The 57,671-nt window shown below is 35.6% G+C and carries 46 protein-coding genes (2 of these 46 cut by a window edge); 22 read left to right on the forward strand and 24 right to left on the reverse strand.

Annotation, left to right across the window (positions count from 1 at the left end; translation table 11 throughout):
- Both IR022_RS09310 and IR022_RS09315 read left to right on the forward strand, forming a co-directional pair.
- Window positions 1-29 carry the 3' end of a PspC domain-containing protein gene (locus IR022_RS09310; protein ID WP_194203496.1) on the forward strand. The gene continues 1,390 nt to the left of window position 1, outside the view, so the window shows 29 of its 1,419 coding nt (coding positions 1,391-1,419); its start codon lies beyond the left edge, outside the window; it ends in the stop codon at window positions 27-29.
- A gap of 202 nt (window positions 30-231) precedes the next feature.
- On the forward strand, window positions 232-702 hold the full coding sequence (locus IR022_RS09315) for a DUF3836 domain-containing protein (RefSeq protein ID WP_194203497.1): 471 nt from the start codon (window positions 232-234) through the stop codon (window positions 700-702).
- 84 nt (window positions 703-786) lie between these two features.
- Here the strand turns inward: IR022_RS09315 and dusB are convergent, their stop codons facing one another.
- Window positions 787-1,773 (reverse strand): tRNA dihydrouridine synthase DusB, encoded by a 987-nt coding sequence (dusB, locus tag IR022_RS09320; protein ID WP_194203498.1) that lies wholly within the window; start codon window positions 1,771-1,773, stop codon window positions 787-789.
- Window positions 1,774-2,785: 1,012 nt separating this feature from the next.
- On the opposite strand from dusB, the gene IR022_RS09325 reads away from it, so the two are divergent.
- The 6 genes from IR022_RS09325 to IR022_RS09350 all read left to right on the forward strand — a co-directional run bounded on the left by IR022_RS09325 (window position 2,786) and on the right by IR022_RS09350 (window position 9,823).
- Window positions 2,786-3,631 carry a prephenate dehydratase gene (locus IR022_RS09325; RefSeq protein WP_194203499.1) on the forward strand — a complete coding sequence of 282 codons (846 nt, stop codon included), beginning with the start codon at window positions 2,786-2,788 and terminating at the stop codon, window positions 3,629-3,631.
- Window positions 3,632-3,695: 64 nt separating this feature from the next.
- Entirely contained in the window at window positions 3,696-4,868 is a 1,173-nt protein-coding gene (locus IR022_RS09330) for a pyridoxal phosphate-dependent aminotransferase (RefSeq protein WP_050710679.1), read from the forward strand.
- A gap of 14 nt (window positions 4,869-4,882) precedes the next feature.
- Complete coding sequence (locus IR022_RS09335; RefSeq protein WP_194203500.1) at window positions 4,883-5,434, forward strand: GNAT family N-acetyltransferase; 552 nt, start codon at window positions 4,883-4,885, stop codon at window positions 5,432-5,434.
- A gap of 113 nt (window positions 5,435-5,547) precedes the next feature.
- Entirely contained in the window at window positions 5,548-6,609 is a 1,062-nt protein-coding gene (locus IR022_RS09340) for a bifunctional 3-deoxy-7-phosphoheptulonate synthase/chorismate mutase type II (RefSeq protein ID WP_194203501.1), read from the forward strand.
- Between the two features lie 81 nt (window positions 6,610-6,690).
- Window positions 6,691-7,464, forward strand: coding sequence for a prephenate dehydrogenase/arogenate dehydrogenase family protein (locus IR022_RS09345; protein ID WP_050710676.1), 774 nt, complete (start codon window positions 6,691-6,693; stop codon window positions 7,462-7,464).
- 412 nt (window positions 7,465-7,876) lie between these two features.
- Complete coding sequence (locus IR022_RS09350; RefSeq protein WP_194203502.1) at window positions 7,877-9,823, forward strand: LTA synthase family protein; 1,947 nt, start codon at window positions 7,877-7,879, stop codon at window positions 9,821-9,823.
- Window positions 9,824-9,890: 67 nt separating this feature from the next.
- On the opposite strand, the gene sufB is transcribed toward IR022_RS09350, so the two are convergent.
- Complete coding sequence (sufB, locus tag IR022_RS09355; RefSeq protein WP_050710674.1) at window positions 9,891-11,339, reverse strand: Fe-S cluster assembly protein SufB; 1,449 nt, start codon at window positions 11,337-11,339, stop codon at window positions 9,891-9,893.
- 418 nt (window positions 11,340-11,757) lie between these two features.
- Here sufB and IR022_RS09360 point away from each other — a divergent pair, with 418 nt between their 5' ends.
- The 5 genes from IR022_RS09360 (at window position 11,758) to queA (ending at window position 15,616) form a co-directional block, all read left to right on the forward strand.
- A complete protein-coding gene (locus tag IR022_RS09360; RefSeq protein WP_050710673.1) occupies window positions 11,758-12,636 on the forward strand; it encodes a cell division protein FtsX in 879 nt (292 codons plus the stop codon).
- A 100-nt stretch (window positions 12,637-12,736) separates the two neighbouring features.
- Complete coding sequence (locus tag IR022_RS09365) at window positions 12,737-13,000, forward strand: DUF3098 domain-containing protein (RefSeq protein ID WP_050710672.1); 264 nt, start codon at window positions 12,737-12,739, stop codon at window positions 12,998-13,000.
- A gap of 39 nt (window positions 13,001-13,039) precedes the next feature.
- Window positions 13,040-13,834: an undecaprenyl-diphosphate phosphatase gene (locus tag IR022_RS09370; protein ID WP_194203503.1), complete on the forward strand. Its 795-nt coding sequence runs from the start codon at window positions 13,040-13,042 to the stop codon at window positions 13,832-13,834.
- 7 nt (window positions 13,835-13,841) lie between these two features.
- Complete coding sequence (gene truB, locus IR022_RS09375; protein WP_050710670.1) at window positions 13,842-14,528, forward strand: tRNA pseudouridine(55) synthase TruB; 687 nt, start codon at window positions 13,842-13,844, stop codon at window positions 14,526-14,528.
- 38 nt (window positions 14,529-14,566) lie between these two features.
- A complete protein-coding gene (gene queA, locus IR022_RS09380; protein ID WP_050710669.1) occupies window positions 14,567-15,616 on the forward strand; it encodes a tRNA preQ1(34) S-adenosylmethionine ribosyltransferase-isomerase QueA in 1,050 nt (349 codons plus the stop codon).
- A gap of 121 nt (window positions 15,617-15,737) precedes the next feature.
- Here the strand turns inward: queA and xylE are convergent, their stop codons facing one another.
- From xylE to IR022_RS09445, 13 genes are all read right to left on the reverse strand, one after another.
- Window positions 15,738-17,294, reverse strand: coding sequence for a D-xylose transporter XylE (gene xylE / locus IR022_RS09385; protein WP_194203504.1), 1,557 nt, complete (start codon window positions 17,292-17,294; stop codon window positions 15,738-15,740).
- 83 nt (window positions 17,295-17,377) lie between these two features.
- On the reverse strand, window positions 17,378-18,706 hold the full coding sequence (xylA, locus tag IR022_RS09390; protein WP_194203505.1) for a xylose isomerase: 1,329 nt from the start codon (window positions 18,704-18,706) through the stop codon (window positions 17,378-17,380).
- Window positions 18,707-18,763: 57 nt separating this feature from the next.
- On the reverse strand, window positions 18,764-20,239 hold the full coding sequence (locus tag IR022_RS09395; protein WP_194203506.1) for a xylulokinase: 1,476 nt from the start codon (window positions 20,237-20,239) through the stop codon (window positions 18,764-18,766).
- An 83-nt stretch (window positions 20,240-20,322) separates the two neighbouring features.
- On the reverse strand, window positions 20,323-21,048 hold the full coding sequence (locus tag IR022_RS09400) for an NUDIX hydrolase (RefSeq protein ID WP_194203507.1): 726 nt from the start codon (window positions 21,046-21,048) through the stop codon (window positions 20,323-20,325).
- A 336-nt stretch (window positions 21,049-21,384) separates the two neighbouring features.
- The gene (locus tag IR022_RS09405) at window positions 21,385-21,753 is read right to left on the reverse strand and encodes a DUF488 domain-containing protein (protein WP_194203508.1); all 369 of its coding nucleotides are present in this window, start codon (window positions 21,751-21,753) and stop codon (window positions 21,385-21,387) included.
- Between the two features lie 169 nt (window positions 21,754-21,922).
- Window positions 21,923-23,341 carry an adenosylhomocysteinase gene (gene ahcY / locus IR022_RS09410; protein ID WP_194203509.1) on the reverse strand — a complete coding sequence of 473 codons (1,419 nt, stop codon included), beginning with the start codon at window positions 23,339-23,341 and terminating at the stop codon, window positions 21,923-21,925.
- A 112-nt stretch (window positions 23,342-23,453) separates the two neighbouring features.
- Window positions 23,454-24,272, reverse strand: coding sequence for a DUF3108 domain-containing protein (locus IR022_RS09415; protein ID WP_050711282.1), 819 nt, complete (start codon window positions 24,270-24,272; stop codon window positions 23,454-23,456).
- A 28-nt stretch (window positions 24,273-24,300) separates the two neighbouring features.
- Window positions 24,301-26,298 (reverse strand): Ig-like domain-containing protein, encoded by a 1,998-nt coding sequence (locus IR022_RS09420; RefSeq protein ID WP_194203510.1) that lies wholly within the window; start codon window positions 26,296-26,298, stop codon window positions 24,301-24,303.
- 82 nt (window positions 26,299-26,380) lie between these two features.
- Window positions 26,381-27,850 (reverse strand): O-antigen translocase, encoded by a 1,470-nt coding sequence (locus IR022_RS09425; protein ID WP_194203511.1) that lies wholly within the window; start codon window positions 27,848-27,850, stop codon window positions 26,381-26,383.
- A gap of 54 nt (window positions 27,851-27,904) precedes the next feature.
- On the reverse strand, window positions 27,905-28,678 hold the full coding sequence (locus IR022_RS09430) for an SDR family NAD(P)-dependent oxidoreductase (protein ID WP_194203512.1): 774 nt from the start codon (window positions 28,676-28,678) through the stop codon (window positions 27,905-27,907).
- A gap of 59 nt (window positions 28,679-28,737) precedes the next feature.
- Window positions 28,738-29,601 (reverse strand): YitT family protein, encoded by an 864-nt coding sequence (locus tag IR022_RS09435; RefSeq protein WP_194203513.1) that lies wholly within the window; start codon window positions 29,599-29,601, stop codon window positions 28,738-28,740.
- Between the two features lie 11 nt (window positions 29,602-29,612).
- Window positions 29,613-32,414 (reverse strand): leucine--tRNA ligase, encoded by a 2,802-nt coding sequence (leuS, locus tag IR022_RS09440; protein ID WP_194203514.1) that lies wholly within the window; start codon window positions 32,412-32,414, stop codon window positions 29,613-29,615.
- A gap of 181 nt (window positions 32,415-32,595) precedes the next feature.
- Window positions 32,596-33,060 (reverse strand): TspO/MBR family protein, encoded by a 465-nt coding sequence (locus IR022_RS09445; RefSeq protein WP_194203515.1) that lies wholly within the window; start codon window positions 33,058-33,060, stop codon window positions 32,596-32,598.
- A 164-nt stretch (window positions 33,061-33,224) separates the two neighbouring features.
- On the opposite strand from IR022_RS09445, the gene IR022_RS09450 reads away from it, so the two are divergent.
- The gene (locus IR022_RS09450) at window positions 33,225-34,124 is read left to right on the forward strand and encodes a TIGR01777 family oxidoreductase (protein WP_194203516.1); all 900 of its coding nucleotides are present in this window, start codon (window positions 33,225-33,227) and stop codon (window positions 34,122-34,124) included.
- Between the two features lie 110 nt (window positions 34,125-34,234).
- On the opposite strand, the gene IR022_RS09455 is transcribed toward IR022_RS09450, so the two are convergent.
- Window positions 34,235-35,848, reverse strand: a complete 1,614-nt coding sequence (locus IR022_RS09455; protein WP_194203517.1) for an ABC-F family ATP-binding cassette domain-containing protein — start codon at window positions 35,846-35,848, stop codon at window positions 34,235-34,237.
- A gap of 76 nt (window positions 35,849-35,924) precedes the next feature.
- The gene (locus tag IR022_RS09460; RefSeq protein WP_050711273.1) at window positions 35,925-37,361 is read right to left on the reverse strand and encodes a PDZ domain-containing protein; all 1,437 of its coding nucleotides are present in this window, start codon (window positions 37,359-37,361) and stop codon (window positions 35,925-35,927) included.
- A 201-nt stretch (window positions 37,362-37,562) separates the two neighbouring features.
- On the opposite strand from IR022_RS09460, the gene IR022_RS09465 reads away from it, so the two are divergent.
- From IR022_RS09465 to purD, 3 genes are all read left to right on the forward strand, one after another.
- Window positions 37,563-38,165, forward strand: coding sequence for a riboflavin synthase (locus tag IR022_RS09465; protein ID WP_194203518.1), 603 nt, complete (start codon window positions 37,563-37,565; stop codon window positions 38,163-38,165).
- Window positions 38,166-38,479: 314 nt separating this feature from the next.
- Complete coding sequence (locus IR022_RS09470) at window positions 38,480-39,745, forward strand: dicarboxylate/amino acid:cation symporter (protein ID WP_194203519.1); 1,266 nt, start codon at window positions 38,480-38,482, stop codon at window positions 39,743-39,745.
- Between the two features lie 175 nt (window positions 39,746-39,920).
- On the forward strand, window positions 39,921-41,192 hold the full coding sequence (gene purD / locus IR022_RS09475; protein WP_194203520.1) for a phosphoribosylamine--glycine ligase: 1,272 nt from the start codon (window positions 39,921-39,923) through the stop codon (window positions 41,190-41,192).
- Between the two features lie 594 nt (window positions 41,193-41,786).
- Here the strand turns inward: purD and IR022_RS09480 are convergent.
- Window positions 41,787-42,047 carry a hypothetical protein gene (locus IR022_RS09480; protein WP_194203521.1) on the reverse strand — a complete coding sequence of 87 codons (261 nt, stop codon included), beginning with the start codon at window positions 42,045-42,047 and terminating at the stop codon, window positions 41,787-41,789.
- A gap of 391 nt (window positions 42,048-42,438) precedes the next feature.
- On the opposite strand from IR022_RS09480, the gene lpxD reads away from it, so the two are divergent.
- From lpxD to lpxA, 3 genes are read left to right on the forward strand one after another with little or no spacing between them, the layout of a single operon-like run.
- On the forward strand, window positions 42,439-43,494 hold the full coding sequence (gene lpxD / locus IR022_RS09485) for a UDP-3-O-(3-hydroxymyristoyl)glucosamine N-acyltransferase (protein ID WP_194203522.1): 1,056 nt from the start codon (window positions 42,439-42,441) through the stop codon (window positions 43,492-43,494).
- A gap of 37 nt (window positions 43,495-43,531) precedes the next feature.
- Entirely contained in the window at window positions 43,532-44,917 is a 1,386-nt protein-coding gene (locus tag IR022_RS09490; RefSeq protein WP_050708243.1) for a bifunctional UDP-3-O-[3-hydroxymyristoyl] N-acetylglucosamine deacetylase/3-hydroxyacyl-ACP dehydratase, read from the forward strand.
- Between the two features lie 15 nt (window positions 44,918-44,932).
- Complete coding sequence (lpxA, locus tag IR022_RS09495; protein WP_194203523.1) at window positions 44,933-45,715, forward strand: acyl-ACP--UDP-N-acetylglucosamine O-acyltransferase; 783 nt, start codon at window positions 44,933-44,935, stop codon at window positions 45,713-45,715.
- A gap of 133 nt (window positions 45,716-45,848) precedes the next feature.
- On the opposite strand, the gene dnaG is transcribed toward lpxA, so the two are convergent.
- From dnaG to IR022_RS09525, 6 genes are all read right to left on the reverse strand, one after another.
- Window positions 45,849-47,861: a DNA primase gene (gene dnaG / locus IR022_RS09500; protein WP_194203524.1), complete on the reverse strand. Its 2,013-nt coding sequence runs from the start codon at window positions 47,859-47,861 to the stop codon at window positions 45,849-45,851.
- A gap of 196 nt (window positions 47,862-48,057) precedes the next feature.
- Window positions 48,058-48,414 carry a 50S ribosomal protein L19 gene (gene rplS / locus IR022_RS09505; protein WP_050708240.1) on the reverse strand — a complete coding sequence of 119 codons (357 nt, stop codon included), beginning with the start codon at window positions 48,412-48,414 and terminating at the stop codon, window positions 48,058-48,060.
- A 170-nt stretch (window positions 48,415-48,584) separates the two neighbouring features.
- A complete protein-coding gene (locus tag IR022_RS09510) occupies window positions 48,585-50,252 on the reverse strand; it encodes a nucleoside kinase (RefSeq protein WP_050708239.1) in 1,668 nt (555 codons plus the stop codon).
- 214 nt (window positions 50,253-50,466) lie between these two features.
- Entirely contained in the window at window positions 50,467-51,219 is a 753-nt protein-coding gene (locus IR022_RS09515; RefSeq protein WP_082204025.1) for a DUF4262 domain-containing protein, read from the reverse strand.
- Between the two features lie 5 nt (window positions 51,220-51,224).
- Window positions 51,225-53,105, reverse strand: a complete 1,881-nt coding sequence (locus IR022_RS09520) for a YgiQ family radical SAM protein (RefSeq protein WP_194203525.1) — start codon at window positions 53,103-53,105, stop codon at window positions 51,225-51,227.
- A gap of 177 nt (window positions 53,106-53,282) precedes the next feature.
- On the reverse strand, window positions 53,283-53,879 hold the full coding sequence (locus IR022_RS09525) for a porin family protein (RefSeq protein WP_194203526.1): 597 nt from the start codon (window positions 53,877-53,879) through the stop codon (window positions 53,283-53,285).
- A gap of 307 nt (window positions 53,880-54,186) precedes the next feature.
- On the opposite strand from IR022_RS09525, the gene IR022_RS09530 reads away from it, so the two are divergent.
- Together IR022_RS09530 and IR022_RS09535 are read left to right on the forward strand one after the other, a co-directional pair.
- The gene (locus IR022_RS09530) at window positions 54,187-57,591 is read left to right on the forward strand and encodes a hypothetical protein (protein ID WP_194203527.1); all 3,405 of its coding nucleotides are present in this window, start codon (window positions 54,187-54,189) and stop codon (window positions 57,589-57,591) included.
- Between the two features lie 72 nt (window positions 57,592-57,663).
- Window positions 57,664-57,671: the 5' portion of a hypothetical protein gene (locus IR022_RS09535; protein ID WP_194203528.1), read on the forward strand. 433 nt of this gene lie beyond the right edge of the window; only the first 8 of its 441 coding nucleotides appear in the window; the start codon lies at window positions 57,664-57,666; its stop codon lies beyond the right edge, outside the window.

Raw genomic sequence — 57,671 nt, forward strand, 5'->3', positions numbered from 1 at the left:
ACTACTTTGATAATTGGGATAACGACTAAATAATCAATCAATTCCATATTAGTCACAGTTTATAAATAACACCATTTTTCTTGATACAATAACGGACGGGGATTACCCCGTCCCTGCTAAACAGCTCTCTAAAAAATGAAAAAATATATTAAAAGAGCATCAATTTGTAACAAATAATATCAACAAGCAGTCTTATATCTAAACAGTGCTTAACTATAAATACTCAAAATCATGAAAACAATAATAATTACCTTAGCTATCTCAGCCCTAGCTCTAATAGGCAATATAGTAAATGCCTCAACTAAAGACAACTTCTATAAAAACGAAGAAGTAAATAATGTAGGACAAATAGTAAAAACAACTGTTTGTAAAGGGGAAGACGACAAGAATCTTACGCTTATTAAGCAATACGAAAATAAGTATGACAACAATGGAAACATTAGTGAGAAAGTGCTATCTGTATGGGATTCTAACCGTTCAAAATGGAATGCGATTCGAAAATATCAATATGAGTACACGAACAATGGACAACTCCAAATGCTTTCGTATACAACATACAATGATTCGAGCAAAGCTTGGGAAAACGAAATAAAATATGCAATGTATCTATATAATTCGGAGGGAAACTTACTTACTGTAGATTACTTGAATATCAACAATAAAGATCAGGAAGTCTTAGCTTCTGACTTTAGCTTAAAATAAAGATTTTACTACTAACTCAATTATAGTCGGATACCAGTTGTGAAACCAGTATCCGACTCTTTATTTTAGAATAAATAAGCTTATTTATTGAAGCTCAAATTCATTGGGGATAGAGTCTAATATAGAGAATAACTCTTCTAGAGTTGCTGCCCTTAGCATGGCAATACGGGTCTTTTTAAAATCGGGAATACCTTTAAACAAATTACTTGCAGCTAAATGCCTGCGACTATGAATAATGCCTCCTCGTTCCCCTGACTGATCTACATTCTTTTGAATATAGTCTTTCAGAATATTTAAATACCAAACAAATGATTCACTGGGTAATGACTCTCCTGTTTTAAGAAAATGTTTCACTTCCTTAAATATCCATGGATTACCAATAGCTCCACGCCCTATCATCACTGCATCTACACCCGTCTCATCAAATCGACGTTTGCATTCTCCAGGGGTAGTAACATCGCCATTACCAATAATAGGTATGTGCATACGCTGATTGTTCTTCACATCGGCAATTAAAGACCAATCTGCATCGTCTCTATACATCTGACTACGGGTTCTACCATGAATAGTTAATGCTTGTATACCCACATCTTGCAATTGCTCAGCAAGTTCTACAATTATTTTCGAATCATGGTCCCAACCTAAACGAGTTTTCAGCGTAACAGGCAAGTTTACTGCCTTTACAACTTCGCGTGTTATCTCTACCATAAGTTCAGGAGTTTTCATCATACCTGAACCTGCACCTTTACCTGCCACCTTTTTTACTGGACAACCAAAGTTTATATCAATAATATCGGGCTGCGCCTCCTCACAAATTTTAGCTGCCTCTACCATTGCTTCTACTTCCCTACCATATATCTGTATGGCAACAGGACGCTCAGCTTCGCAGATAGTCAGCTTTTCTTTAGTCTTATTTACATGTCTTATCAGAGCATCGCTAGAAACAAACTCTGTATAAACCATGTCAGCTCCGAACTGTTTACACAAAACTCTGAAATCCATATCCGTAACATCCTCCATTGGAGCAAGGAAAACAGGATAATCAGAAAAATTTATATTGCTAATTTTCATTATTTAAGTAAATAAAAATATTAAATGATACGTTTCAGAAGCATAACAAGCCATAGACATTATCTCTTCTAAAACCTAAAGAAAGGTCTAAGACCTTAAAAATCGATAGTTAAAAGAGTCTACAAACCATCAATCGCTATAAAAAAGACCATCAACAAAGTTGAAATCTCTACAAATGGAGTACAAAGTTATATCTAATTCTTTAAATCTGCATTTTTTATATATAAACATAAGCATTTCTCCCCTATAAAACATCCCTCTCACAACATAATCCACCAAAATAGAATTACTAACTTAAAAAAGAGGTTTTGAATAACTAAATGAGTATTAAATAATTTAATTTCATTAATAAAAGAGGGGCAATATAGAGTATATTAACAGCTATCTATCAATAAAACATGAGATAAAACACCCACTATAGATATAGACATATAGAAACAGGGATTACTATAATATTAAAATATGATAGAATAAGTATTAAACTTTAACACATTAATTATAAGCAATATATAAATAGATATAGTATATTATATTTCTATAATACATTGCATATATATCAAAAAATACGTATAATAAATACAACTAACTACATACAGATATAATTAGTTCTCAAACAGAGTACATAGTTAGAGAAACATCTCAAATAACACATCTATATATAACAGTATAATAAATTAAGAAAAAAAGCTAATAAAATACCTATAAAATCAATATTTTAGAAGCCAAAGTAGAGGTAATATTATACTATAAATAAGTGATCAATAAAAAAATATGAAAAAAGAATTGCATTTATCAAAAAAATATTACTTTTGTCAAATCATTTTACGAAAAACAGAACAATGAGAAATTTTTCTTTTGCATACTACTTCTTTTTTTACTTTTACTTTAAAAGGTAAGACAGGATTTTGTATGTAGTAAAGAAAACAACATAATAGATATATAAAATCCTGTCAAGCTTGACGGGATTTTTTTATTTTAAGTCATATACAAACAAATAATAGAAATTACTCAAATGAGAAAGGTAGCAATTCAAGGAGGACTCGGAGCATATCATGGGATAGCAGCAGAAAACTTTTTTGTAGGAGAAGAGGTCGAAATCGTTCCCTGTATCACATTTAAAGACATCTTTACCTCTATCAAGAAAGATCCGAATATCATCGGGATTATGGCTATTGAGAATACCATTGCAGGTAGTCTTCTACAAAACTATGAATTGCTTAAAACAAACAAACTACCTATTGCAGGCGAATACAAACAACGTGTATCGCACTGTATATCAGCACTACCGGGGCAAAGCATACACGATATTACAGAAGTTATATCGCACCCTATTGCATTGATGCAGTGCGTAAACTTCTTAGAAACTCTACCTAAAGTAAAAGTAGTAGAGCACGAAGATACTGCGCTTGCAGCCAAAGACATTGCAGATAAAAATATGCTGGGCACTGCCGCCATTTGCAGCACAAGAGCAGCCGAAATATATGGATTAAATATACTAGCGAGGGGAATTGAGACAAATAAACACAATTTTACTCGCTTTCTTATTTTTGGTAATCGCTGGATTGTAGATGAAATACAGAAAGATGAAGTATTAAATAAATCATCTATCGTATTTACAGTACCTCACAGTGAGGGAAGCTTATCGCAAGTACTATCTGTACTTTCCTTCTATCATGTGAACTTGACAAAAATACAATCGCTTCCTATTATTGGTAGAGAATGGGAATATCAATTCTATGTAGATATAAAATTCGACAATTACGACCGATATCAACAATCACTAACAGCAATTCGCCCATTAATTAGCGATTTGAAAATATTGGGAGATTATCCAGAAGGAAGACAAAGCGAATTATAAGCAAGAAGGTCTCTGACCTGTTTATTATCACTCAAAGTATAACAACTATCGATACTTAAAAGATATGAGCACAAAACAGATTACTCCGGCAGAACGCCTCAATTCTATTAGCGAATATTATTTCTCGACAAAACTAAAAGAAGTTGCCGAGATGAATGCGGCAGGTAAAAATGTAATAAGCCTAGGTATAGGAAGTCCTGATCTACCTCCTTCAAAAGAAACGATAGAGGCATTATGCGAATCGGCTGTACAAACCAACGTACACGGATATCAACCTTATGTAGGCATACCTGAACTACGCCGAGCTTTCGCTGATTGGTACAAGAAATGGTACAACGTAGATTTAGACCCTTCTAAAGAGGTTCAGCCGCTTATTGGATCTAAAGAGGGAATCTTACATATTTCACTTACTTTTCTTAATCCTGGTGATGGTGTACTTGTACCAAATCCCGGTTACCCGACATATACATCAGTGAGTAATTTGGTGCAAGCCAAAATACAGACTTACGATCTAGATGAGAACAATAATTGGCAACCTGATTTTGATGCTCTCGAAAAACTAGATCTATCAAATGTAAAATTAATGTGGGTTAATTACCCAAATATGCCCACTGGAGCAAATGCTACGGTAGAATTATATGAACGCTTAGTTGCTTTTGGCAAAAAACACGGAATTGTAATCGTCAACGATAATCCATATAGCTTCATTCTAAATACAAACAGATTGAGCATTCTGCAGATTGAAGGAGCTAAAGATATTTGCATTGAGATGAACTCTCTTAGTAAATCGCATAATATGCCAGGATGGCGTATGGCTATGCTAGCCTCTAATCCTCAATTTGTACAATGGGTCCTAAAAGTAAAAAGTAATATTGACAGTGGACAGTTTAAACCCGTTCAATTAGCTGCTATTGCTGCACTCAACAATTCTGAAGAGTGGCACATTGAGAATAATATCAACCTATACACAGCTCGTCGCAAATATGCAGAGCAAATAATGAATACCTTAGGCTGCACTTTTGATCCCAAACAAGTAGGACTGTTCTTATGGGGTAAAATACCCGACATATACAAAGACAGTGCCGAATTGGCTGATAAAGTCCTTTATGAAGCTAATGTATTCCTCACTCCCGGATTTATATTCGGAGATAAAGGTAAAAGATACATACGTATCTCGCTTTGCTGCAATGAACAAATGCTTAAAGAAGCATTAGATAGAGTAAAAAAGTTAGCTTAAATATTTTCTTAGATATGAAATTTACAACAATAGAATCAGTCTTAAAAAATGGGGAAACTATAGTTATCCGTGAAGCACAAATAAGTGATGCTCCGGAATTGATAACTGTTGTAAAAGAATATATTGAAGAAAGCGAGTTCATTCCCTACATAAAAGGAGAATTTAATCCTACTTTAGAGGAAGAAGAAAAATGGATACAATCTTTTATTGACAATAAAAACAGCCTTTTATTAGTTGCCACCCATCAAGGGCGTATTATTGGAAATATAGATTTTTCGGGATTGCAGCAAAAGATAATGTATCATACTGCCCGATTGGGAATGGGCATGTTATCAAGCTGGCAAGGATATGGTATAGGCTCATTACTCTTAGAAAATGCCATAAAATGGGCAAAAAACAATTCTCCTTTAGAAATTATATATCTAGAAGCATATGCGAACAATGAAGCTGGATTAGCATTATATAAAAAATACGGATTCGTAGAATCTGGAAAGCGTCCAGAAATTTTCAAAGTCGACGACAAAACATACATCGACGAAATAATAATGACATTAAGAATAAAATAAGGTCTCAGACCTTTCTGTTACTTAGCAGATATAACAACTATAATCAGTTTTAAAACTAAGATGTAACGGAAAAACTAACTAGTATTCAAATCAATAATTAAAATAAAAACAAGATGAAATTAGATTCAATTTTACTTCCAGGAGTAGACCCGAAAAGACCTTTCGTTATTGCAGGACCTTGTAGTGCCGAAACTGAAGAGCAAGTAATGGAAACTGCTAAACAATTAGCAGCAGACGGAATTAAAGTTATGCGTGCCGGAATTTGGAAACCTCGTACTAAACCCGGAGGTTTTGAAGGTATCGGAAGCGAAGGATTAGCTTGGTTGAAGAGAGTAAAAAAAGAAACAGGAATGTATGTTTCTACAGAAGTTGCTACTCAAAAACACGTATATGAAGCTCTTAAATACGGAGTAGATTTACTTTGGATTGGTGCACGTACAACTGCAAACCCTTTTGCAGTACAAGAAATAGCAGAAGCTTTACAAGGAGTTGATATTCCTGTATTAGTAAAGAATCCTGTAAATCCAGATTTAGAATTATGGATCGGTGCATTAGAGCGTTTAAGCAATGTTGGTTTAACTAAGCTAGGAGCTATCCACAGAGGTTTTAGTTCTTTCGACAAAAAGATATACCGTAACCTTCCACAATGGCATATACCAATCGAATTGAAACGTCGCTATCCTGATCTTCCAATCATTTGCGACCCTAGCCATATTGGAGGAAAACGCGATTTAATTCAGCCACTTTCTCAACAAGCTATGGATTTGAATTTCGAAGGTTTGATCATCGAAACTCATTGCAACCCTGATTGTGCTTGGAGTGATGCTTCTCAACAAGTAACACCTGAGAGATTAAAAGAAATATTAGGTGCACTTATCATCCGTGAGGGCAAACAAACAACTGAAGATTTATCAGCTCTTCGTCGTCAAATTGACGAAGCTGACGATCAATTGCTTGAGCTTATAGCTAAACGCATGCGTGTTTCTAAAGAAATCGGCACTTTCAAGAAAGAACATAACATGACTATCGTACAAACCGATCGTTATGATGAAATTCTAACTAAACGTATCGCTCAAGCCACTGAAATGGGAATGAATCCTGAATTTATGCGTGTTATACTTGAAGCTATACACGAAGAATCAGTAAGAGTACAACTGGATATACTAAATAAATAAAGGTCGAAGACCTCTTTATAAAAATGAAATAGCCAGTTGATAAATCTATAAACAACTGGCTATATTTTATAATACACAGTTATGAAAATATTAATATTAGGTGCAGGAAAGATGGGATCTTTCTTTTCTGATGTATTGAGTTCCAATCATGAGGTTGCGATGTTTGACACAAACCCCGACCGATTGAAATTCACCTACAATGTGGTAAGGATGAGCGACCCAAAAGAAATTTCGGACTTCAATCCGGAGTTAGTTATCAATGCAGCAACAGTTAAGTACACTATTGATGCATTTAAAACTATCTTACCATACATTAGTGACACTTGTATTATTTCAGATATAGCATCGGTAAAAACAGGTTTACAGGAATTTTACGCATCAGTAAAACAACCTTTTGCTTCTTCGCATCCCATGTTTGGACCCACTTTTGCCGATCTGCGCAACCTTAGCACCCAAAGTGCCATCGTTATATCAGAGTCATCGGAGAAAGGAAAAGAATTCTTCTTAGATCTGTATAGAAGCTTACATCTTCAGGTATTCGAATATAGTTTCGACGAGCACGATCAAACGATAGCCTATTCGCTATCTATTCCGTTTGCCTCAACTCTGGTATTCGCTTCTGTAATGAAACATCAGGAAGCACCCGGAACTACCTTTAAAAGACATATGGATATAGCCAAAGGTCTTTTATCGGAAGATGATTTTCTTTTGACTGAAATTCTGTTCAACCCTTACACCCCACAACAAGTGGAGCAAATAAGAGAAGAACTGGGACAACTGCTTTCGATCATCGAAAAGAAAGACTCTACAGAGATGTTAGAATTTTTAACGAAAGTGAGAAAAAACATAGAGTAGAATCTCTTCATTTAGAGTTGGATTGAACCGACTCAAAAGAGTTCGTCAATCTATAGAGCAAACCTTATTTCTAAAAACATTCTATCTACATATAAGTAGATAATCCATAAGAAATCAGCCCTCCTTATCGTGGGAGGGCTTACATTAGATGAGATAAAAAAGCAACCCTCCATAAATAGAAATAGAAAAACACAATAGAACCCTCTCTTTTATTATCTTTGCGGCCTCTTTACAGACTAACACTTGACAATTTATATTTTAGTAAAATACAAAAGGTAACACCGACTTGCGACCTTTTGCATTTTACTTTATTTGATTTGTAGCATATATTGTATATTTTTCAACGATTTACATCATGCAGCAAACATTTTGAACATTAACAAATACACTAAAGTAAAGAAACAATTTTAGAATGAATACTATTAAGTCTGTGCTGCGTTACGTCCTTACGATCCATTTTTCGGCACTTCTATTGCTATCTGTATTCAGATTTATCTTACTATTAAGCAATACAACCAATTTAAATGATGAGAGTGTCACCCGCGCTACAATCACTACAGCTCTAACCAAAGGTATTTGGTTTGATAATGTTATAGCTTGTTACATAAGCATTCTCCCACTGGTTGTACTTCTAGTATTGGGATTCTGCAAGCAACTGAATAAAATCAGCATCAAAATATTCAACTTTTATTATATTATTCTCTTTGGTTTAGTATTTGCAATCTCAGCTTCCGATATTCCCTATTTCAATTATTTCTTCAAACACCTCAACTCTTCCATATTCAATTGGAAAGAAGAGGGAGGAAGTGCTTTACAGTTGGTTTTACAAGAACCATCTTACTATATATATTTCTTCATTTTCGTTGTTATTCTCGTTCTATTTAGCACAATTGTAATCAGAATCGGAAGAATTACTCTAAAACAAGGACAGAGCAAATTGAGCAAAAAACAATATTCAGTCTATATTGCAATTAGTATCATTGTTATCGGTCTTTGCCTATTAGGAATTAGAGGACATGCAGGAGAGAGTCCCATAAAAACGAGTCAGGCATATTTCTGCAATAATTCTTTTCTGAATCAGTTAGGACTAAATCCGACATTCTTCTTACTAAGGAGTATCATCGAAAACTCAAAGAAACATATTAGTGCCAATCATCTCATGAAAGATGAAGATGCCTTATCTATAGTCCAAAATGAGCTAAATATTAACTGCGATAAAGAAGCTCATTTTCCAATCCTTAGAAATATTAATGGGTGCAAAGAAAATAAAAACATTAATATTGTACTGATTCTTATGGAATCAATGTCTGCGGAGTTTCTTTCAATGAAAGATGGTAGTTTAACCCCCTATTTGAACGAATTAATAAAAGAGTCTTATTATTTCGAGAACTTTTATTCGGCCGGAACACATACGAATCAAGGAGTGGTAGCAACTCTTTTCGGCTTGCCTTCGTTATTCGACAAGAATATGATGAAGAATGTAGAGATAACCAAATGTCAAGGAATTCCCCGCATACTTAGAGAAAGAGGATACCAAACATCTTTTTTTGTGACACACGAATCTCAATATGATAATATGAATGCATTTCTACTCGAGAATGGTATTCAGCAAATGTATGCGCAAGAAGATTATCCTGCATCGAAGGTTGTAAACGGATACGGGGTTCAGGATGACTATTTGTTTGAATATGCGATGAACAGGATAACAGAACAATCTAAACAAAAGACTCCATTCTTTGCCACCATACTTACCATTAGCAATCATCCTCCCTATATAGTTCCCGAAAAATTTAAATCGGTCAGCAAAGAACCATGTGAGCAGATTGTAGCTTTTGCTGATGATGCGATCCGACAATTTATGTCCGAAGCGAAGAAGCAAGACTGGTATAAAAACACCATATTCGTATTACTTGGAGATCATGGTAAACTGGTAGGAAAAACAACATATGACATGCCTCTGTCATACAACCATATTCCTTTAATTATACATTCAGCCCTATTTGATGATGCACCCAAAGTATTCGAAAATTTAGGAGGGCAAATAGATATAACTCCTACCCTATTGGGTTTACTAGATTATTCGTTTGATAATAATACATTAGGTATTGACATTATTAAGCAAAAGCGCCCTTATATATTTTTCACCTCAGATGATATGATGGGATGTATCAATTCCAAACACTTTTATGTATATAATCCCATCACAAAAAATGAAGGATTATACGATTACAAAAGCAAGAATATAATCAACGAACGGAATTCTTACATATCACTAGCTGACAGCATGCGCAACTATTCCACCTCCATGCTTATCACTACCGATTATTTGTTAAAGAATAACTTGACAAGGGTTAATTAATAAAACAAAAAAAAGAGTATTTCAAATTGAAATACTCTTTTCATTTATATAGCATAAATTCTTTCGATCAACCAACACTTCCTTCTAAACTAATTTGAAGTAGTTTTTGTGCTTCAACGGCAAATTCCATAGGAAGTTTTTGCATAACTTCTTTTGCATAACCATTTACAATCAACCCCACTGCATCTTCGGTAGCTATACCACGTTGATTACAATAGAAAACCTGATCTTCACTAATCTTGGAAGTCGTAGCCTCGTGCTCTATAATAGCTGAAGAGTTCGCTATTTCCGAATATGGGAATGTATGAGCTCCGCATCTATCGCCAAGCAGTAAACTATCGCATTGTGAGTGATTACGAGCGTTTTCAGCCTTTGGGGACACTTTTACCAACCCTCTATAAGAGTTCTGGCTTTGCCCTGCCGAGATACCTTTAGAAACAATACGACTCTTAGTGTTCTTACCAATATGAATCATCTTGGTTCCCGTATCGGCTTGCTGATGATGGTTAGTAACTGCAACCGAGTAGAATTCTCCTGTAGAGTTATCTCCTGCTAATATACAAGACGGATATTTCCACGTAATAGCAGAACCTGTTTCAACCTGAGTCCACGATATTTTAGAAGATTCTCCTTTACAAAGTCCACGCTTAGTTACAAAGTTGTAGATACCGCCTTTACCTTCTTTATCGCCTGGATACCAGTTCTGAACGGTTGAATATTTCACTTCTGCACGATCCATAGCTACAATCTCTACAATAGCAGCATGCAACTGATTCTCATCCCTCATAGGAGCTGTACAACCTTCAAGATAACTTACATACGAATCGTCATCTGCTACAAGTAAGGTTCTTTCGAACTGACCTGTGTTAGCTGCATTGATACGGAAATAAGTAGAAAGTTCCATCGGACAACGCACTCCCTTTGGAATGTAAGCAAATGAACCATCACTAAATACTGCCGAATTTAAGGCAGCAAAATAATTATCTTTAGAGGAAACAACTGTTCCTAAATACTTCTTAACCAGTTCAGGATGCTCTTGTACAGCCTCTCCAAAAGAACAGAAAATAATTCCTTTTTCAGATAATACATCTCTAAAAGTTGTTTTCACTGAAACACTGTCCATTACAACATCAACAGCCATTCCAACTAGCTTCTTTTGCTCGTTTATAGAAATACCCAGCTTATCGAATGTCTTCAATAATTCAGGATCTACTTGATCTAAACTTTCAGGAGCTATCTTTTGTTTTGGCGCCGAATAATAGATTACATCCTGATAATTAATCTCAGGAATATTTAATTGTGCCCACTCTGGCATTTTCATTGTAAGCCAATGTCTGTAAGCATTCAATCTATATTCTAACAACCATTCGGGCTCATTTTTTTTAGATGAAATCAGCCTGATAACATCTTCATTCAAACCCTTACCAATGGATTCGTTTTCGATATCGGTTACAAAACCATATTTATATTCACTGGACGTGATCTCATCCAATATTGTATCTTGATCTTCTTGCATTTTATATTTAAGTAATTAAACGTATTTAAATTATAAACTCTCCAATTATAACAGGCTATTTTACATTACACTTAGCAATAGAATAAAAAGATCCGAGACCTTAAGACTTTACTCTGCTATGATATTTTCTAATAATAAACCCTTTCTATTATACATGCGAATATATAAAAGATTACACATATATGAAAACAATAAGCTTGCAGGGTTTGTTCTAGCTATAATAAAATTTAGATATTGATCGACAAAATTAAGGTATTCTAATAAGAGAATTAGTTAGTATTCTGGAATTTTATAATTAAAAAACATAAATAATGCTACAAAACAGCATTATATTTTGTTTCTTTGCACCAATTTAAGGCGTGAAGTATCTAAATCACTCATAACGAAGATACAAAAATAAAAGCAGAGTAAATATTTTATGTCAAAAAATCGTCAACTAAAGACAACATCTCTATTTGGAACCGGAGTAACTACAACTGTAAGTATTACCTTAGTTTTATTTTTACTGGGATTGACTTTTTTTGTAGGGGTTATGGGACGCGAAATCTCATCATTCATAAAAGAGAACCTCAGCATTACAATAGAGTTATCAGACGACACAACAGATGCCGCCGCTGCAAAACTTCAAAAACAACTTAGTGCCAAGCCTTATATAAAATCAGTAACGTTCATCAGTAAAGATGAGATAAAAAAAGAACTGATAGAGGAATTAGGTGGTGACCCTGAAGAAATACTGGGATATACACCTGCATCTAATTATTTTGACATTACTCTAAAATCTGAATATGCGAATATCGATAGCATCAAAGTTGTAGAGAAAAGCCTGAAAGGGCAAAAGATTGTAAAAAGCTTCTTATATAGCGAAGATACAATAGAGATGATCAATTCGAACCTGTCGAAAGTAGGAACAGGGTTATTAATATTGGCCGTTATATTGATGTTTATATCATTTACTCTTATACGGAATACCATTCGTCTTAACATTTATGCTAAGCGTTTTTTAATAAACACCATGCAACTTGTTGGTGCAACAAATGGCTTTATCCGCAAACCTTTTGTTATTAAAGCAATAGGATATGGCGTGGTAGCTGCCATTATAGCAAATATAGGAATCACAGCATTAATATATACGCTAGCCAAAGAGTTTCCCGAAATCATCTCGATAATAAGGATGCAGAACCTTATTATACTCTATGTTATTGTTTTAGCATTAGGTATAATTCTTCCGCTTTTGGCGACTACATCGGCTGTAAACCGATATTTAAAGATGAATACAAATAACCTGTATCACGCTTAAGGTCTAAGACCTATCTATTTTGCGTTGGTAAATATCGCAGCCAATGCTTGTTACAATATAAGAATGCGGTATTAAATAAATCATTGTACTAAAAAACAATATGGAAAAGAAAGATTTTGCATTAGGTAAACTTAATTACATAATATGTGCAGCATCATTTGCACTTATTATTATTGGTTTTTTATTGATGACAGGCTCATCAACCAGTATCGAAGAAGGTTTTCAACCTGACATCTTTAGCACGAGACGTATTGTTATAGGACCAATGTTTTCTTTTTTTGGTTTCTTACTGATGATAGTAGGAATATTATACCCCACCAAACAACAGGATGATTCAACAATTCAGGATTCTGCCAAGGCATAACACACTGAAGAAAAACAAATAAAACGTACTATTTAAAGAATGGATACACTACAGACTATTATCATAGCCATTGTAGAAGGGCTTACTGAGTTTCTACCAATATCATCGACCGGTCACATGATTATAGCTGAGAAGCTATTGGGCATCGAAAGTACCGATTTCGTTAAAGCATTTACAGTTATCATTCAATTTGGAGCCATACTATCAGTATTAGTTCTTTATTGGAAGCGTTTTTTCCAATCGTGGGATTTCTATATTAAGCTATTGATCGGATTTATACCTGCTGCTGTACTAGGACTTTTGTTCAATGATTTTATTGATGATATGCTCGAGAACGTATATGTAGTAGCTACAACTTTGGTTCTAGGAGGTATTGTTATGCTATTTGTAGATAAATGGTTTAACTCTCCCGACAAGGACAAAGAGATAACCTATAAAAATGCATTTATTATTGGATGTTTCCAATGTATTGCAATGATTCCCGGAGTATCACGATCAATGTCAACTATTGTCGGAGGTATGAGCCAAAAACTAACGCGTAAATCGGCTGCCGAATTTTCATTCTTCCTTGCAGTACCTACTATGGCAGCAGCAACAGGATATAAATTACTAAAGCTACTTATGCAACCTGACGGCGCTCAGATTCTACAAGACAATATGTCAACCTTAATTATTGGTAATTTAGTTGCATTTGTTGTAGCCATGTTAGCTATTAAATTCTTCATCGGCTATGTAACCAAATATGGATTTAAGCTATTTGGCTGGTACAGAATCGTTTTAGGACTAGGAATACTTATTTACTTACTAACAGGTCATGACCTGAACATTCTATAAAAAACAAATGGATTTCATTTCGGGAGAAATTATATATATAGATAAACCTTTAAACTGGACATCTTTTGATTTGGTACGAAAATTGCGTAGTAAATTATGTAGAGGTTTGAATATTAAGAAACTGAAAGTTGGTCATGCCGGAACATTAGACCCTTTGGCAACAGGGGTAATGATTATATGTACCGGAAAAAAAACCAAACTTATCGAGACTTTTCAATATCAAGGAAAAGAATATGTAGCCACTATTGGATTAGGAGCAACAACGCCTTCTTTCGACTTGGAAACAGAGGTAGATAAAACTTTCCCTACCGATCATATAACAAAAGAGCTGGTCGAAGAAACAATAAAGTCTTTTGTTGGGCGGATTGAACAGATTCCTCCGGCATATTCGGCTTGTAAGGTAAATGGGGAAAGAGCTTATAATCTGGCACGTAATGGCGAAGAAGTAGAACTAAAACCCAAAGTGCTTGTTATAGATGAGATAGAGTTGCTAGATTTTGCAAAAGACAGCATCAAAATACGTGTTGTATGTAGCAAAGGTACTTATATAAGAGCCTTGGCACGAGACATTGGCGAAGCTCTTCAATCAGGAGGACATCTTACAGGTCTTATCCGTACACGAATTGGCGACATAACTCTTGATAAGTGCATGAAAGCAGAAGACATAGACAACATTATTCAAACCACAGATTGAAGGTTATTAATAAGAAATAAATAAACAGATATATAAATATGAAACTTTCACAATTTAGATTCGATTTTCCGGAGGAACTAATCGCAACTCATCCTAACAAAAACAGAGATGAATCGCGCATGTTAGTTTTCAACCGTCAAACCGGTCAAGTCGAGCATAAGCAATTTAAGGATATCCTTGAATATTTCGATGACAAGGATGTTTTTGTTTTCAATGACACGAAAGTATTTCCTGCACGTCTTTATGGAAATAAAGAAAAAACAGGAGCAAAGATTGAAGTTTTCTTATTGCGTGAACTTAACGAAGAATTCCACCTTTGGGATGTATTAGTTGATCCTGCACGTAAAATAAGAATAGGAAATAAACTATACTTTGGCGACGATGATTCTATGGTTGCTGAAGTTATTGACAATACAACTTCACGCGGGCGTACGTTAAGATTCTTATACGATGGTCCTGCTGAAGAATTCAAGACAGCTCTTTATGCTTTAGGAGAAACACCAATCCCTAAGTATCTGGGTCGTCAGGAAGAAGATGATGATAAGCACAGATACCAAACTATATTTGCAAAGAACGAAGGTGCTGTTGTAGCTCCTGCTGCTGGTTTGCACTTTAGCCGTGAGTTATTGAAACGTATGGAAATAAAGGGTATTGACTTTGCATACATCACTCTTCATTCCGGATTAGGTAACTACAGAGAAATTGATGTAGAAGACTTGACCAAGCACAAAATGGATTCGGAGCAAATGGAGGTGACTACAGAAGCTGCTGACATTGTAAACAAAGCAAAAGCAAAGGGTGCTAAGATATGTGCAGTAGGTACATCATCGATGCGTGCTATTGAAACAATTGTAAGTACCGATCACCAGTTAAAATCAAGCAAGGGATGGACTAACAAGTTTATATTCCCTCCTTATGAGTTTAACATTGCTGATGCTATGGTAACAAACTTGCACCTTCCACAATCAACATTACTTATGATGACTGCCGCATTTGGTGGGTATGATAAAGTAATGGAACTATACGAAGAAGCTGTAAAGGAAAAATACCGTTTCGGAACTTATGGTGATTCTATGTTAATCCTTTAAGGAACAAGACATTTTGTCATGCATCATAAAATAAACGGACGAAAAGCGACATTTGCTTTTCGTCCGTTTTTATTTAGTCATTACACCTAACTTATCTAAGCAATAAAAAGGTATATGACCTTTATTTTTTCCAGAGCTGTTCCATATCCTCTAAAGTCTTACCTTTTGTTTCTGGAAGGAATTTCCAAACAAAGATGGCAGCCAATACAGAAAGGGCACCATATATCCAATAAGCAAACCCATGATTAAATGTATTCACTAAAGTCTCGTTCTTATCCATAATAGGGAAAGTCCAAGATATAAGGAAATTCGACACCCATTGTGCAGCTACCGCAATAGACATTACAGATGAACGCACTGAATTGGGGAATATTTCTGCTAACATAACCCAACAAACAGGTCCCCATGACATGGCAAACCCTGCAGTGTATGTCAACATAAAGATCAATTTCAAAGTTCCATTAAGGTTTTGAGAGAATGAGGTTCCCAATCCTAGCATAGATACAGCCATAATTAATGCACCAATAATCAGTAGTGGTTTACGACCGAACTTATCTACTGTCATAATTGCCAATACGGTAAACGACAGGTTTATTATACCAACAATAATTGTTTGTAACAAAGCCGAATCTGTTCCCGATCCCATACTCTTGAATATCTCAGGAGCATAATACAATACCACATTGATTCCTACAAATTGCTGGAAGGCAGAAAGCAACACTCCTGTTATAATAATTAGGAATCCATAAGAGCGAATAGGCACAAACAGAGCAATGATAAAACTACAGATCATTGATATTTCGAGAGCGCTTGGTACACCACTAATTGATAGAGCAAGAAGACCTACAACAAATAGTACCAACCACGTCATCATAAACTTATAATAAGGTTTTAATGAAGCTGTTTCGTCTTTATCAAAACTATATTGAATTTCATCCATTTCCTTCTTTGCAGCAGTACTTCCTACAAGTTTGGTAAGAATGTCCAGACCTTTTTCTTTATGCCCTTTCATTATCAACCATCTTGGAGTCTCAGGTGCAAAAAACAATAGCACAAAGAATAGACCCGAAGGGATAGCCAAAGAGGCAAACATCCATCTCCAACCCATTGCATGCAACCATTGAGTATCACCTTGTTTTGCGATAAAGTAATTAACAAAGTACACAACTAACATACCAAATATAATGGCAAACTGATTGAGAGCAACCAAGCTGCCTCGTTTTTCAGGTGGAGCTATTTCGGCAATATACATAGGAGAAACCATAGAAGCAATACCAACCCCTATTCCACCGATGATACGGTAAAAAACAAAATGGTACACAAATGTATGATCTTGTACATCGGGCATATGATAGCCAATTTCAGGCCAAGCCGAGCCTATAGCAGCAAACAAGAAGAGGATAGCTGCTGCAAATAAAGCCTTCTTACGACCAAATTGCTGACTTACCCATCCTGCAATAGCTGCTCCGAATATACAACCGATCAAAGCACTACTAATAACAAATCCTTCCATAGCATTTGCCTCGTTGGTAGGCAAACCCATAGGATCAATAAAAAAATAACGGAGAGATTCCACCGTACCCGAAATTACTGCCGTATCGTATCCGAAAAGTAATCCTCCGAGAGTAGCTATAACAGTTAGCCCGATGGTATATGATTTACTAGCTTCGTTTTTCATTAAAATGGTATTAAAAGGTATATAGAAACTATTATAAACAAGCAAGACCAAGAGAGCCTTGCTTGCTTATTTTTAAATCATTATTAGATATGCATGTTTACAATAGCTTCATAAAGCTCTTGCTTACCACTGATTTGTGCAGGTTCGCCCGATTTATGAGCAATATTGCGTAAATCTTCCAGAGTCAGTTTTCCATCTTCAAATGCTTTACCATTGCCTCCATTGAATGAAGCATAACGAGCTTCACGCATTTTTGTATAATCTGAGTTTTGAAGTACATCAGCAGCAATTAACAAACCGCGAGCAAATGTATCCATACCCGATATATGAGCAATAAACAAATCTTCTGCATCTGTTGAATTACGACGAAGTTTAGCATCGAAGTTTACACCACCGTTACCAACACCACCTGCAGGAAGCATTACTAACCAAGCTTGAGCCAATTCATACAAGTCGATAGGGAATTGGTCTGTATCCCATCCGTTTTGATTATCGCCACGATTAGCATCAATACTTCCTAAAAGACCTGCATCAACAGCAGCTTGTAATTCGTGTTCGAATGTATGACCTGCCAATGTAGCATGATTCACCTCGATATTTACTTTGAAATCATTCTCTAAACCATAGTGACGAATAAAACCGATTACTGTTTCAGTATCAAAATCATATTGATGTTTAGTAGGCTCCATTGGTTTAGGCTCAATAAGGAATGTTCCTTTGAAACCTTGTTTGCGAGCATAGTCACGAGCCATAATAAGCATACGAGCCAAGTGATCTTTCTCACGTCTCATATCTGTATTCAATAAGCTCATATAACCTTCGCGACCTCCCCAGAACACATAATTTGCACCACCAAGAGCAATAGTAGCATCAATTGCATTTTTGATTTGAGTACCAGCACATGCAACTACATCAAAATTAGGGTTTGTAGCCGCACCATTCATATAACGCTCGTTACTGAACACATTGGCTGTACCCCATAATAATTTGATGCCAGAAGCCGCTTGTTTCTCTTTAGCGTATTCTACAATAGCTTGAAGATTTTTTTCGTACTCAACCCAATTGTTAGCTGGTTCGATTAAATCCACATCATGGAAACAATAAAAACCAAAGCCCATTTTAGTCATGAACTCAAAGCCTGCATCCATTTTATATTTAGCACGACTAAGTGCATCGTTTGCATTATTCCAAGGATGGTGAATAGTTGCACCTCCAAAAGGATCGCCACCATCAGCACACAATGTATGCCACCAAGCCATAGCAAAACGCATCCAATCTTTCATAGATTTGCCCATCACTATTTGTTTTTCGTCATAATAACGAAATGCTAGTGGATTTTTACTTTCTTTTCCTTCAAATTTGATTTTCCCGATGTTTGGGAAAAACTCTTTACTTCCTTTTAAAATTTCCATGATCTAGATTTTTGTAATATTTAAATGATTAATTTCTTATCTATTAGGTTTAAAACCTTATTTGATTAATTCTTTCCAACGTTGATAAGCATCTCTATACTGATTGGTCTTACCTAACTCGGGCTCCACAACTGATAGTTTTTCAAGAGAACCGAAAGCTTCATCGTTAGAAGCATAAATCCCGACTCCCATACCTGCACCTTTAGCAGCACCCGCAGCACCATCTGTATTAAACAGCTCGATAGTTGCACCACTAACACTAGCTAGAGTTTGTGCAAAAAGAGGGCTCAAAAACATATTGGCATAACCGGCTCTTATAAGGTGGATATTCATACCCATTTCTTTCATGATCTCCATACCATATTCGTATGAAAATACAATACCCTCCTGAGCTGCACGAAGCAAATCTGCTTTATTATGAACATTAAAATTGATTCCGTGAATAGAACAATTCACTTCTTTGTTTTCCAAAACGCGTTCTGCACCATTACCAAAAGGGATAATAGACACACCGTTTGCTCCGATTGTAGATTGTGCAGCCAAGTTATTCATATCAGCATAAGATAATCCATCTAAAGCCAGATTGCGTCTTAACCATGAATTAAGGATACCTGTTCCATTTATACAAAGAAGTACTCCAAGACGAGTCAACTCCTCAGTATAATTAACGTGTGCAAAAGTATTAACACGCGATTTTTTGTCATAATCCAATTGATCTAACACACCATAGACTACGCCCGAAGTTCCGGCAGTAGACGCTATTTCTCCAGGATTAAACACATTTAAAGAAAGAGCATTATTCGGCTGATCGCCCGCACGATATGTGATTGGAGTACCTTCTTTCAAACCAAGTTCTTTTGCAGCACTAGCTGAAACTTCTCCCTGAACTCCGAATATCGGTTTGATCTCTGGAAAGAAACTTTTAGGTATTCCATAATAATCTAAAATATCCTCCGACAAACATTTATTCTTGAAATCCCAAAACATACCTTCAGACAATCCTTCGATTGTCATAACAGCATCACCGGATAGCTTCATAGCAATATAATCACCTGGAAGCATCAGTTTATCTATCTTTTGAAATATCTCAGGTTCATGTTCTTTCACCCAAGCCAATTTAGAAGCGGTAAAGTTTCCGGGAGAGTTAAGTAGATGAGAAAGACATTTTTCGTGTCCTATTGTATTGAAAGCTTTTTCACCATAAGGAACTGCTCGACTATCGCACCAAATAATAGAAGGACGAAGCACTTTCTGATCCTTATCAACAAGCACCAATCCATGCATTTGCCATGTAATACCAATCGCTTTGATGTCTTCACTTTTGAGACCCGATTTTGTCATTATCGATTGATGGGCATTTTTCAGATTACTCCACCATTCTTCGGGCTCTTGTTCAGCCCAACCCGGCTTAACTGCTGTAATTTTCATTTCTTCTTTCGGATAAAAATCCGATGCTACGATCTTACCTGATGCAGCCTCAACCAAGCAAGCTTTTACAGAAGAACTACCTATGTCATATCCTAATAGATACATACTATTTTATGTGTTTTATGGTTATTAAGGTCACAGACCCAGTTTTATTTAGTATTAAGGAAGGAAATTGGCTTGTATGGTATCTAGATACTCGTTTTCAATCTATTATATGCTTTTTTATCAAACTTATAGTAACGTGCAGCACGATGAGATACACCTGATTGTTTTTCAGCCAAAGGCAGAACATAAGTCATAGTGGCCACCTTTTTATGGAAATTACGAATATCAATTTTCTTATTATAAATAGATTCGAAAAGACGATGTAATTGGCTAATTGTAAATTTCTGAGGAAGTAAATCGAATACGATAACCGGATCTGTCTCAATCCAACGACGTATATCAACCAAAGAAGCTTCAACTATTTTATTATGGTCGAATGGCATATCGGGAAGTTCGCTCAATGGACACCATTCTACTGCTTTATATTTTGTTATATTGCTTACGTTAAGCTTTCTCCCTATTTTACAAAGTGAAAAATAAGCTACGGTTATCAGCCTATCTATATCTGGTTTATACGCCTGATCTAACCATTTTATATCTTCAGGATTACTTGCTCTATCAGGTGCAGCAAAACATCTGAACTGTTTTAAGGTCATACGCTTTATGCCTGTAAGTTCGTACAAGACACGCGAAGCTGCATCATCTACATCTTCATTATTAAAAATAAGACTACCGGGAAGTTTTAATCTTTTAGTATCACTCTCATCTATGTTATTTCGTTGAACCAAAAGAATATTCAATTGCTCATCGTCAAAACCAAAGACTACACAATCAACAGAAACATAGGTATGTATAAAATTTGTTTTCATGGTATATCTTAAACTAAAAGTTGCATCTATATAATTAGGCTTGAACAAATATACAAAATAACTTTACCCACAAAATAAAAACACAAACAACTTAAAGTTAAATATTTGAAACACAATTTATTGTATATCATACAATAAACAATAAGAACACATTCTATATTGTACTACATACAGTAAGAGTACTTGAAAATAAAGGGATAGAATAGCAATACATACCTTTGTTTAATTATGTTAAATAAAACAATAAGAAAGTTTTATTTTTCGAGCTTTTTTCGAGCACAAAAAAGGAGATTAAAAAACCTCCTTTAAATACTGACTATTTATTTACCACCTATCTCAGCTTTTGATCTGCAACAAAGTATCCAAATATTTCTTGAGAATTATTGCATGGTTATACACAGGATCTTTAGCTGCATATAATAATGTTACAACAGGATGAAGTTCAATCTCATTTATATATGTATTCATATTAGTCAACTGAGCAAGCTCCTTTTGGTATGAAGCTACAAAGCTATCCCAATGATTTTCCACATCCTGATGAAACCATGTACGAAGGTTGGAGGAAGGAGTTAAATCTTTAGCCCAAAGATCGTAATGTAGATTTTCTTTTTTTATACTCTTTGGCCACAAACGGTCAACTAAAATTCTGAAACCATCGCTTTCGGCGAAGTCTTCATAAACACGTTTAATTTTAATTGATGTCATAATAAAGTAGATTAGTTACTATCTTATAATACCCATAAACAAATATACATAATTACAGATAAGAGATTTGTAACAAATATTACTTTCTAAAACAAAAACAGCCGAATCTGCTCAGATTCGGCTGTTATATATATAATTAGTTATAAAACTAATAAACAGTTCTACGACATTAATATCTATAATGGTCTGCCTTGAATGGACCATCTACGGGCACATCCAAATAAGCAGCTTGCTCTGGAGTAAGTTTAGTTAACTTAACACCAATTTGAGCTAAGTGTAAACGAGCAACCTCTTCGTCCAAATGCTTAGGCAAACGATATACACCTACTGCATAATCTTTTTGCCATAATTCTATTTGAGCCAATGTTTGATTTGTGAATGAGTTACTCATCACAAATGATGGGTGACCTGTTGCACAACCTAAATTCACCAAACGACCTTCTGCTAATAAGAATATAGAGTTACCTGTTGGGAATGTATATTTATCTACCTGAGGTTTGATATTTGTATGTTTCACACCTGCGAAAGTAACCAGCTTATCTACTTGTATCTCATTATCGAAGTGACCAATATTACAAACGATAGCCTGATCTTTCATAGCTTTCATGTGATCTATTGTAATAATATCTTTGTTACCTGTTGTAGTAACATAAATATTACCTTCTTTCACAGCCTCTTCCATAGTTGTCACTTCGAAACCTTCCATCGCAGCTTGTAGCGCACAGATAGGATCGATCTCAGTAACAATAACGCGAGCTCCGTATGAGCGTAACGAATGGGCACAACCTTTACCAACATCACCATAACCGGCAACAACAGCAACTTTTCCCGCAATCATTACATCCGTAGCACGTTTGATACCATCAGCTAATGATTCACGACATCCATATAGGTTGTCAAATTTCGATTTTGTAACCGAGTCGTTCACATTGATAGCAGGAATCAATAATTCGCCACGTTCCATCATCTGATAAAGACGGTGTACACCTGTAGTAGTTTCTTCTGAAACACCTTTCCAATCGGCTACCGTACGATGCCATCTTTGATTATCTTCTTTCAATATTTTGTTTAGAGTATCAAGAATAACTTGTTCTTCGTGATTAGCTCCTTTACGATCTATTGTTTTAGCATCATCCTCAGCTTTGAATCCCCAATGGATCAACAATGTAGCATCACCACCATCGTCAACAATCAAATTAGGACCTTTACCTCCAGGGAAGTTAAGAGCCTGCTCGGTACACCACCAGTATTCTTCTAATGTTTCGCCTTTCCAAGCAAATACAGGAACACCAGAAGCAGCTATTGCAGCAGCTGCATGATCTTGTGTAGAAAATATATTGCAACTACACCAGCGAACATCAGCTCCCAGTGTTGTCAATGTTTCTATCAAAACCGCCGTTTGGATAGTCATGTGAAGTGATCCCATAATGCGAGCACCTTTCAATGGCTTAGAATCTCCATATTTTTCACGAAGAGCCATTAGACCTGGCATCTCATGCTCACCTATCTCTATTTCTTTTCTACCAAAATCAGCTAGACTAATGTCTGCAACCAGATAAGGTAGATTGGGCAATAATTCTTTTGACATAAATTTTTATTGTTCTTATTATTAATGTATTCCGTACAAATATACGATTTTTTTTACGACTTTGTCTATTGAGGTATAAACTACTAAAGCTCTAAACGAGCATTAGCAAATCTTATTTTACAACATTCACTGCATGCTTAACTCCTTTATAGCTTTTCAAGACAGCTCGAGTAGAACCTACTTTAAGTTTAGTTTCTAATTTAACAGGCATACGATTATTATCATCTGTAATATATACTTTCATAGCCTCTTTTCCTCCATCAAAAGCATCATCGTGAATGTACAATGTCAATTTCAGGCAATTATATTTCTTATCGTCATTAGCTTTTACAGCTTCTTTTCCATTGTAAACAATTCGCATACTAACTTTTGATTTCCCTGTAACAAAATTGACTTTTGTCTCTGTTCCGTTTTTCATCTGAGGATAATCAAGTGTACGAGCATAAAAAAGAACACTCATCAGATCATATGTACAACCCGAAAAGCTAAGAGTCTCGTCAAACTTAAAATCTCCATTCTTATGTCGTATTGCACGAATCTTCACGTTATTACCTCCTGGGTATGAGTATGTCAATCTTTCTTTAGTATAGTCTCCGCCTTCATGCGCATCCTTGAAATATGCCAATGGCAAGATTCCTTTTGTAGTATAGCAAGCCAAAGTATCACTTAATTCAAATACTTTTCGTGCAAACCCTTGTGATTCGGAAATCAGAGTCATTTTATAGGCATCCTTTCCCTCATATTTTACATTTTGAGTAGATAGTGTTGCGTATCCACCTTTAATTGTAGCCGCAAATTTTATATAAAGGTCATAACTTAATTGCTCGCCAGCATCAAAGTATTTATTATCAACACTACATTGCGACGACGCATTGGTTATCGTCAATAACGACATTACCAATAAAATTGTTAGTTTATTTAATAACTTCATTGTCTGTTGTAAATTTCTGTTTTTATTTTCAATACGATGAATTATAATTATTCCCAGTATTTCGGTTCTGGTTTTGATTCATCCCATTTGCGTTATTTCTATTCCTATTTTGTTCTGATTCTTTCTTTGCGTTTTGAGCATCTCTTCGCTCCATTGCTTTTTTACGTTTCTCGTCATCCTTCGGTTTATTCTTCGTAATATCCAATGGTTTTTGCTTATCCAATGGTGCCCAAAGAACATCCCAATATTCTTTTATCTCCCAGAACGGTTTAAGGTCAAGAGCCTTTGAATAATAATATACCATTTCGGGCTGTCTCATTTCCGAGTACTCTCCTGTATCCCATTTTCCGTTTCCATTATTATCCACTATAACTCGTGCATAATATATTCCCGGATTAATAAATTCGAAAGACGCAACCCCATCTTTAACGGTTGCTTGATACATTGCTTTATCAGACTTATCTAACAATTCAACAAAAGCAGGTATACTATCCGGTAAGTTCGACATATAAAATATGAACGATCCATATTCATCCAACTTTTTAATTTTAAAGAGAGTTTCCAATTTATCATTCCACAAACCGTTGTAACTATGCACAGCTCCAGAGTCTACAGCAAATCGGTATTCTTCTCCAAATTTCCACTTATGTTGTAGTTGATATTTGCGAGGGTTAAGACTGTCTTGCGTAAGAATATAATCTACATCAGAATACGTAGAATCGACTTTCTGACCTAAATGAATTTTACCTTTCTCAAAGTCCTTTACGGGAAGATCAAATTCAATATCAATATTTCTATAAACATCAAACGTTTGAGCAATATTGGTATTGAGAGCTAAGAATGTTATCTCTGGTTCTTTATCTTTGCCTTTCTTTTTATCATCTTTAGGCTCAGCCTTTTTCTTAGTCCTATTGATAAATTTCAGAGTATCCGTTACAGGTTGTAATAAATTCAACGAATCGGTCTTACTATAAGACACTCGCAAATTTATAGTGTCCATATTGGCAATAGCCTTTTCTGTTATCCAGAATTTCAGGGTATCATTACCAGCTGTCCGTTCAAGCACCGACCACTCTGATATTCCATATGGAATATCCAAAGGCTCTATTTTAGGCATAACTGTAGGTGCACCAAAGTAAATAGAGATTATATCATCAGTCAAACGTTCATGCTTTTGTAAATATTGTCGTTTGAAATCAGAAGTAAAAGATCTCAGGACCATATTATCGGGCAAGAACTTCGTGTAATTTACAGTACGAATAGTATCAATAGTCAAATCTTTATTAAAGATAGTATCCTCGCGAACAGCTCCTTCTACAGTAGGTACAATAATTGTTTCTAAAAAAGCAATTGCTTCAGCAGGATTGTCATATTTATAGTCTCTGTTTACATCATCTAAAGCATACAGTTTATATTCTCCCGGAGCTATACCTTTTATTGTAAATCGACCCAACTCATTGGTTCTTGAGATTCTCTTAAAAGGCAATTTTGTAAATGCTGTATCAGATAAATTAGAATGTATACCAACATACATACCCGATACAGCTTCCAGATTATGTGCAGCTAACACTTTACCCGAAATAGAAAGAGTGTCTACAACCTCTCCCGTAGAAAAAGACAATGCAAAATTTTCTAATGCATTTTTCTCATTATTATCTACAATGGCATCTGTAAAGTCTATCGTATAAGTTGTATTAGCTAATAGCGTATCTTTTAGCTCAACTATTACTTTATTATTTTGGGCACGAATTATCGGAAAATTCCTCTGAGGAGGTGTCACAATAACCTTCTCCATAGGCTTTTCTATCTGAACAAGCTCGTCAAATATAATTTGCACTTTGCCATTTTTAACGAATGTTTGATTCGGAGTGGGTGTTGATGATACAACCTGAGGAGGATCAAAATCATAATCTCCACCAGATGGAGATCCAATACTGGCACAAGAAATGACTATTATACCTGATACGACTAATAGTAAATTACGGATCACGTCTTTTTTTACACTCGTGATTGAATGTTTAAGCATATTTAGTTTATCTATTTTAGACAAAAATACAACGTTTTGAGTTATGACTAATTAGAACTATTGTAAAATATTTATTATCATCTTACTTCTTAAACAAATCGAACATAGATTTGAGGGGAAAGACCTTATTCAATTTATAGAATGATAAAGACAATGATACCACTAAAACAGGTATTCCTGCAATAATAGCATAATTTGAGGCATATTTAACAATGCAAAAAGCTAATAAAACTAGAATAAAACTAATAAAACCTATCACAAGATTTTCTTTAGTCCACTCAAACCGACTCAACTTGCGACTTAACACGAAAACCAAAGGTAAATATATAGAATAAGCAATGAGATACGCTATACCAACCGAATCGAAATCATAAAACGGAAATAGACAATACATACTTCCAATATAAAGGATTAGGAACAATGTTTCCGAAAAGAAATAGATTAGCCCTTTACCTTTTGCTAAAAGAATAAAACCTAAAGGCCACGATAAAACCTTAAAGAAAGTTCCCAGAATCTGCCAATTCAGAATAGATGCAGCTCCATCAAACTCTGAAGAGTAAAGTAAGGACAAAGCTATTTTCGAAAACAGCAATAAAGAAACTATCATGGGAACAGCCACAATTAAAACGATATATGTCTGCTCATTTATCAATTGTTTTGTTTTAGCATTATCTGTAACAACAGCACACAAACGAGGATAGAAATCTGAGCCCATTGATTTCAAAATTAGCATCAAATAAACATTGGTTATAGTCCATGCGGCCTGAAACAATCCGACAGATTCTAATCCCGCATTTTTAGAAAGAAAGGCTCTCACTAGAAAAAAGCTGAAAGTAGTCAAAATTGAAGCTAAGACAATAAATATACCTACTCGAAAGACAGAAGCTCCTCTCTTCTTTAATTCCTCAAACGATACAGACACAGATTCTACGTCAATTTTTCTCCGATAAAAATAGGCACTTAGAAACATGGCAATACTTACCATAATAAAGACTGGAACTATGGCATCTAAACGATAGAAGTAATAGAGTGGCACCGAAAAAATTAAACCTAGAGCATTCCAAATAATGGCAGATTTCACCATATATGATATTCGCCTAAGTCCTTGCAGAACGACCGCTTGTCCAGCAGCTAAAATCATAAAAAACATAGCAACAGAAAGCAATGCAAATTGATATGCATGAGAAGCATCTTCAAAAACCCATAAACTAATGGGATAGCAAAACAGGAGACAAATAGCAGCACCTAATATTGCAAATATTAATGCCCACCGATCTATTATTGATACAATATGATTTAATCGGTTTTTATCTTCTTCAGGGATAGCAGCTATTTCCCTCACACCTGTAGTTTCGATCCCTAAGCTAGACACAGATTTAATCATATCCAATGTCGACTGATATATACTAATCAAGCCAACACCAGCAACACCCAGTAAAATTGCTAAAATCTTATTACGGATAATACCAATAATAATAGTCATAACCTGAGAGCCACCAAAGATGCTTGTCGATTTTAGAATCTGTGTATATGATTTATTGCCTTTAGCCAAATCGTTTATTGCTAATAAGTTTATGATGAACAGACTGCAAATTTAGTCAATATATCACAAGTGTAGATTTTTATCTACTTTTCTTTTCTCTGAGAGTGAGTATAAGGAAAATATAAAAGGGAAGTTTTGTCCAATGATTTTAAATATTCGAAACAGAAAAGAGGGATAGACTTGCTTTTTATCCTTCTCTATTCCTCTTATAATTGCTTTAGCAACAGTATCGGAAGATTGTGAAAGAAAGGGAATAGGAGGCTGTTTTTCATTTGCCGCTTTTTCAAAAAAAGAAGTTCGAGTAGCAACCGGATACACCGCCATAATATGTAAATTAGGACTTGACTCGTACCTATAGGCTTCTATAAACTGATGTAGAGCAGCTTTTGTAGAACAATACAATGAATAATAAGGTAAGGAGACTTGTGCTACACCAGAAATTGTAGAAACAAAGCAAGTTGATTTATTGACATCTTGCTTTGCCAACTTTTGCAAAGAGTAAATTGGAGAAAAAGTATTTAATGCAAAGATATTCTCAATATGCTTCCAATCGGGATTAGATAATTTTTCTAAATACGCATATCCTGCATTCGCTATAAAAATATCAATATCACCAAAAAGAGACTGTGTATATTCAAACAAACAATCTACACCTGATTCATTACTCAAATCTGCAGAAAAAGGAAAAACTACTCCATCTACAGATGGAATAGTTTCAATATGTCGCGCTACTGCTACAATTCGTACACTTCTATAGCCAAGTAATAGTTTTAATATAGCCAAACCAATTCCTGACGAGGCACCTGTAAGAACTATATTTTTATTATTGATATCCATTAATCATTCCATAAAACTGTATAATAATATTTACCTCGTTTTACTTTAAATTCGGAATATTATCTGATTTTATCGAAGCCTTCGCCATACACTCCTCTCACCGTACTTTGTGAAATAAAGGCTTTCTCGTCAATACTTCTTATAAGTCGAAACATCTCGATAGACTCAGTCCGCTTTGCTAGTACCAAGATTATTTTAGTCGATTTCTTTGTATACCAACCCATTCCATCAAGTAAGGTGCAACCTCTGTGTAATTCTTTATTTATAGCATCAGCTATTGTATCATATTTCTCAGAGATTATGAGATATTGAACCGACTGACGAGAACCGTTGATAATCATATCCATAGCATATGTCATCACCCCTAAAACGATTAATCCTGCTACAATTTTCTGATAATCGTGAAAAACGAAATAGGAAGATGATATAATCACAAAATCGCAAAAGAGAACACCTCTTCCAAAAGTGATATTTTTATATTTACCAATAATAGCTATAATAGTATCTGTTCCTCCTGTACTCCCGTTTACACTAAGCACAAGTCCAACACCTACACCACATATGATACCACCTATCAATCCCGATAAGAGAGGCTCATTTTCTATAACAGCCTCAACTATAAATTTTTCGCAAAGAGTAATAAGAGCTGTCAGCATCAATACTCCGTAAATCGTTTTTATCATAAATTTAAAGCCTAAGACTTTTAAGGCAATGACAAAAAGGACACAGTTTATTGCAAGATAAGTATATTGAAATGGAATAGCCGTAGCGTACTCTACAACCAGACCAACCCCAGTCGATCCACCAGTTACAATGCCTTGAGGTTTAATAAAACCAACCAGACCAATAGCATATAAAGCTAATCCTAATGTAATATTGAGATAATCTTTCCAATAAAATTCTTTAAGATACTTCTTAGGCATATGCTTAATTATTACAGAACTATATTTACAATTTTCTTCGGGACAATAATTACTTTCTTAGGAGTTTTACCTTCCATCCACTTTACAGAACTGGCATGTGCTAGTACTGTTTTTTCGATTTCCTCATTGGTTGTCTCAGCAGCAAATTCTATTGTAAAACGTGCCTTACCATTGAAGGAAATAGTATAGTTAATTACACTTTCAACTAAATACTCTTCATTGTATTGAGGCCATACAGCATCACAAACAGTAGCCGTATTACCTAATGCATGCCACAGCTCTTCTGCAATATGAGGAGCAAAAGGAGCTAAAAGAATAACTAATTCATTTAATATAGCTTTCTTATTGCACTTAAGTGATGTAAGCTCGTTTACACAGATCATAGAAGCAGATACTGATGTATTGAATGAAAAATTCTCAATATCTAAAGATATTTTCTTTATCAGCTTATGCAAAGCTTTTAATTCATCTTTAGTGGGAGCTTCATCCACAACAACAAACTCTTCTCCTTTATAGAATAAAGACCAAAGTTTGCGTAAAAATCTATGCACACCATCAATACCATTTGTATCCCATGGCTTAGACAATTCTAATGGCCCTAAAAACATTTCATATAGACGAAGTGTATCTGCACCATATTTCTCTACAATATCATCTGGATTTACAACATTATGCAATGATTTGGACATTTTTTCAACTCCATATCCACAAATGTATTTTCCATCTTCCAATATAAATTCAGCTTCGGCATAATCTGGACGCCAAATTTTAAATTTTTCGACATCTAGAATATCGTTATCTACAATATTTACGTCAACATGAATAGAAGTTGTTTCGTATTGATCTTTCAAATTCAAAGACACAAATTTATTAGTACCGTTTACACGATACACAAAACTGCTTCGTCCTTGAATCATTCCCTGATTAATCAGCTTCTTGAATGGCTCATCTTCACACGATATATTAATATCATATAGAAACTTATTCCAAAAACGACTATAAATCAAGTGACCAGTAGCATGTTCAGTCCCCCCAATATACAAATCAACACTTCTCCAATACTCATTAGATTCCTTAGAAACCAGAGCCTTATCGTTATGAGGATCCATATATCTTAAATAATATGCTGAAGACCCAGCAAATCCAGGCATAGTATTCAATTCCAATTGGAATATAGTTGTATTATTTATCTCTGTAACAGATACTACTTTTTCATTTACTGTATCCCAAGCCCAATTCGTAGCACGTCCTAATGGAGGCTCACCAGTTTCAGTTGGTAGAAATTTATCTACTTCGGGTAATTCAAGAGGTAATTTATCAAGAGGTAACATATAAGGAAAACCATCCTTGTAATACACAGGAAAAGGCTCTCCCCAATAACGTTGACGTGAAAATATTGCATCACGCAAACGATAATTAGTTTTGACACGACCTAAGTTTTTCTCTTTGATATACTCTTTTGCTTTCTCAATAGCTTCTTTAACTGTCAATCCGTTTAAGAAGTCAGAATTAACAACAATACCCTCTTTGGCATCATAGCTTTCTTCCGATATATCACATCCCTCTACAAGTGGAATAATAGGCAAATTGAAATGTCTAGCAAAAGCATAATCACGACTATCATGTGCAGGTACAGCCATAATAGCACCTGTACCATATCCCGCAAGTACATAATCAGAAATCCAAATAGGAATTTCTTTACCATTCATCGGGTTGATTGCATATGATCCTGTAAAGACACCTGATATTTTTTTATCCGCCAAACGTTCTCTTTCAGTACGTTTTTTGGTCGCTGCTAAATAAGCATCAACTTCTGCTTTTTGCTCTTCACTTGTTAATCGAGAAACATAATCACTTTCGGGAGCTAATACCATAAAAGTCACACCAAAAACAGTATCGGCACGAGTGGTAAATATTTCAAGCAAAAGATCTGAGTCTTTTACATTGAATTTCATTTCAGCCCCCTCCGATCTTCCAATCCAATTTTTCTGAGTTTCTTTGATTGAGTCAGTCCAATCTATTTTTTCAAGCCCATCCAACAAACGTTGTGCATAAGCTGAAACACGCAAGCACCATTGGCGCATCTTACGTTGTTCAACAGGATAGCCTCCACGCTCCGACAAGCCGTTAATCACCTCATCATTAGCAAGTACTGTTCCTAAAGCAGGACACCAGTTAACCATCGTTTCACCTAAATAAGCAATACGATAGTTCAATAAGATTTCTTGTTGCTCTTTTTCAGATTTTGCTTTCCATTCTTCAGCAGAGAAAGATAATTCTTCACTGCACGCAACATTCAAGCCTTCTGCTCCTTGCGATTCAAAAACCTGAATTAATTCTTCAATAGGACGAGCCTGTTGCTCATCATTACAGAAATAAGAATTGAACATTTGGATAAATGCCCACTGAGTCCATTTATAATATTCGGGCTCACAAGTACGTATTTCGCGACTCCAATCAAAAGAGAAGCCTATCTTATCCAATTGTTCTTTATATCTGTTGATATTTTGATTGGTTGTTATTACCGGATGTTGCCCTGTTTGTATAGCGTATTGCTCTGCGGGTAATCCGTAAGCATCATATCCCATAGGATGCAAAACATTAAAGCCTTGGAGACGTTTGTGGCGAGCATATATATCGGAAGCAATATAACCTAGAGGATGCCCCACGTGCAGACCTGCTCCCGATGGATAGGGAAACATATCGAGGACATAGTATTTAGGCTTATTGGTTTCTTCACTCACTTTGTAGGTTTCATTTTTAACCCAAAAGTCTTGCCAACGTTTTTCTATTTCTTTGAAATTATACTCCATAGCTTAAAATCCATTTTTAATGCCACAAAGGTAGTTATTTCTGTTAACAAAAGCACATTAACCAATAACTCTTGTATGCATAAAACCATATTTTATTCAGAAAAAAATCTACGCAAACTAGCTCTATTCACCCTACAACAAATAAGACTCGTTTGCCTACCAATAAAAAAGCACTCAAATATCAGTTATATAGCAGAATATAAAAGTTTAGATAGGAGGCAAAACTCACCCATAATACATAAGGAACAAACAAAAGAGTACTTAACCGTCGAATAGGATATACACTAAGAGCATAGTAGATAATAACAATCTCGAGTAAAACAATATTAACTAATCCAGCAATGGGACTTTGAAAATAAAAGAATGAAATACTCCATGTAAAGTTTAAGAATAATTGAAGAAGAAATATCTTTACGAAATATTTCTTCTTGCGACTATTCGAATTCATAATCAGCCCTATAGATATCCCCATCAGCACATACAAAACACTCCACGCTACAGGAAATACAACATTAGGAGGAGTTAAATCTGGTTTATTTAAATAAGGATACCAATTACTAATAGCATCTGCTTGAAAACAGCTTCCGATGAACCCAACAAAGAAACAAATGAGAATTGGAATAAGAATCTGTAGTTTTTTCTTCATATCAAACACTAATATCAAATATTGTTATGTTTTTACAACCGCACATTTTAGATTGGAAACCATCGTTAATTGAATACCCTAAATAATAAAAAGTCTGCGATTTTATTCTGTCTCTTGTAGAACATAAAACCCTACATAAGTGTTCGTTTTATAAAGAATTAGTTATGAATATATTTATCACAGGAGGAACCGGGCTAATAGGAAGCAAACTCATCCCTGATCTTTTACTGGAAGGTCATACAGTTACCGCTTTGAGCCGAGATATAAAAAAAGCAGAAGCTATATTAGGCAGTCGTATAAAATATTATGACTCGCTTGAAAAACTCACTTCATTGGATGGATATGATGCCGTAATAAATTTGGCTGGAGAACCAATTGCCACTAAACAATGGACAGCCATTCAAAAACAGCGTCTTTGCCAAAGCCGTTGGCAAGTAACCAAAAAGCTATCTCAATTAATCAAAGCAGGAGAAAATCCTCCACAAATATTTATATCCGGATCAGCCATTGGTTATTATGGCAATAAAGAAGATACTATCATTACAGAAGATACAGAACCACATGAAGAATTCACAAACAAGCTTTGCAAGTCGTGGGAAGCTTTCGCTAGGGAGGCTAAAAGTGATAAAACCCGAGTATGTCTTTTACGAACAGGAATTGTACTATCAACAGAAGGAGGTATGTTAGCCAAGATATTACCAATCTTCAAACTTGGAGCAGGCAGTATACTTGGAAGCGGAAATCAATATATCTCGTGGGTACACATCAAAGACGTAGTCTCCATTATAAAATACATATTAGTAACACCCCAAATTGAAGGAGCTATAAACATGACTGCCCCTACACCTGTTACCAATAAAGAGTTTTCTAAAAGGTTAGCCGATACACTACATAGACCTTGCTTATTTAAAGTTCCGGCAGCAATTATATCTTTATTTATGGGAGAAGCATCAACCCTTCTTTTGGATGGGCAAAGAGCTATCCCCAAAAAACTAGAAGAAAACGAATATCAGTTTAAATTCAGAGACATCAACAGCACTCTTATAGATATACTTAAAAATTAACGAATAAAAAAGCCCCGAACAAATATTTATTCGGGGCTTTAACATTGGTCACAAACCTTTGTTTATATTGTACTTAAATATTGTCAGACTATAAAAAAAAGTCTAAAACCTTAATTATACATTTTCTCTCTCAAAGCTTTTATTTCAGGAGAAACAATATAATCATCATAATCCATACGCTTATCAATCGCTCCGCTAGGAGTAAGCTCTATGATACGATTACATACTGTTTGTATAAATTCGTGGTCATGAGAAGACATTAATACATTTCCTTTAAATTGCTTCAATGTATTATTGAAAGCTTGAATAGACTCAAGATCTAGGTGATTTGTTGGAGAATCAAGCACAAGGCAGTTTGCGTTTTTCATCATCATACGAGCTATCATACAACGCATTTTCTCGCCTCCAGAAAGCACCTTTGCACTCTTCAAAACCTCTTCACCCGAGAATAACATTCTACCTAAGAATCCTTTCAGATATATCTCACTTGTGTCGTCCGAAAACTGACCTAACCAATCTACTAGATTCTGATCTATTTTGAAATATTCTGAGTTATCCAATGGAAGATATGCCTCCGTGATGGTTTGTCCCCATTCGAAAGTTCCTTGTGCGGGAGTATCATATCCATTTATAATTTCAAAAAAAGCAGTCATTGCTCTTGGGTCTTTCGACAAGAAAACAATATGATCACCTTTTTCAACATTAAAACTTATATTATCAAAAAGGTTTACACCTTCAATAGACTTACTAAGACCATTAACTTCCAAAATTTTATTTCCCGGTTCACGATCAGGAGTAAATATAATTCCCGGATATTTTCTCGATGATGGCTTAATTTCCTCAATATTAAGTTTCTCTATCATTTTCTTACGACTGGTAGTTTGTTTCGACTTAGCAACGTTAGCACTAAATCGACGAATAAACTCTTCCAACTCTTTTTTCTTCTCCTCAGCTTTCTTGTTTTGTTGAGCTTGCTGACGTGAAGCTAATTGGCTTGACTCGTACCAGAAACTATAGTTACCTGCATACATATTGATCTTACCAAAATCAATATCAACAGTATGTGTACAAACCGAATCTAAAAAGTGACGGTCGTGAGATACGACCAATACCGTATTTTCAAAATTAGCAAGATACTGCTCCAACCACATAACTGTCTCGATATCCAAGTCATTGGTAGGCTCATCCAGTAGTAGATTATCAGGATTTCCGAATAGAGCACGAGCAAGTAAGATTCTTACTTTTTGCTTTCCACTCATATCCCTCATCATTTGCTGATGAAATTCATCTTTGATACCCAAACCACTCAACAAACTGGCAACATCGTTTTCGGCATTCCATCCTTCGAGTTCAGCAAATCGCTCTTCCAACTCAGATGCTCTGATACCATCAGCATCCGTGAAATCTTCTTTTGCATACAATGCATCCTTTTCTTTCATTATCTCCGAAAGAATACTATGTCCTTGCAGCACTGTATCCATAACGGTTTGATCGTCGTAAGCAAAGTGATCCTGAGACAGAACCGACATACGCTCATTAGGAGCTAAAGAAAAAGACCCGTGAGTCGCATCCTTTTCTCCACTCAATATTTTCAAGAAAGTAGATTTACCTGCACCATTGGCTCCAATGATACCATAACAATTGCCCGGTGTAAACTTTAAGTTCACATCCTGAAACAAAACTCTCTTCCCAAACTGGATTCCTAAATTAGAAACTGTAATCATATTAAATTCAAAATGGTGAGCAGCAGATTAATGTTACTCACCAAGTTATATATTATTTTAATTTAACTTCGGGTACTTAAAGTGCCTTTATGACAACTGATCGTTGAACCTGAGGAGTTACTTTTACATACTTCTTTTGCCCCTGGCTCTTCACTTCAATATCTAGCGTTCTTGGAGGATTAGCTCCCGACACGTATTTATTGAAGGCGTAAAGATAGCTAAAACATGGCGTATATAAGCTTTCTTTCTTAAATAATTCTGCTACCTCTGCATATCTATTGACACTCCAATACATACAATCAGGGAAGCCATTAGCATCTATAAAGCGTGTTTTTGGATCTCTAAGAGGCATTGACTCTACAATAAAGCGTCTATATCCCTTTTCCAAATCACTACTAGAATAATTAAACTTAATTTTTCCGACTTTCATGATACGATCACCTGGACGAATTCCAGCTTGAGCAGCAGGCGAATTAGCATCCACATCTGTAATCATTGAGATATCTTTAGAATCAAAATTCAAACCGGTGTAATTAAATCCCTTTTTACTCACCACATATTTAGCTGTATTTTTAGCTGACGAGTATGGGTATTGCATCATCAATAAAGGCGCATGCATTCTGGCATACTCCTGAATATCATAATCCTCAGTAAGGAATTCTCTTGAACGACAATCCCAGATTTGAGTCATTTTTTCTTTATTGATATATTTTCTATCAAAGAAACGAACCCCTAACTCCAATATGTATTGTCCTTTAGCCTCAGCATTTGTATCATCAGCAGACAGAATAGGCAACTTCACCATTTCTTTGGTTTCAGTATCATATCTCCACGTATACAAACTTTTGCTCTTACTAGTTGCATTATACTTCAAATTAGGCTGATATGTATAATAAGTCTGAACAATAATATCAGGATCTTGAGAGCTTCTTACCAAACCTCTACTGATTAATGCTTGTTCTATCTGACTATTTATATAATAATCAACATCTGGCATCGAAGTATCCTCCTTAAGAAAATCAAAAGTATGATAGTCCGAAAAATCAACATTCGTATTTGGCTCTACTTTTAAGGGAAGAGAAAATGAACGCTCGTTTGTATCTTCAAAACTATAAAACGCATAAGCATCTGCTAAATGAAACTCACTAAGAGCATTTACACTTTTGCAATCGCGTTGTATTTCGTATTCCTTAAAATAAGTATCTACATTTCTAATCGTTAATCTTATATCGGATGTGGTAGCATCAAACAACCATGAAGCTATAGTAGGATAGTTTCTCAAATAAGTGGCAGCACCATTTACTTCCATTATTACATCGCCTACCTGTACGCCTGCTTTAGATGCAGGAGAAAATGGCTCAACAGAAAGAACTACAGGCTCTCCATATCCCCAGCTTGCATTATTACTAATTTCGAAAGTGATCCCAAAGTCACACAATCTACCTTTCGACTGAGCATTCGCGCCCAAAATCACAGTAGAAATAAAAAATAAGATGAGACTAATTTTCTTCATTTATCGTTAAATTATATTCGTATAAACCTAATTAATTCTGACTAGTGTTAAAAGTAAGGGTGTCTAAATAATCTGCAAAGATAAGTTATTCATTCTATTAGTAAATACTAATCTTAATAATATTTATTTAATTCTCCTATATTTATTTTATTTCCTACTTTTGTAAGAGTATAATAAATCAATTACTTAATCAGTATTTATATGTTTTCAGGAATAGTAGAAGAAGCTGCAAAAGTAGTAGCTGTGCGTAAAGAAAGCGAGAATCTCCATTTAACAGTTCGCTGCTCTTTTGTCAAAGAATTGAAGATTGACCAAAGTATAGCTCACAATGGGGTGTGTCTTACAGTTGTAGATCTTACCGAAGACACATACACCGTAACTGCAATTAAAGAAACGTTAGAGAGATCAAACCTAGGTCTTCTCAAAATAAATGATAAAGTAAACCTCGAAAGAAGTATGCTTATGAATGGTAGACTGGATGGACACATCGTACAAGGTCATGTTGATCAGACTGCACGCTGCACTAAAATAGAAGAAGCTGATGGAAGTTGGTATTTCACATTCGAGTATGATTACGATAAGGAAATGGCTAAAAAGGGTTACTTAACAGTAGACAAAGGATCTGCTACAGTAAACGGCGTAAGCCTTACAGTTTTCAATACAACTGATAATTCATTTCAAGTAGCAATTATTCCCTATACATACGAGCACACAAATTTTCACCAATTTGAGGTTGGAAGTATCGTAAATTTAGAGTTTGACATTATAGGAAAATATATCAGCAGGATAACAGCTATAAAATAATGGTTATCAACACCTTAAGAAAGTCAAGAATTAAGATTCAAGCTTAACAGATCAAACATAAACAACAACTAGTTCCTCTCAAGTAGGATTACTAAAAAATAGAATTATAGCCAAATTTATCACAGAATAAATCGTGGCTTAAAAGAAAAGAAAGGACTCGTCTTCAAGACAGTCCTTTTTTTCTTTGGAAAAACATCAAAATATCGCGTATTCTTAAAAAAACCACTCCACAAACGACTAAAACAAGAGATAATAAAACATTTTTTATACTTTTACGATAAATTCACAGCAAAACAAACACCCAACAATCAAGCATGGCGATATCATCAGAAAGTAAATCAAACAACAATCTTCTATTTTATTATATAATAATAGCACTGACTCTAGGCGTAATAGTAGGACAGTGCGTACACAGTTTCTGTTCTTTAAAAACTATCGTTTTAGTTTCGGAAAACATCAAACTGCTTGGCACTATATTCATACGTCTGATACAAATGATTGTTGCTCCTTTAGTTTTCTGTACAATTATTGTTGGTATTTCGAAGATGGGAGACATGAAAATGGTAGGTCGCGTAGGCGGAAAAGCCATGCTTTGGTTTATATCTGCTTCACTTATATCTCTTACCATCGGCTTGGTGTGGATAAATATATTAAGACCGGGAGACACAGCAACTCTTGATCTTAGTAATACAGCAAATGCTACTGATCTTATAGCAAATAGCCAGAAATTGACTTTGGCAGAGTTCGTAAATCACGTTATACCAAAGAGTTTATTTGAAGCTTTAGCACACAACGAAATACTTCAAATTTTGGTATTCGCCGTTATATTCGGAGTGGCACTAGCTTCTTTCGGTGAAAAAGGTGCACCCGTAACCAAAGTTCTCGATATAATATCTCACGTTATCCTAAAAATAGTTGGCTACATTATGTGGATCGCCCCTATTGCTGTATTCGGAACTATTACCGCTGCCGTAAGCTCTCATGGATTATCCATATTTAAATTATACGCCCACTTCCTACTAGCTTTCGTTATCGGAATGATATCACTATGGATTGTATTGATATTGATAGGCTACTTTATTTTAGGCAAAAGAGTATTTGCTTTAATCAAAGCAATCAAGAGTCCTTTACTTATCGCTTTTTCAACAACAAGTAGCGAAGCTGTATTCCCAAAACTTATTGATGAACTGGAAAAATTTGGATGCAATCCTAAGATAGTATCGTTTATACTACCCTTAGGATATTCATTCAATTTGGATGGAAGCATGATGTATATGACTTTTGCCAGTATATTTATAGCACAATTATATGGAGTTGAGATGGACTTATCAACTCAGATAATAATGCTTCTCGTTTTGATGCTTACAAGTAAAGGTATAGCTGGAGTTCCGCGAGCATCTTTAATAATTATTGTAGCAACATGTGCAATGTTTGGCATCCCACCCGAAGGTGTAGCACTTCTTATACCTATTGATCACTTTTGCGATATGGCTCGCAGTATGACAAATGTATTAGGGAACGGTCTTGCCACAACCGTAGTCAGCAAATGGGAAAAAGGACTGGACCCTCAAAGCTCCTAAAACTATTCAATAGCTAACAATATTATTACAGTTTTCTAACCTTTACCTATATGCAGATAATAATTAAGATTGCTACCTTTGCCAACTCATTATTATAAGCATAGTATTTTATATACGACACTTAATTAAAAGAAAGAACAAGAAATAGATCTACCATTTTAAAACCATATCTTTTATGAATATTCTATTATTGGGAAGCGGAGGACGCGAACATGCTTTGGCTTGGAAAATATTGCAAAGTCCTAAAATCGACAAACTATATGTTGCCCCCGGAAATGCAGGTATTGGACAAATTGCCGAAACCTTGAATATTTCGCCGACTGATTTTACCTCTGTGAAAGCCGAAGTTATTGACAAAAAGATTGATATGGTAATAGTAGGTCCCGAAGATCCATTGGTAAAAGGAATCTACGATTTTTTCATCAACGATCAAGATATCAAACATATTCCTGTTATAGGACCATCTAAACTTGGTGCAGAGCTTGAAGGCAGCAAAGATTTTGCTAAACGCTTTATGATGCGCCACAATATACCAACAGCTCGTTACAAAAGTTTCACCGCTGAAAACTTAAACGACGCTTATACTTTCCTCGAAGAACTAAAAGCACCTTATGTACTTAAGGCCGACGGACTAGCAGCAGGAAAGGGTGTTCTTATCATCAATGATTTAGAGGAAGCTAAAGCTGAACTAAAAGCCATGTTGGGAGGAATGTTTGGCGCAGCAAGTAACACTGTTGTTATAGAAGAATTTCTTTCAGGTATAGAATGCTCTGTATTTGTGCTCACTGATGGAAAATCATATAAAATACTACCTGTAGCTAAAGATTATAAAAGAATAGGAGAAGGAGACACCGGTCCTAATACCGGAGGTATGGGAGCTGTATCGCCTGTTTCTTTTGCTGACGCAACCTTTATGAAAAAGGTTGAAGAACGTATAATAATACCTACAGTAAAAGGATTACAAAGCGACAACATTATATACAAAGGATTCATATTTATCGGCTTGATCGAAGTACAAGGCGAACCTATGGTTATTGAATACAATGTAAGAATGGGAGATCCAGAAACCGAGGTAGTAATGCTACGCATACAATCGGACTTTGTAGACTTGCTTGAAGGTGTTGCTAAAGAAACGCTAGACTCTAAAAATCTTGAAATAGATAGTCGCTATGCAACAACAGTTATGGTTGTTTCAGGAGGTTATCCAGGAGATTATGAAAAAGGAAAAGCTATTTCAGGATTAGCATCTATTGAGGACAGTATTGTTTTTCATGCAGGAACTACTAATGCAAACAATTCAATAGTAACAAACGGAGGACGCGTAATTGCCATAAGTTCATACGGAAACAGTAAAGACGAAGCTCTAAGCAAGTCATTTGCAAATGCTGACAAGATTGATTTTGAAGGTAAATATTACAGAAAAGATATAGGTTTCGACCTGCAATAAAAAATTCAACAGTTATTTCTAACTAAAAAAGACAGGGAGAAATAACTGTTACTTTCAATAATTGCCAAGTATAAAAAGGTATTGAACCTCAGAAAGTAAAATCAGATCCCTATCATTAATGGATGCAATAAGACAATATAAAAAAAGCATCGTTGAGAATAAAAACCTAGTTTTATTTTCAATACTATTAACACTCCTTATACGGTTTGTTATCTTTTACTTTTCAAAGGACATTACTAGTAATGATAGTATTGGAGCAGGTTATCTTTGGGATGGAATTTCGTCGTTACTCCTATCCAACAAATCCATTTCCTTTATAATCAGCACATTTTTTGTATTCGCCATATCATTCTATGCATCACAATTAAACTCGAAACATGGATTAATCAGAAATCGGACCTACCTTTTATATGTATTTGGTAGCCTTATTTTCAGTTCCCATCCCGTATTTATATACATGACTCATTATTATGTCTCAGCACTTGCATTTCTTATATGCATAGACATACTTTTCAGTTCTTATCAAGATAAAACAGGAGCTAAAAATGCCTATGCTATCGGATTTATATTAGGCATAAGCAGTCTTTTCTCTTTCTATGTATTGATGTATTTGCCTTTATTCTTGATAGGCTTCAGAATGATGCGTATTTTTAATTTCAAAACATTTATTATTTCATTATTAGGTATAACAACAATATATTGGCTATCCTTTGCCTTTTTCTTTTGGCAAAATAATGTTGCAGGATTTTTAAATCCTTTCGAACATTTATACCCAATATTAAATAATGCGCTGGAAAGCACATCATTTTCAGGAGAAAGTTTATTAACTGCAATAGCTTTAATTCTTCTGATCATTATATCTCTAGATTATCAAACCAATTCTTTTCGAGACAAAATAAGAATCAGGGCTAATATTCAATTTTTACACCTAGCCTCTTTATTCTCTATTCTTACATTTTTCTTTATCATCTACGATCCGACACTCAATTTATATATGCTCTCATGTAGTATTTCAATCTTGCTGGCTCATTTTTTCACGTTAGTGGAGCAGAAATGGAAGGTTATCACCTTCTATATTTTGATATTAGTATACTTTTCATGCTGCTTTCTCAATTTGCTGAAATAAGTAATAAAGAGTATATTAGTGCATTGACTCGTATTTTCTGAGCAAAAAAACATCATTATTGGAAAATTATTCCTTATTTCGCAGTTTAAAACAATTTTTATCGAAATATTCGACCCATTTATGCAACTTTCATTCACGGCTCAACAAATTGCTGATTTTCTGAAGGGAACAATCGAAGGCGACCCCAATATTCAAGTTAGTAATTTTTCTAAAATAGAAGAAGGAAAACCTGGCTCATTATCATTTTTGGCCAATCCGAAATACACCAATTATATATATTCAACTGACGCAAGTATCGTTTTAGTTAACAATGACTTTGTTGCTGAGAAACCCGTAAAGGCTACTCTTATCAGAGTATTTAATGCATACGCAGGTTTGGCAATGCTTTTGGATATGGTCGAGAAATCGAAGCCCAAAAAGAAAGGTATCGAACCTATGAGCTTTATTGCTGATAGTGTAAAACTGGGTAGTGATGTATATGTAGGGGCTTTTGCATATATTGCTGAAAAGGCAACTATAGGTGACAACACACTTGTACACCCTCAAGTATATATAGGAGAAGGTTGCACAATAGGTGAAAACACAATACTATATCCGGGAGTAAAAATATATCCGGGATGTAAAATAGGGAATAATTGTATCATTCATTCAGGAGCAGTGATCGGATCCGATGGATTTGGTTTTGCACCCGAAGGAGACATATATAAGAAAATACCACAAATGGGCATCGTTATCATTGAAGACGATGTTGAGATAGGTGCAAATACAACCATAGACAGAGCTGTGATGGATGCAACCATTATTCGGCACGGAGTGAAACTTGACAATCTTATTCAGGTAGCTCACAATGTCGAAGTGGGAGCTAATACAGTTATGGCTGCTCAGGTAGGCATATCGGGCTCTACTAAAGTTGGAGAGCATTGTATGATTGGCGGACAAGTAGGTCTGGGAGGACATATAACCATCGGCAACAATGCCAACATTGGTGCACAAGCAGGTATTATAAGCAATATCAAAGAAAATGCTCAAATACTTGGATCACCTGCTATTCCAGTGAAAGACTTTTTCAGATCAAGCATTGTATTTCCTAAGCTTCCTGACATGTATCGTCAGTTAGCTCAATTAGAAAAAGAAATACAACAATTAAAAGACGAACAAAATAAACAATCTAAATAAAAAGCATCCTCTAAGATGTTATATATGAGGAATTAAAATGGAGAAACAAAAAACACTAAAAGAGAGTTTTTCTTTACAGGGAAAAGGATTACACACAGGGTTACCTATTACTATTAAATTTAATCCTGCTCCGGAAAATCACGGATACAAGATCAAAAGAATAGATCTTGAAGGCGAACCTGTAATAGATGCTCTTGCCGAAAATGTAGGTGGAACACAGAGAGGTACTGTTCTTATAAAAGGCGGAGTTCAAGTAAGCACTGTAGAACATGCAATGTCTGCTTTATATGCTTTGAACGTTGATAATTGCCTAATAGAAGTAGATGCTCCCGAATTTCCAATTCTTGACGGAAGTGCTATACAATATGTTCAGGCGATAAAAAAAGTAGGATTGGTAGAACAAGAAGCCGATCGCGATTTTTATATCGTTCGCAGAAAAATGGAAATTTGTGATGAGGAAACTGGTTCTAAGCTAATTCTGCTTCCTGATGAAAATTTCTGCATTAATTCGTTTATTGAATTCGAATCAACATACATACCTAATCAATCGGCATCTCTTGATGATATGAATGATTTTGAGAAAGAAATAGCAAGTGCTAGAACTTTTGTTTTTGTAAGAGATATTCAACAATTACTAGAAGCCGGTCTTATTAAAGGTGGTGATCTGGATAATGCCATCGTAATATACGAACGCCAGATATCACAAGAGGCTTTAGATAAGCTAGGCGATCTACTTGGAGTAGCACATAAAGATGCTTCTGAATTGGGATACATCAACAATAAACCAATTCAATCGCCAAACGAACCTGCTCGTCATAAATTATTAGATATTATTGGCGATATGGCTCTGATTGGCAAGCCAATTAAAGGACGTGTGATTGCAACACGCCCAGGTCATAGGATCAACAACCAGATGGCACGTGCTATCCGTAAACAGATTAAGCTAAACGATGTACAACCTCCGGTTTATGATGTAACTAAAGAGCCAGTTCTTGACATCAACAAAATAAAGGAACTACTACCCCACCGATATCCATTTTTAATGGTTGATAAAATCATCGAAATAGGACAGCAACATATAGTGGGTGTAAAAAATATAACAACCAATGAACCCTTCTTTCAAGGACACTTTCCTCAGGAGCCTGTAATGCCCGGAGTATTGCAAATTGAAGCAATGGCACAAATTGGAGGTGTATTAGTTCTGGCTAGAGTAGATGAGCCTGAAAGATATTCAACTTATTTTCTAAAAATAGATAACGTAAAATTCCGTCAAAAGGTAGTACCTGGTGACACCCTGATTTTCAGACTAGACTTTACATCTGAAATCAGACGAGGTATTGCAAACATGAAGGGTTATGCTTTTGTTGGGGAAAAAGTAGTTTCAGAAGCTGAATTTACTGCCCAAATCGTAAAAAATAAATAATTTAAAATTTGATCCATGTCAAATATCTCGTCTAATGCATTCATACACCCAAATGCCCAAATAGGCAAAAATGTAACCATAGAGCCATTTGCTTATATTGATGACAATACGGTGATTGGGGACGGCACATATATTATGTCGAATGCAAACATCAGATCTGGAGCTCGTATCGGTGAAAATTGTACAATTTATCCCGGTGCAGTGGTATCAGGAATACCTCAAGATTTAAAATTTCACGGTGAAGATTCTATTGCTGTTATTGGCAACAATACAACAGTGAGAGAATGCGTTACAATAAGCAGAGGAACCGACTCAAAAGGAAAAACTATTGTAGGAGACAACTGTTTACTTATGGCTTATAGTCATGTTGCACACGATTGTGTTCTACAAAACAATATCATAATAGGAAATGCAACCCAGCTTGCTGGAGAAGTTGAAATAGATGATTTTGCAATATTAAGCGGAGGTGTTTTAGTACATCAATTCACTCGTATTGGAAAACATGTAATGATACAAGGCGGAACACGATTAGGAAAGGATATTCCTCCCTACATAATTGCAGGTCGCGACCCTGTCGCTTATGCAGGTATTAATCTTGTAGGATTACGCCGTAGAGGTTTTACTAATGAGCAAATCAATCAGATTCAAGAGATCTATCGCCTGATTTATCAATCGGGATACAACTTCTCTGATGCGACTGCTAAAATTGAGCAGGAATTAGAAAAGACAGCCGAATCTCAATTAATCGTAGAGTTCATCAAAAACTCACCACGAGGTATTGTTAGAGGCTATCTATAAAAAAGACATTTAATTCTCAGAATAAATAAGCCCTCGGAAATAATATTTCCGAGGGCTTATTATATATCTACTTATCATTTAAAAGAATACATATATCCTTTGTTATGCTACAACTATTAAAAAGAGACAGTCCTTAATATCTTAATATAACTCTCTCGCCTAACACCTTTGCTAAAGTCTTCTTTATGCCATCAAGTTCTTTTAATTGCTGCATGAGTACCACAGAACCATCAAAATCACCTGCTTTCTGCGCATGTTTCATTTTCTCCTTGATCGTTCTCATTTGATGAGTGATAAAAGCGTCTTTCAACTCTGTAAGAACTCGAGGGACTGACGTCTCTAAATGTTTTTCCTCAGCCATAGGAGTTTCCTCCTTTTTAACGTCGCCATACTGCTTTGTATGCACTTTGCTTAACTCATATCGATCCTCTAATAAATTTGCCGTTAAACGGCTTATCTCTTGCTTAGGATGAGCCAAGAAGTAACGGGCAGGTACAAAGCTTTGATCTTCCATCATACTGACAGCTTCTTCCAGAATTTCTTTATACAATGTATTTTGAAACCACAGACCATCTCGTTCTAAATCAAACTTAATATATTCTAATACTGTTATATTCTCGTGAGCTTCTTCTCCTTCTTCTAACTCTCTCTGAATCATTTGCAGAGTACCGAATCGGACAACATAATATAGAATAGCCAATTCAAATTTATCGAAAGGTGACTTTGCCACTATTTGCGGTTGAAATTCCTCTGGAATATTTAATGGAGGAAAATCATCTGGATTAGGCTGAAAATTATTTTGTTGTGATTGAAACTGGGGTTGTTTTTGCCCTTCTTTCTCTAGATAAGCCAATCGTTTTTTATTGATTTCATCAATCAAAACCCTCTCATCGACACCTAATAACACACTACAATCGCGTGTGTATACGGAGCGAATAATTCCATCGGGAATAATGGAAATACTATTTACAATATCAGATATCAGCGAAGCTCTTTTTATAGGATCTTCTCCCGCATCATCCAATAAAAGTTGTGTTTTGAAACGAATAAAGTCTACTTCATGCTGCCTGATATAGGAAGTAAACGATTCTGCATTTTGCTTTTGAGAGAAGGAGTCAGGGTCTTCACCATTCGGTAGAAGAACCACCTTTATATTCATCCCATCCTCCAACAATAAGTCAATACCTCTTAATGCTGCTTTTATACCAGCTGCATCACCATCATAAATAACGGTTATATTCGTTGTAAAACGATGTATGAGTTTTATCTGCCCAATAGTCAAAGCTGTGCCCGAAGACGAAACAACATTCTCTATACCCGCCTGATGCATCGAAATAACATCCGTGTAACCTTCTACAAGAAAACAACAATCGGCTTTCGAGATAGCTTGTTTGGCAAAATAGATCCCATATAACTGATCACTCTTGTGATAAATATCACTTTCAGGCGAATTTACATATTTACCTGTGTTCTCTGCCTTTTTGAGAATACGTCCTCCAAAGGCAACCACTTTTCCCGAAAGTGTATGTACAGGGAACATAACGCGACCACGAAAGCGATCAACCACATAGTTATCGCCTTCGATAGTCAATCCCGTTCTTACCAGATAATCTTTATTAAAACCATTCTTTAAGGCATCTTGAGTTAAAGCATCTCTTTGCTCAAGACTATATCCTAGTTGAAATTTCTTAATAATATCGTCTCTGAATCCTCGTTCTCTGAAATAACTTAATCCAACAGTTTTTCCTTCACTATGCTGATGAAGTGTATTTACAAAATAAGTGCGTGCATACTCGTTTAGGATGAAGAGACTCTCCCGTTCATTATAAGCATTTTTTTGCTCTTCTGTTAGTTCTTTCTCCTGTATCTCGATGTTATACTTTTTTGCCAGATAACGAAGAGCTTCGTAATACGAAAGTTGCTCGTGCTTCATTATAAAATGCACGGCACTTCCTCCCTCTCCACACGCAAAACATTTACATATATTTTTGGAGGGAGAAACATAAAAAGAAGGTGTTTTATCGGAGTGAAACGGGCACAATCCGACAAAATTTATTCCTTTTTTCTTAAGCGTAACAAATTCTGCAACAACATCTTCAATGCGTGCAGCTTCCATTATCCTATCTATCGTAAGTTGATCTATCATCTTTTTTCCTCCAAGGAACGAAGTTACACAATAAACTTCAATAATAAAGTTAAGGGCTCAGACCTTTTTCATGGATTACTGTAGGGGCGAACGTATGTGCTCACCCAACAGAGCAGACACGTAGGTCTGCTGTACGACACGAAAATAAAAAAGCACCTCAATTGCTTGAAGTGCTTTTTTATGAAGTGGGAAAAGATTAAGCGCGAGCCACTCTCTTTTCTTTAATTCTTGCTTTTTTACCTGTAAGAGCACGTAGGTAATATAGTTTCGCTCTACGAACTTTACCAACTTTGTTTACAGTGATACTGTCGATAAATGGAGACTCTAGCGGAAAGATACGTTCTACTCCAATATTGTCTGACATTTTACGCACAGTAAAGCGTTTTTTAGTGCCGTGTCCACCAATTTTGATAACAACACCACGATACTGTTGTACACGCTCTTTGTTACCCTCTTTGATACGATATGCTATAGTTACAGTATCTCCACTTTTAAATTGAGGATGTTCTTTACCTGTAGCAAATGCATCTTGTGCAATCTTCATTAAATCCATGACTATTATAGCTTTATATTGTAAAACAATACGCAATATTCACGAGTTTGTCTCGTCAGAGATTGCGCAAAGCGGATGCAAAAATATAAACAATTATCGTAACTGACAAGTACCCACGCATTTTTAAGCAAATTCATTTACTTAATTGCCGATATTATTAATTTACGATCTTAATACTTGAAACTACTTCCGCCCATAAATTCTCTCAGCAACGATGTAGGAGGCATCTCCGAATCATTTATATAGCTGAAATAACTCAAAAACTTAAGCAGACGACTTGCTTCTGAAAACTCAGCAGCCGTTTTAGGAACCTGAATAAGAATAGGTTCGGCATATTTACGCAATGCAGCCAACTCATACATAATTGCAGAATTGAACATTACATCCGCATTTTCCTGATAAGGGAAAATCCATTTTTCTTCACCACGTCTTACACTATCCCATCTTGAGATGGTATCAATAGCCGAATAGTTTCGGTAATTAAAATCTCTCACCAATCGTCTGATTAAACGATTGTCGGTAGTAGATATCCAGTTATGATCATCTAATGATATGGTGGTTAGAGCCGAAACATATATCAAAAACTTCTTACTGTCATCTATTTGTTTGGTAAGCTCAGGGTTTAGTCCGTGAATACCCTCTATTATAATAACATTATGTTCGTCTATTTGTAGCTCATGTCCATTATATTCGCGTTGTCCTGTTGTAAAATTATAGGTTGGCAAAGAAACTTTTTCACCTTTCAACAGACGCGACATATCATCATTGAATTGCTCCAAATCGAGAGCATACAACGATTCATAGTCATAATCTCCATTCTCATCCTTTGGAGTATCTGCACGATTTACAAAATAGTCATCCAACGAAATACCGACAGGTTTTATAAGATTCACCATCAATTGTACTTCAAGGCGTTTCCTGAAAGTCGTTTTTCCTGATGAAGAAGGACCCGAAACCATCACAATGCGAACTCCTTTCTTAAAACGACCGGCAATTTTCTCAGCAATATCACCAATAGATCTCTCCTGAAGAGCCTCGGCAACTTTCACCACATCCGACATATTTCCGTTCTTATTCGCCTTATTTAGGTCAGATACATTTTCCAACCCGAGTATATTCAAGAACCTTAAATGTTCTGAATAAACTTGTTGCATCTTAGGTTGCTCAATACGAGGTTCTAATTCGATAGGGTTATTTCTATTGGGAACACGTAACAAAAACCCATTAAGGTATGGTTCAATATCATACAAGTTTATATATCCACTCGAAGGAACTAAATACCCATAGAAATAATCAAAATAATCTCCTAAGCGGTAGTATTTCGAATAAACCGAATCTGATGCTTCCAGCAATGCTGCTTTATCTTCAAACCCACGTTCTCTGAAAAGTTCTACAACTTTGTCTTTCTCATCTTCTAATGCCACAAAGGGAATATCCTCTTTAATGAGCTCATCCATTACAGCCTTTATCTTATTGATATCCTTTTCAGTAAGCTTGTCTTTGCCATCTACTCGTCCATAATATCCTTTAGAGATAGGATGTTCTATTCGCATTCTGGCATTAGGAAAGACTTCCGAGATGGCTTTTGCTAATATAAAGCACAACGAACGCACATACGTTCTCATTCCCGAAGACTCACTAATATCAACAAACTCGATATGCTTAGGTTGATACAACCTGTAATCTAGTGATTCTGTCTTATTATTAACCTTACAATTAACTATCAGATAAGGCTTTTCTATTTTCAACAATTTCTGAGCCTCTGCTAAAGTAATACCTAAAGGCAAATAATGATGTTGATTGTCATTCTTGCAGAATACTTGAAAAATTTGATTCATATATTTTCATTTTAAGGTCTCAGACCTATTTGTTATCCATTCAGGTACTAAATATTAATAGCTATAGATAGCTCTAAGATATATCTTTAGATACTTTCTCTCAATTAATAAAAGTAAAGTTAACAATTATAATTTATCCTTCATAATAAGTGTTCCTTTCCTCTGCAAAATAAGATTTCTACTACTGAATCTATTGATATCTACAAGATACCCTTCAGTCTACGTCCTCCTCAGATATCCACTCATCGTCAAATGTATTACGCCATGCTTTCCAGCCATATTGCAAGAAGTATATTTCATTTACAGATGGATCTATTTTTGTAATTTCTTCGAGACAAACCAATTTAGCATCATTACTATTAGGTTCTTCGGAGCTATGAAATTGCCAATCTCCATCCTCATTATGATAAACATATAATATTGGCTCACCTTCCAGAACTTGCCTAGTTGTATATACTCCCAAGTTACGTTTTTCCTGAAACTTAAAATCTACATTCCTATCTAACAATGGCTGAAGCCTACTACATTTAGGTTCAAAATCATCATTCCACGGATATTTACTCTGTTTATCAGGCCAAATCAATTGTAATACAGGAAAATCAACTCCATAATCGTAAAACCAGCTCGCATAACCCAAATAGTCAGGATAGAAGGCTTTATCAACTTCGAGAAACTGAATATCATACCCTTTAAGAAAACCTTTATAAGACAAGTTTGGTTTTAAGATATGCCCTTGCTTAACTAAAGATTTTGCATGATTCAGTAAAAAGCCCAATAAGTCAATGGATAGACCAAAACAAATAATCTCAGGGTGATTATATTTCTCGTATAATCCGATAGTATATGCAAAAGCAGGAAGATAATTATCAGATTCAATCAAAGCAATGTGACAACCAAATTCTTCGATATTGTTCAATATAGTTTGCTTTGCAAGGGCATCATGTTCTTGATGTTCATCGCTCATCATCTGAATTATTTTCTTCGTTTACTGAAATTAGGATTATAACTTTTTGTCTTATTAACCGTATTGCCCCCTATTCCTGCAGGATATAACTTATTGAGTAAATCCTCTCTCTTCATCCCCTTTAACGATTTTATGATCTGAGGTTTGTAATCGTTGTTATACCAGAAGAAAAATTGCCGTTGAGCCAACTTCTCATCCTTAGTTTTTGGAGTAAATACTTTTTCAAGAGTATAAGGATGATAACCTGTATAATATATCTCAGTAGCCAAAGTCATGGGCGAAGGGGTAAAGTCCTGTACTTGTTCCAGATTGAAACCCAGAGGCTTTGTGGTTACAGCTAATTCCGCCATTTCGATTTCGGTACATCCGGGATGCGACGATATGAAATAAGGAATCATCTGCTGTTTCATGCCATAATCGTCATTCACTTTATCAAATATCTTCTTAAAAGCATAAAACTGACTGAAACTTGGTTTGCGCATAAAATTGAGAACGGTATCAGAAGTATGTTCGGGTGCTACTTTAAGACGTCCTGAAACGTGATTCTTAATGAGTTCATGAGCATACTCTTCAGAGACTTTATTCAGTTTATCATCATCCGAACGGTGAAGAAGCATATCATATCTAACGCCACTTCCAACAAACGATTTCTTGATTTTTGGGAGTGCATCTACCGATTTATATATATCCAATAACGCAGAGTGATCTACATTCAGATTCTTGCATATCTTAGGATGAATACATGACGGGCGTTTGCATTTACCACAAATTGACTCATCTTTACCGCGCATGGCATACATATTTGCTGAAGGTCCTCCCAGGTCACTTAGATATCCCTTAAAATCGGGCATCTCGGTAATCTGCTTTACTTCTTTAAGTATCGAATTTTTAGATCGAGAAGCTACAAACTTACCTTGATGGGCAGATATTGTACAGAAAGCACATCCGCCAAAACATCCACGGTGCATATTTACCGAGAACTTGATCATCTCGAACGCAGGGATAGTCTTCTCTTTGTATTTAGGATGTGGCAATCGGGTATAAGGCAAATCAAAAGATGCATCAATCTCGTTCTCCTTCATCGGAGGATAGGGTTGATTGATAATCACATATTCGTTTCCGCATTGTTGTATTATCCGAGAAGCATTCATCATATTCGATTGCTCTTCTACAACTTTAAAGTTCTTTGCCTGCTTCAATTTATCCTTCAAGCAATCTTCGTGAGGAAAAAGAACAGTATCTTTCTCTTCTTCATTATAAGCATCCGTCAAATAAACCGTCTGTCTAATATCCTTCAAATCGGGAATTGATTGTCCCTCTCTCAATCGCTTTACTATTTCTCGAAGAGGTTGTTCTCCCATACCATACACCAAAACATCGGCTTTGGCATCAAACAATATCGATTTACGAAGCACATCGTCCCAATAATCATAATGGGTTACTCTACGCAACGAAGCCTCTATTCCTCCAAGAACAACAGGCACATCAGGATATAATTCTTTTAGGATATTTGTATAAACAATTGATGGTCTATCTGGGCGCATACCCGATTTACTATCAGGGGTATATGCATCATCCGAACGTAAACGTTTATTTGCTGTATAATGATTTATCATTGAATCCATAGCACCAGCCGTAACACCAAAAAACAAACGAGGTTTTCCTAGTTTCTTGAAATCACGTAAATCGTCACGCCAATTAGGCTGCGGTACTATAGCAACTTTTAATCCCTCACTTTCTAATATTCGGCCGATAACAGCAGCACCAAAAGCAGGATGATCCACATAGGCATCACCCGAGAAGAGAATAACATCTAACTCCTCCCATCCTCTCAATTCTACTTCTTTTTTGGTTGTCGGCAACCAATCTGTCAATCTGTATTCTTTCATTTGGGTACAAAAATACACCTTTTTACTCTATTTGCAGAAAACTAGGTAGTTAATAAATATAGTAGAACTACTAGGCAGCTTACAAAACTCCAATAAAAAAAGCTTCTAAAATAGAAGCTTTTCATTATTTATATCTAAAAAGGCTGATAGTAAAACAACAATCAGCCTAAAAGTGTCTTAGAAATAAACTGCAGCAGTAGCAGACCAAGTTCTGTCTTTTACCTTGTAGTTTCCATCACTTTCTTTATAATTGTCTGTCATGGCTAAGCCATAATTAACACCAATTTGTAAGAATTTGAAAAACTCTACACCTCCACCAAAATTCAGTCCGGCTCCAAAGCTTTGTGCTTTCCATTGATCATCTACATCATTCGAAATCGCAGAAAATTTATCATCACCTGATACTTTGAAACTAATATAAGGTCCTGCATTCACAAAAGGTGTAACTGTTTTCGAAACAGGAAATTTCACCCTCACATTGACAGGCATATCTATATAGCCATTTTTATTTCTGTCACCTCCTCTGAATTTCATTCCTCTTTCCGAGTATAAAAGTCCACCTTCAAGACCATATCTTCCCTTAATCATCCATTCCAAAGATGCTCCAAGTTGAAAACCTGTTACATTTTTATCAACAAATTGATTTACACCATCATTACCCGAGATAGATACTCCCGAAAGATTTACTCCTCCTTTTGCTCCAAAACGAAGTTGAGAATGAGCTGATAATGCAAATACACTTAGACAAACAAACACGAAAAAACCTTTTTTCATAAATAGTTAGTTGTTTATTAAAATCTTTAAAAGCAATTATAAAATATCTATTTCTTATAATTGCGGCTGCAAGTATATTACATTTTCTTAGTTCTGACAATAGGCACTTTCACTTTTATTAAATACAAAAATTTCAATGATCAATAATTCTGCTACTTTTGTATTAATCAATTTGCCGTATAAGAATAACTATAGGGTACTTACAAACTTTTAGATCAGCGTGTTTAGGTATAAATTAATTATAGGGTCTGTCATTATTCTGACAATGTTGGGGTGTTCTTCTAAAAAGAATACATCAAAAACTCGTATGTACCATGCTATAAACACAAAGTATAATATTTATTTTAATGCCAACGAAGCCTATAAAGAAACTTTAAAGGCAAAGCAAGCCGGATACCAAGACAATCTTTCTCAAATCATAGCTATATACCCCAGCCCTCCCATAGATGAAGAGCTGAAAAAGAATACGGGAGGAAGCTTTAATATAACAGTAGATAAAACTACTAAAGCGATAAAAATCCATTCGATCCGAACCAAGCCAGAGCGTGATCCTGCCAAAAGAAAAAATCAGGAGTATCAAGCATGGTTAAAACAACAGGAGTTTAACCCCTTCCTTAAGAATGCATGGTTGCTACTAGGAAAAGCCGAATTTCAGAATGAAGATTATCTACAAGCTGTATCTACATTACTGTATGTAACACGATTATATAAAGGAAACAATGATGTCGTAGCCGAAGCCCGAATATGGATTGCCAAGGCCTACACTGCTATGGGCTGGTTTTATGAAGCAGAAGATATATTTCACAAAATAAAACTAGCAGGAGGCGTTCCCGATAATTTAACCACAGAATACAACAAAGTATATGCCGATTTCTTAATCAAGAGAAAAGAATATGAAAAGGCAATACCATTCTTAGAGCAGGCTATAAAAGACGAAAGCAATGGTTTTCAGCGAATCCGCATGCGATATTTACTCGGACAACTATATGCCTATACCAAAAATCAAGAAAAAGCATATCAGGCATTCGAGAGTGTAATCGGACTAAACACGCCTTATCTATTTTCCTTCAATGCAAAAATGCAGCAAGCATCTTTTGTCAACAGTTCTAATAAACAAGAAATACTATCTCTACTCAACAAAATGAGTAAAGACCCTAAGAACAAAGAGTATTTAGATCAGGTGCATTATGCCATCGGAAACATCTATTTCAACAGTGAAGATACTGCCAAAGCTGTAGCCGAATACGAAAAAGCAGTAAAAGCAAGTATACGCAATGGCTACGACAAAGCTCTCAACCAGATTGCTTTGGGTGATATTTACTTTGCTCAGCAAAAATATTCGAAGGCTCAACCCAACTACTCAGAAGCTCTAGCTTCTCTAAGCAAAAAGCACGAAGCGTACCCAAGAGTCAATCTTAGATCTGAGGTATTAGATGAATTAGTAGTATACATAGAGGCTATTCATCTACAAGATAGTCTTCAATATCTTGCACAAAAGCCGTATGAGGAACAATTGGCAGTTGCCAATAAAATAATAGCAGATCTGAGAAAGAAAGACGAGGACGAAAAAAGAGAGCTGCAAAGGATTGACAGAGAAAATAATTCATCCTCTCAAAATCCAAATACCCCATTATTCGAACAAACGTCGCCTAATATACCCTCAGGTCCAGCAATACCAGGGGGTAATAATTCGTCTTTTTATTTCTATAATCCCCAATTAGTTAATCAGGGAAAAGTAGCCTTTCAGCGCAAATGGGGAAACAGAAAACTGGAGGACAATTGGCGCAGGCGCAACAAACGTGTTACTACTTTTGACGAAGACAATATTCCGGAAAAGGAAGAGGAGAAAAATCCTGATGCCCCGAATGCTCCCAAAGAGCCAAAAGATGGTACAGAAAATCAAGCAATTGTTCAAGATATTTACTCTCCTGAGTTCTATCTTCAACAAATACCAATGACCACAGAAGCTATAATAGCATCTAACGAAATCATTGAAAATGCCTATTTTAATTTAGGTAAAATATATAAAGATAAACTAGAAGATTACAATCTGGCAATAGATGCCTTTACAACCAATCTTTCACGTTTTCCTGATGGTCCAAACAGAGAAGAAATATATTACCAATTATTCTTAATCTATCTTAGATTAGGTAATAAAGAAATGACTGAACTATACAGGCGCTATCTGTTGAATTCATTCCCTAAGAGTTCATATGCTGCTGCATTAGCCGATCCTAACTATGAGTGGAATCTGAGAAATATGCATCAACTAGAAGACAACCTATATCAACAAACATACGAGGCATATCTCGCAGGAAATATAAAGACCGTAAGAGCCAACTTCCAATCAATGACCGAGAAGTATCCACTTTCGGCATTGATCCCTAAATTTATGTTCTTAAATGCTCTTACTTATGCCCAAACAAATGACCCCGAGGAATTCAAAACGCATTTGCGAGAATTAATCGAAACATATCCAAAAGCAGATGCTACACCATTGGCATCGGATATGCTAAAAGGTATCTTGGGAGGAAAAGTATTATCATCCGATTCGTCTCCTGCTCGTGGTATGATATGGGATATAAGATTTGGAATAGGAGAAAATCTTGAAGAAACCGCAGGAGTAGACTTTATTGCCGATCCTGAGGCTGAATATATGCTGCTGTTCATCTACAAATCTCAAACAATAGATAAGAATCAGTTAATATACGATGTAGCCAGCTATAACTTCTCTAACTTTATTTATCAGACATTCGATTTGAGCTTCACCGAAGCCAATTCACTAGAAATGCTACAAGTTAAAGGATTCAATTCTCTAGGTGAAATAGAATCTTATATAGACAAAGCCTTCGACAAGAAATCGTTGATGGATGAGCTAGATCCTTCAATTATTCCTCTACCAATATCAACTGATAACTTTGTTGCTCTAATGAACGGTAAGAGCCTTAATGAATATTTCTTGTTCTTCGAGAAGAATTACACCAAAGAAATGGTAAAACTAATCATGTACTGGAATCAACAACGTAGCAAGAGTGCAGCACAAGCTGAAGAAAAACCGCTACCTGAAGTTGCTGCTCCTGTTATTGAGGAAACTGAACCTGAAGTGAAACCGATCGAAACGATTCCAACAAGACCAATAACTCCACCTATAAAAGAAAGCAAAGCTGATTCTAAAGAAGAAGATAAAGAAATTGGTATTTCCGATGTACTATCGGACGACCAGATACAAATTGCAGATGAAGTAATCAACAGAACGATTGATATAATAAATAACCCTGTGGATGGATTGAAAAATCTATTCAACTCTTCGAGCAACAAGCCCAAACTAAGCAAAGAAGAAAAAGCTGCTCAGAAAGCCGAAAACAAACGACTAAAAGAGTTAGAGAAACAACGAAAAGCCAAGGCGAAAGCCGAAGAGCAAGCTATAAAAGATGCAGAACAAGCACAAATAGACTCAATCGCAAATGCTGAAAGACAAAAACAAGCAGAAGAAAAAGCTGCGATAGATGCAAAAATAAACGAACAGAAGAATGCTGTAAAAGCACGTGAAGATGCACGCAAGCAACGTCAGCAAGAGCTAAAAGAAAAAGAAAAAGCTCAAAAAGAAAGACTGAAAGAGCGTGAGCGCGAACGAAATGAGCGTCTAAAGAAACAAGAAGCCGAGCGCAAAGAAAAAGAGCGTCTTGCTAAAGAGAAACAAAAACAGAAATAAACTCTTGGGTAAAATAAACAAATAGAACTCACCCAACGTTAATCAATAAGAATAACTAACGAAACAAGAAAAATGGGAAC

This window comes from Dysgonomonas sp. GY617 (genome assembly GCF_015233815.1).
Taxonomy (GTDB): domain Bacteria; phylum Bacteroidota; class Bacteroidia; order Bacteroidales; family Dysgonomonadaceae; genus Dysgonomonas_A.

What these genes read in the sequence shown, in the direction of transcription:
- IR022_RS09430 (WP_194203512.1), bottom strand. Translation starts at nt 28,678, where the DNA reads ATGGATATCAATAATAAAAATATAGTTCTTACAGGTGCCTCGTCAGGA.
- IR022_RS09460 (WP_050711273.1), bottom strand. Translation starts at nt 37,361, where the DNA reads ATGAAGAAAATTAGTCTCATCTTATTTTTTATTTCTACTGTGATTTTG.
- IR022_RS09405 (WP_194203508.1), bottom strand. Translation starts at nt 21,753, where the DNA reads ATGACATCAATTAAAATTAAACGTGTTTATGAAGACTTCGCCGAAAGC.
- IR022_RS09325 (WP_194203499.1), top strand. Translation starts at nt 2,786, where the DNA reads ATGAGAAAGGTAGCAATTCAAGGAGGACTCGGAGCATATCATGGGATA.
- IR022_RS09420 (WP_194203510.1), bottom strand. Translation starts at nt 26,298, where the DNA reads ATGCTTAAACATTCAATCACGAGTGTAAAAAAAGACGTGATCCGTAAT.
- IR022_RS09370 (WP_194203503.1), top strand. Translation starts at nt 13,040, where the DNA reads ATGGATACACTACAGACTATTATCATAGCCATTGTAGAAGGGCTTACT.
- IR022_RS09315 (WP_194203497.1), top strand. Translation starts at nt 232, where the DNA reads ATGAAAACAATAATAATTACCTTAGCTATCTCAGCCCTAGCTCTAATA.
- lpxD (WP_194203522.1), top strand. Translation starts at nt 42,439, where the DNA reads ATGCAACTTTCATTCACGGCTCAACAAATTGCTGATTTTCTGAAGGGA.
- IR022_RS09330 (WP_050710679.1), top strand. Translation starts at nt 3,696, where the DNA reads ATGAGCACAAAACAGATTACTCCGGCAGAACGCCTCAATTCTATTAGC.
- rplS (WP_050708240.1), bottom strand. Translation starts at nt 48,414, where the DNA reads ATGGATTTAATGAAGATTGCACAAGATGCATTTGCTACAGGTAAAGAA.
- IR022_RS09350 (WP_194203502.1), top strand. Translation starts at nt 7,877, where the DNA reads ATGAATACTATTAAGTCTGTGCTGCGTTACGTCCTTACGATCCATTTT.
- sufB (WP_050710674.1), bottom strand. Translation starts at nt 11,339, where the DNA reads ATGCAAGAAGATCAAGATACAATATTGGATGAGATCACGTCCAGTGAA.
- xylA (WP_194203505.1), bottom strand. Translation starts at nt 18,706, where the DNA reads ATGGAAATTTTAAAAGGAAGTAAAGAGTTTTTCCCAAACATCGGGAAA.
- IR022_RS09415 (WP_050711282.1), bottom strand. Translation starts at nt 24,272, where the DNA reads ATGAAGTTATTAAATAAACTAACAATTTTATTGGTAATGTCGTTATTG.
- queA (WP_050710669.1), top strand. Translation starts at nt 14,567, where the DNA reads ATGAAACTTTCACAATTTAGATTCGATTTTCCGGAGGAACTAATCGCA.
- IR022_RS09520 (WP_194203525.1), bottom strand. Translation starts at nt 53,105, where the DNA reads ATGAAAGAATACAGATTGACAGATTGGTTGCCGACAACCAAAAAAGAA.
- IR022_RS09510 (WP_050708239.1), bottom strand. Translation starts at nt 50,252, where the DNA reads ATGAATCAAATTTTTCAAGTATTCTGCAAGAATGACAATCAACATCAT.
- IR022_RS09360 (WP_050710673.1), top strand. Translation starts at nt 11,758, where the DNA reads ATGTCAAAAAATCGTCAACTAAAGACAACATCTCTATTTGGAACCGGA.
- IR022_RS09335 (WP_194203500.1), top strand. Translation starts at nt 4,883, where the DNA reads ATGAAATTTACAACAATAGAATCAGTCTTAAAAAATGGGGAAACTATA.
- IR022_RS09490 (WP_050708243.1), top strand. Translation starts at nt 43,532, where the DNA reads ATGGAGAAACAAAAAACACTAAAAGAGAGTTTTTCTTTACAGGGAAAA.
- IR022_RS09515 (WP_082204025.1), bottom strand. Translation starts at nt 51,219, where the DNA reads ATGATGAGCGATGAACATCAAGAACATGATGCCCTTGCAAAGCAAACT.
- IR022_RS09525 (WP_194203526.1), bottom strand. Translation starts at nt 53,879, where the DNA reads ATGAAAAAAGGTTTTTTCGTGTTTGTTTGTCTAAGTGTATTTGCATTA.
- IR022_RS09465 (WP_194203518.1), top strand. Translation starts at nt 37,563, where the DNA reads ATGTTTTCAGGAATAGTAGAAGAAGCTGCAAAAGTAGTAGCTGTGCGT.
- purD (WP_194203520.1), top strand. Translation starts at nt 39,921, where the DNA reads ATGAATATTCTATTATTGGGAAGCGGAGGACGCGAACATGCTTTGGCT.
- IR022_RS09455 (WP_194203517.1), bottom strand. Translation starts at nt 35,848, where the DNA reads ATGATTACAGTTTCTAATTTAGGAATCCAGTTTGGGAAGAGAGTTTTG.
- dnaG (WP_194203524.1), bottom strand. Translation starts at nt 47,861, where the DNA reads ATGATAGATCAACTTACGATAGATAGGATAATGGAAGCTGCACGCATT.
- xylE (WP_194203504.1), bottom strand. Translation starts at nt 17,294, where the DNA reads ATGAAAAACGAAGCTAGTAAATCATATACCATCGGGCTAACTGTTATA.
- lpxA (WP_194203523.1), top strand. Translation starts at nt 44,933, where the DNA reads ATGTCAAATATCTCGTCTAATGCATTCATACACCCAAATGCCCAAATA.
- IR022_RS09470 (WP_194203519.1), top strand. Translation starts at nt 38,480, where the DNA reads ATGGCGATATCATCAGAAAGTAAATCAAACAACAATCTTCTATTTTAT.
- IR022_RS09400 (WP_194203507.1), bottom strand. Translation starts at nt 21,048, where the DNA reads ATGAAAACAAATTTTATACATACCTATGTTTCTGTTGATTGTGTAGTC.
- ahcY (WP_194203509.1), bottom strand. Translation starts at nt 23,341, where the DNA reads ATGTCAAAAGAATTATTGCCCAATCTACCTTATCTGGTTGCAGACATT.
- IR022_RS09395 (WP_194203506.1), bottom strand. Translation starts at nt 20,239, where the DNA reads ATGTATCTATTAGGATATGACATAGGTAGTTCTTCTGTAAAAGCTTGC.
- IR022_RS09480 (WP_194203521.1), bottom strand. Translation starts at nt 42,047, where the DNA reads ATGATCAGAAGAATTAAAGCTATTGCAGTTAATAAACTTTCTCCTGAA.
- IR022_RS09365 (WP_050710672.1), top strand. Translation starts at nt 12,737, where the DNA reads ATGGAAAAGAAAGATTTTGCATTAGGTAAACTTAATTACATAATATGT.
- IR022_RS09345 (WP_050710676.1), top strand. Translation starts at nt 6,691, where the DNA reads ATGAAAATATTAATATTAGGTGCAGGAAAGATGGGATCTTTCTTTTCT.
- IR022_RS09445 (WP_194203515.1), bottom strand. Translation starts at nt 33,060, where the DNA reads ATGAAGAAAAAACTACAGATTCTTATTCCAATTCTCATTTGTTTCTTT.
- IR022_RS09450 (WP_194203516.1), top strand. Translation starts at nt 33,225, where the DNA reads ATGAATATATTTATCACAGGAGGAACCGGGCTAATAGGAAGCAAACTC.
- IR022_RS09340 (WP_194203501.1), top strand. Translation starts at nt 5,548, where the DNA reads ATGAAATTAGATTCAATTTTACTTCCAGGAGTAGACCCGAAAAGACCT.
- leuS (WP_194203514.1), bottom strand. Translation starts at nt 32,414, where the DNA reads ATGGAGTATAATTTCAAAGAAATAGAAAAACGTTGGCAAGACTTTTGG.
- truB (WP_050710670.1), top strand. Translation starts at nt 13,842, where the DNA reads ATGGATTTCATTTCGGGAGAAATTATATATATAGATAAACCTTTAAAC.
- dusB (WP_194203498.1), bottom strand. Translation starts at nt 1,773, where the DNA reads ATGAAAATTAGCAATATAAATTTTTCTGATTATCCTGTTTTCCTTGCT.
- IR022_RS09530 (WP_194203527.1), top strand. Translation starts at nt 54,187, where the DNA reads ATGTACCATGCTATAAACACAAAGTATAATATTTATTTTAATGCCAAC.
- IR022_RS09435 (WP_194203513.1), bottom strand. Translation starts at nt 29,601, where the DNA reads ATGCCTAAGAAGTATCTTAAAGAATTTTATTGGAAAGATTATCTCAAT.